The organism is Gardnerella sp. DNF01157, assembly GCF_049244225.1.
In the GTDB taxonomy this organism is placed as follows: Bacteria; Actinomycetota; Actinomycetes; order Actinomycetales; family Bifidobacteriaceae; genus Bifidobacterium; species Bifidobacterium leopoldii.
On sequence record NZ_CP058388.1, the window covers coordinates 403,701 to 461,371 of the forward strand.

Here is a 57,671-nt window from a genome sequence, read left to right on the forward strand (position 1 = left end):
ATGTTTCAGTCAACTTTATAAATGCTCAGAGTGATAATAAGTCACCAAATGGCAAGGGTGAATTTGCTGAAGGTTCGCGCGAGTTGTACTACGCGTATAAGCAATCTGCTAGTGGCGTTCGTGCACCGCAGGTTATTGGCAAGGATTACGATGCAAAAGGATACCATTACGAGTTCCAAGGCTGGGAGATGCAGGCAGCTACTGCACCTGTAGCAAATTCGACCAACACGCCAAATATTACGAATGGTACAAATACTGCTGCATCAGTAGTCCCTGTTGTGACACTTGTTGCTACTGCGGCTCCAACACCTACTACTGTGTCGAATCCACCAAAAATTAAGCTATATTCTAGTGCTGAAATTGCTGGTATGAAGTTTAGTGGGAACACCACTTTTATAGCACGTTATAAGCTTGTGCCAAACGTAATTGACGCTTCTCAACAAGACGATATTCCAGATGGCTACGTTGCAACCATATTCCTTCCAGGATTTGGTAGAACGTGGGCTGACGGTTCGTATAAGCCAAAACTTCTGTATATTCGTCACGGAAAAGATAAAGAAGATAACATTAAGTTTGCTCAAAAAGTTGCAAACGATACTGCTGCAGAACTTTCCGGTTTTACAAAGTGGCAAATGTATGATGCAAAGAGCCGTAAGTCAAACATACTCTTACACGACAATTGGGATATCAGCAGGCCGCGCATTTTCGTTGCTGAACAAAATGGCGCTGATGGTGTGAAGATTCCAGAAACAGTTGTTGGCGTTGGAGATAAGATTCCAAACGTCAATAAGCTCGTACATAGTGCTGACCCTAAAGTGAGTGTATCTGTAGATGAGAATGCTAAGGTTGATGTTTCAAAGCCTGGAATTTCAACAATTATGGTGAATGTAACTAAGCCTACTGATGAAATTGATAAGACTACAGGAAAGCAAAAAACTGTTACAACTAAGTTGCCTGTGCATGTGTATGTTTTGCCTAACGTGATTGCAGATAACGATTTGCCGGCTAAGGGCACTGCTGCGGCTAAGTTCATAGAAAAGAACTACACGAAGGTGACGTATGTAGCTGGTAAGGGCGGAAGTTTGCAAAAATCGCCTCTTGAGAGTGCTGGCGACAAGATAGTTTCAGTATATTGGGTACGAAACGGCGCTACTAATTTGCTTATGCCAGTTCCAGATGTGCTTGCCGATAAGGGCTACGTGTTCAAGGATTGGTCGTCTAATACGACTGAAAAGCCAGCGGCTCTGGCAGATAAACGCAAGGCCACAGAAGAAGAACGAGAAGCTTTGGCTCGAATGGCAATTATGGATGGTATGCCATATGTAGCAAAGTTGATTCGTAACTCAGATAAATTTACGCTTGCTGCTTTGCAAAATCTCCTGAACGAAGCGCAAAAGCAACATGCTGCGCAAGTCTACAATGCTAAGCGTGAAGAATTAGCTCAGGTTGCTGAAAGAAATCATAAGACTGATCTAGCTTCTGAAATTCGTCAGTCTCATGATTCCTTACAAAAGATTAAGGATAAGCTTGTCCAAAATGGCATTGATGTTGACAAAGTCATTGAGCAAGTTCATGAAAAGACTTTGCTTGTAAAACTTGCTAAAGAAGCTGGAAAACCATGGCTTGCCAAGCAAATTTCCAATTCTATGTATTCTTCAATAGAAGCGCTGAAGAATTTGATGCAAGAAGCAGGAATAGACTTAACATTTGCTAATCTTGAGAACGCAATTGATAGTTATGTTCTTGATGAACAGCGAGAAGTGCTCGCTGAGCTTGCTGATGAAGCAGATAAGCCATTTGTTGCAAAGATAATTCGCAGCTCCAAGAAGTCTAGTTTGGAAGCTTTGAAGCAGGTTTTGCGCAATGCTGGAGTAAATCCAGAGATTTCGCTGCCAAAGCCTCACTCAAAACACGAAATCACTATTACTGCAAACTTCGAGAAGATGGCTCCTATGAGGTTTAAGTTTAGTGGTTCTGCTCGCGAGGGTATGTTAACGAACTTTACTTTGCAAAACATGACTGAAGGATCTGGCGATGCTACTAACAAGATTACGGTAGATGGTAAGGAAGTAACCATTAACGAGTTAATCTCAAAGGTTACGAATTCTGTAAACGGTATTAACGCAACCTGCGCTGGTACTGCATGCAAGATTTCCGGCACTCCTAAGATTGTGAATGGAAAGCCAAAAGTTGAGCTAACGTTTACTACTACCGATAAGTATGGTCGCGAAGCGGAAATTGCTGTTGAAATTGATGTGATTTCTGAGAGCAAACCAAACTCTCCAACTCCAGCACCAATTCCAAGTCCAGCACCAGCGCCTGAGCAGCCAACTCCAGCGCCTGAGCAAGTTATTCCTTCTCTTGATTCTTCTACTTCATATGACGTAACTATTGAGGATGAAAAGAAGCAAGAAAAGGATCTAAAAGAAACTGTTGAAGCAAAGCTGGAATTAGCTAAAACTGGTAGCGACACGGTTTCTTCTGCATCTGCTGGTATTTTGTCGGCAGCAATCGCAGCAATTGGTCTTGCGGTGGTAAAGACTGGCAAGCACCATCGCAAGCGTCGCAATAATAAATAATTTATTTAAATTTGGAGCGTTTGAATTTTTCATGCGCTCCATTTTTTATACGAATTATAAGCGCGTCGAGGGTGGTGACTAAAATAACGAAGGTTCCGGTTCACGCTTAGCTATTGGGGCTTTGCGACCCGGGTCGCCCGAATTCCATAGGAGACATTATGAAGCAGGGTATTCATCCCGACTATCACGCAGTGCAGGTTACCTGCTCTTGCGGAAGCACTTTCGTAACTCGTTCCACCGCTGATGGCGATCACATGACGGTTGACGTGTGCTCAAAGTGCCACCCATTCTATACCGGTAAGCAGAAGATTCTCGACACCGGCGGCCGCGTGGCTCGCTTCGAGAAGCGCTACGGTAAGAAGACTAAGTAGCTTTTGTGACGCCAGCCCTGCTTTCGTGTAACTCGCGGAATCGGGGCTGGCGTTTTATGTGCTAAACATGTGTGTTTAGTGTTCTACATTTAACATTTAAATTTTTGATTTACAATCCGCGTTAAGCGCGACTACAAAGGAATATGATGGCTGAGTCAGTAGAGGAACAATTCCCGGCAGCAGTTACCGCGTTAGAAGAGTATCGCGATATTGAAAGTCGCATGGGAAGTCCGGAAGTTGCGTCAAACCCGGACGCTATTCGCAAGCTCGGCCGCAGGCACGCAGAACTCGGCTCAATCGTAAATGCTTACCTAAATTACAAGCAGCTTTGCGACGACTTTGAAGCCGCAAACGAAATGGCAAGCGACGACCCAGATTTTGCTGAAGAAGCTAAGCGCTTAGAAGAGCAGCTTCCAGCAGCAAAAGAAAAGCTTCGCACGGCATTAATTCCTAGGGATCCGGATGATGCGCGCGATATGATTATGGAAATTAAAGCTGGCACAGGCGGCGAAGAAGCGGCTCTGTTTGCTGGCGATTTATTGCGTATGTACATGCGTTATGCCGAAAAGCGCGGCTGGACTACCGTAATCCAAAGCGAAAATTCAACGGAACTTGGCGGCGTAAAAGATGTGCAGCTTGCGATTCGCGCAAAAGGTACTCCTGCTCCAGAAGACGGCGTGTGGGCAAGCATGAAGTACGAGGGTGGCGTACATCGTGTGCAACGAATCCCAGTTACTGAATCGCAGGGGCGCATACAGACTTCCGCAGCCGGCGTAATCGTGTTTCCAGAAGCAGACGAAGATGACGACGAAATCGAAATCGATCCAAAAGATTTGAAGATCGACATTTTCATGAGCTCCGGCCCTGGTGGACAGTCCGTGAACACTACTTATTCCGCGGTTCGCATGACGCATATTCCAACCGGAATTGTTGTTAGCATGCAAGACGAAAAGTCGCAGATTCAAAACCGTGCGGCAGCCCTTCGCGTGCTAAAGTCTCGTTTGCTCGCTATGAAGCATGAGCAGGAGGCAGCAGAAGCGGCGGATATGCGCCACTCACAGGTGCGTTCGCTCGACCGCTCTGAGCGAATCCGCACGTACAATTTCCCAGAAAATCGTATTGTGGATCATCGCACGAATTACAAGGCTTACAATCTTGACCAGGTTCTTGACGGCGACTTGCAGCCTGTTATCGACAGTGATATTCAGGCGGATGAAGCTGACCGCTTAGCGCAAGCCAAGTAAGTAGCCGATTAAAATTTCTAAACAATTCTTAAAATGCAAGAACTTTTGCGAGTTTTGCGCGATGCTGTTAAAAAGCTTGAGTTTGCAGGTGTGGAGTCAGCAGAATATGATGCGCGCTTGCTGCTGGCTCACGCTTGCGGAGTGAGCTTAGCTGAGCTAAACAAAGCTCTGCTTATGGGTGATTACAAGAATTTTTCGCCCGATTATGCTAGCAAATATAGCGATTTTGTATCTAGGCGTGCTTCTCGCGAGCCGTTGCAGCATATTATTGGTCGCGCGCCTTTCCGCTACTTGGATTTGCGCGTTGGCAAGGGCGTTTTTGTGCCGCGTCCGGAAACAGAAGTTGTTGTTGATGCTGGCCTAGATTGGTTGTGCGAATCGCATATTAGCAAGCCTACGGTAGTCGATTTATGCGCAGGTTCGGGAGCAATCGGATTGTCAATTGCAACGGAAGTTGCAGACGCGCAAGTGTGGGCTGTAGAAAAATCTCCTGAAGCTTTTCAATATTTGCGAAAAAATTCTGAAGAAACTGCAAAGAATTACGAAAATATGCAGATTTCCAGTCGATACCATGCTGTTCTTGCAGATGCAACAAAAGCGCATATTTCAGATTTAACTCCTGAACTTCACGCAATTTGCGGCAAAGTAGATTTAGTAATAACGAATCCGCCTTACGTGCCGGAAAATCAAGTGCCGGAACAGATTGAAGTGCGAGAATATGATCCTCCGCTTGCGTTGTACGGCGGCTCTGTGGATGGCTTGCTTATTCCGGAGCAGATTATGCGCGCGGCTTTTGCGCTTCTTAAACCCGGGGGAGCTATGGTTATGGAGCATGATATTTCGCAAGGAGATGCGCTTAAAAAGTACGCGGAAAGCCTAGGTTTTGTGTGTACTCGAGTTGGAAACGACTTAACAGGCAGACCGCGATACACTTTTGCGCAAAAATATGACTTGAATCAGATATATGACTTGAATCAAATAGAAGAAAATAAGCAAAATAAACAACAAAAGCAACAAAAGAGGCAAAAATGAGCAAAATTTGCAATATCAACGGAGAATCACTGCAAATGGCAGCGCAAATTATTAACGAAGGCGGCGTAATCGTAGTGCCAACTGACACTGTGTATGGCGTTGCTTGTGACCCATTTAATGAAGCTGCAGTTGCAAAAATTTACGAGCTTAAGCGCAGGCCGCGCACGAAGGCGTTGCAAATTTTAATGAGCGGAGTGGAAGATTTAGAAAAACTTGGGCTGTATTTGCCGTCTCCGCTGGATATTTTAGGCAAAAAGTTCCTTCCGGGTGGATATTCTCCGATTGCGCGCGCTAAGAAGGACTCGGTTGCGTCCAAACTTGCAACGCTGTGCAAAACGAATGAGACTGATGAGAAAACTCAAGAAACTGAAACAACTCAAGCAATCGAATCAACTCAAGGTGTGCGCGTGCCTGATTGCCCGGAATTAATGCAAATTTTGCGCGTTACGGGCCCGCTGGCTGCTTCTAGCGCGAATCGCAGTGGTAACGAAAGTGCAGACAGTGTCGAGGAAGCATTTGAGGCTTTCGGCAACGAAATTCCGCTGTATTTGAACGCAGGTCCAACTCGCTCGCACGTGGCAAGCACAGTAGTTGGTGCGGATTCAAGCGATAAAGACGGTATTGTGATTTTGCGCGAAGGTGTGATTTCGGAGTGCGAAATTCGTAATGCGTTAAGTGAGTAAGTTTATTAACTTATTTCTGATACTAAATTTCTGGTACTAACAAATCGCTACAATCAAAATAAGCAAGCGAAAAATTTAGCAAACGCTGCTAAAACCAACGAAGTAATCGCATAGCAAAGGACGCATTTATGAGGGTATACCTGTTTATTGCAGCAATTGCAGGCGGTGCTACGTGGCTTATTATGCCGCTTGTTCGTCACCTTGCGATCCGTATGGGTGCTGTTGGCAAAGTTCGCGCTCGCGACGTGCATACTATTCCAACGCCACGTATGGGTGGTGTAGGTATGCTTTTTGGTTTTGCAGTTGCGATGGCATTCGCTAGTTCTATGCCATTTATTTCCGGGCTTTTTGCAGGAACGCACCAGCCGTGGGTTGTACTAGCAGGAGCCGTTATGATATGCCTGCTTGGGGTATGCGACGACATTTGGGATTTAGATTGGATGCTAAAGCTTGCCGGTCAGCTGCTTATAGCTGTTTTTGTAGCGTGGGGAGGGTTGCAAATCGTAACTTTGCCGCTCGGTTCGCTCGTGACGGCATCTCCAAGCGTGTCAATCGCAATAACTGCAATACTAATCGTTGCTTCAATTAATGCAGTAAATTTTGTAGACGGATTAGACGGCTTGGCTTCCGGAATTGTTGCAATTGGCGGAATCGCTTTCGCAACCTACTCCTACATGCTCGCGCGCACGTCGCCATCCTACGCTTCAATGGCAACTCTTATTGATGTTGCAATGGTAGGTATGTGCGTTGGATTTATCATGCACAATTGGCATCCTGCGAAACTTTTTATGGGCGATTCCGGCTCCATGCTAATCGGCTACTTAATTACTTGCGCGTCGATTATTATGACCGGTCATTTGGATCCGTCGGCTGTGCATACGAGTATTTATTTGCCTGTATTTATGCCGATTTTGTTGCCGATTCTTGTGCTGTTTTTGCCAGTTCTTGACATGTGCTTGGCTATTTTTAGGCGTGTTGCTAAAGGGCAGTCGCCAATGCATCCGGATCGCATGCACTTGCATCACCGCATGCTTAGAATCGGACATTCTGTGCAGGGTGCTGTGCTGATTTTATGGGGATGGGCGGCGCTGATTGCGTTTGGCTCTATTATGATTCTGTTCTTTAAAGCTGTGTATGTGCTTGTTGGAATGATTCTTGCTGCTGCGCTACTTACTGTGCTCACAATGATGCCGTACTTGCGTCGTCGCCTGCCCGAGCTTCGCAATTCGTAGCGTTTCGTTCGGAGTTTCGGCAAACGTCATAGCAAAAACGTATAGTAACCCTATGGCTACAACTGATATTAACACGAAATCCGTGTATGCTCCTGTTCCACCAATTTTCGAGAAGCTCGGTCTCGCTTATGACGATGTCCTTTTGCTTCCAAACGAAACTGATGTTATTCCGTCCGAAGTGGATACTTCCACTCGTCTGACTCGCGAAATTACCATGAAAGTGCCGACTATTTCGGCAGCTATGGATACTGTTACCGAGTCCGATATGGCTATTGCCATGGCGCGTAACGGTGGTATTGGAGTACTTCACCGCAATCTTTCTATTGATGATCAAGCTGCGCAGGTTGATATTGTTAAGCGCAGTGAATCCGGTATGATTACCGACCCGCTTACTGTTCACCCAGATGCTACGCTCGCCGATTTAGATAAATTGTGCGGGCGTTTCCATATTTCTGGTCTTCCGGTAGTGGATAGCGAAAATCATTTAGTTGGTATTATTACCAACCGTGACATGCGTTTTATTGCTTCCGAAGATTACGATCGCTTGAAAGTTAAGGACGTGATGACGCGCGAAAATCTCGTCACTGGTCCTTCCGATATTTCTAAGGAAGATGCTCACCGCTTGCTTGCGGATAACAAGATTGAAAAGTTGCCTTTGGTTGATGCTGAAGGTAAGCTTACAGGCTTGATTACTGTTAAGGACTTTGTGAAGACTGAACAGTATCCGGATGCTACTAAGGATGATCAGGGCCGCTTGCGCGTTGCTGCTGGCATTGGCTTCCTTGGTGATGCTTGGCAGCGTGCGTGCGCTCTTATGGAAGCTGGAGTTGACGTGCTTGTGGTCGATACCGCAAACGGCGAGGCTCGCTTGGCTCTCGACATGATTCGTCGCATTAAGGCAGATAAGGCTTTCGACGGTGTGCAAATTATTGGCGGAAATATTGCAACTCGCCAAGGCGCACAGGCTATGATTGACGCTGGTGTTGATGCTGTAAAGGTTGGCGTTGGCCCAGGTTCTATTTGCACTACGCGTGTTGTTGCAGGCGTTGGTGTACCTCAACTTACTGCAGTTTACGACGCTGCTCAGGCTTGCAAGGCTGCTGGTATTCCATGCATTGCAGACGGCGGCATTCACTATTCCGGCGATATTGCTAAAGCTTTGGTTGCAGGTGCGGACACCGTTATGCTCGGCGGCACTTTGGCTGGATGTGAGGAAGCTCCTGGTGAGAAGGTTCTTCTTCACGGCAAGCAGTACAAGCTTTACCGCGGCATGGGTTCGCTTGGCGCAATGGCTCCTCGCGGTAAGAAGTCTTATTCGAAGGATCGTTACTTCCAGGCAGACGTTACCAGCTCCGACAAGGTGGTTCCAGAAGGCGTTGAAGGCGAAGTTCCATATCGCGGTCCACTTAACGCTGTGCTTTACCAATTGCTTGGCGGCTTGCATCAGTCCATGTTCTACGTTGGTGCTCACAATATTAAGGAAATGCAAGAGCGCGGACGCTTTATTCGTATTACTGATGCAGGTCTTCGTGAATCTCATCCTCACGATATTGTGATGACTGCAGAAGCACCAAACTACAGCGGTTTCCACAACTAAGTCGCGTGGTGCGTAAGTTGCGCGATTAAATCGCGTATAAATCGCGTATAAATCACAACTATTTTAAACGGCGAAAAGTTACGCAAGTTACTCACAACTTGCCTGCTTTTCGTCGTTTTTTTGTTTTGACAAGACGGATAAAATTATTATATAGTTAGTGGGATATCCCACTAAAAATGAGGTGATTTTGTGAAAGTAGTAAAAGATTATGATGTGCGTCTTGATAGTAAAAAGCGTGTAACTCTGCGTGGGGCTAAATATCCTTATTACAATGTTAAAGAATGCGATAATGGTTGTATTTTATTAGAGCCTCGTGAGCTTACTATTCCAAAGAGTATATCTTCTAGAACTCTTAAAAGTATGGATGAAGCAATTCGCAATTTTAATATTGGCAAAGTCTCTGAACCAGTTGATCTTTCTGACGAAGCTCGTCGTCAAGCTGAAGCTCATGAGGGAAAATCATTTAATAACACAGATGAACTTATGCAGGATTTATTAGATGCTTAAATCAGTATTTCGTACAACTCAATTCAAAGTAGTCGGTGGGAAGATGTAGGCTGATGGGTTCGAAAAAATATTAGGAAAGGAACGAAAATGGCTGAAGCTAAGGAAGATCTTACGTTTACGCCGGAAGAGTCGCGCTTAATTTGGATTGATTGCGAGATGACGGGACTCGATATTTTCCACGACGAATTATGCGAAGTATCTGTAGTTCCAACCGACTTTAATCTGAAAGTTTTGGACGACGGCATTGATTTAGTGATTAAGCCGAGCGATGCTGCTGTGGCTCATATGAACGATTTTGTACGCAATATGCACACTTCTTCCGGACTTGTTGACGAGTGGAATAAGAATGGTTTGCCTTTGGAAGAAGCGCAAAAGCAGGTAGTTGAATACGTAAAGCGCTTCCTGCCGGCTCGCGGAAAAGCTCATCTTGCTGGGAACTCCGTCGGTTCCGACAAAAAGTTCCTCGACCGTTACATGCCAGATTTAATGGCAAATCTGCACTATCGTGTAATAGACGTAAGCACGTTGAAGGAAATTTCGCGCAGGCTTTACCCGGACGTTTACCGCAATAAGCCGGCAAAACATGGCGGTCACCGTGCGCTCGCGGATATTATTGAGTCGATTGACGAGCTTCGTTACTACCGCGATATGATGTTCGTTCCAGCTCCAGGCCCAAGTGAGTCTCAAGCAAAAGCTGGCGCACAGCACATTGAAAGCACGAGCTTGCTTCGTGACTACGAACGCCGCGGAGAGGCGCTAGAAGACGTAAATTCCGCAGAAAAGCGCGACTACTAAACACAACGCTACTATTAAATAAAGCGTGACTACTAAACGCAATAAAAGGTACTGCCAATGAAGCAATCCGAAGCTCTAACCATAATCAACGCTGGTGCAAGCGCGTTCATTACCGGCGCTCCGGGTGCAGGTAAAACCTACGTATTAAACGAAGCTATTCGCGAAATGCGAAAGAACGGTTTAAGCGTGGCTGTAACGGCTTCTACCGGAATCGCAGCAACTCATTTAAACGGTCAAACCATTCACTCTTGGAGTGGAGTTGGAGTTGCAAACGCACTTACGGATACGCTTCTTAAAACCATTAGAGCTAGGCGAGGAAAGCGCATAAAAGCCACGGACGTGCTCGTGCTGGACGAAGTTTCAATGATACACGCGTGGCTTTTCGACATGGTTGACGAAGTATGCCGAAAAGTGCGCAAAAATCCCGCTCCTTTCGGCGGGCTTCAAGTAGTTATTTCGGGCGACTTCTTCCAGCTGCCTCCTGTTAGCACTTCTATGCGAAATCGTGACGTGTTCGAGCCAAGCCCGGAGTTTATTTCGTCGCGCGAAAAGTATGCTGCAGCTGGAAAAAATCCGGAAGGCTATATTACGGAATCTTTCGCCTGGGATGCTTTGAAACCTGTTGTGTGCTATTTAACTGAGCAACATCGTCAAGACGACGGTAAGTTACTTGATGTTTTAACAGATATTCGTAGCGGTCTAGTAAGTGACGACGATAAGCAAGTGTTGGCCAGCCGTCTTGGTGAGTATCCGCAAGATGACGAAGTTGCAGTACATCTTTTCCCAACGAACGCGCAAGCAGATGGCTTAAATAATATGCAGCTTGCGGAAATTAATGCTGAGCCTCACGAATTCGTTGCAACGGAAGCAGGACCTAAAAATCTCGTTGAGCGCTTAAAGAAGAATATGCTTGCTCCGGAGCGTTTAGTTTTGAAGGTCGGAGCTGCTGTGATGGCATTGCGTAATGACCAAGAAAAGCAGTATGTAAACGGCTCTGTTGGACGTGTGTTGCGTTTTGTGCCTGAATCTAAAGGTGGCTGGCCGATTGTTGAGTTTGAAAACGGAAATATTGTCACTCTTAAGCCAGCTGCGTGGGAAATGACGGACGGTGAGACTGTACTTGCTAGCGTAAATCAAGTGCCTCTTCGTTGCGCGTGGGGAATTACGATTCATAAGTCGCAAGGTATGACGCTCGATAGTGCGGTAATGGATTTGCGTAGAACTTTCGCTCCTGGAATGGGATATGTTGCGCTTTCTCGTGTGGAAAATCTGGGTGGTCTTTATTTGGAAGGTATTAACGATCGCGCGTTTAGCGTTTCAGTTGATGCCGTTCTACTAGATGGATCTTTGCGCGATGCTTCCAAACGTGCGAGTGAGATGCTTGCTAGCGATGGTGCTTCTGTATTTTTGACAGATAAGTTTGAAGGCGATTCTGCAAATCAGCAAGAGTTTGACATTTTTGGCGCTGTCAATTACGCAGATAATGAAGAGTTTTCCTTCGATGACGAGTTTTAGTGCGATTTTTTGTGGAACATTTGCGCGACGACCTGCCTGAGCGCTGCGATTTAGCGCGCGAAGGCAACTCGGAGCGGAAACTCGCTTAAGTTGGAAGTCCGGGGGACTTCCAACGCGAGTTTCGTAGCGAGCGCGTTACCCGCGCGAGCGTTTTGGTGCTTTTTTGAAACATTTGCCGTGTATTTTCTCTGGCGTTTGTTGTCGTTTTTGCGTATTTGGGAAACATTTGCCGGAGTTTTAACTGGGTTTTTGTCGCTGCTTTGGCTTGTTTGTTTAGCTGTGTAAACAAGTGTTTATGTCCTCATGCGCAAATAGATTGGAACGCATGAATTCCAATGTACTTCGTATGTCTCAGCTGTTCCTTCGTACGCTGCGCGAGGATCCTGCAGACGCGGACGTGACTTCCGCAAAACTTATGCAGCGCGCAGGCTATATTCGCAAATCTGCCCCAGGTGTGTGGACTTGGTTGCCGCTCGGACTCAAGGTTTTAAACAAGGTTCAAGCGATTATTCGCGAAGAAATCAACGGTATTGGTGCGCAGGAAGTCCACTTCCCAGCGCTTCTTCCACGTGAGCCTTATGAGGCTACAAACCGTTGGGAAGAATACGGCGACAACATTTTCCGCCTTAAGGATCGTCATGAAGCTGACTATCTTCTTGCTCCAACGCACGAAGAAGTTTTCACGCTCCTTGTTAAGGATATGTATTCTTCGTACAAGGATTTGCCTGTTACTTTGTATCAGATTCAAACGAAGTATCGCGACGAATTCCGTCCTCGCGCAGGTCTTATCCGCGGCCGCGAGTTTATTATGCAAGATGGTTACTCGTTCTCAATTGACGAAGATGGTTTGAAGTCTGCTTATGTTGAAGAGCGCGCTGCTTACGCTCGAATTTTCAACCGTTTGGGCATTAAATACGTGATTGTTCACGCTGTTTCCGGTCCAATGGGCGGTTCTGATTCTGAGGAATTCTTGGCTCCAATGCCAATTGGTGAAGATACTTTTGCTCTCGCTCCTTCCGGAAAAGCTTGGAATGTTGAGGCTCTTACCACTCCAGAAATGTCTGATGTTGATTACTCGGCAACTCCTGCAGCAGAAGCGCTCGAAACTCCAGACGCTAAGACGATTGAAGCTTTGGTTAAGGTTTCTAACGATTTGCATCCGCGTAAAGATGGCCGCGAATGGCAAGCAGACGACACTTTGAAGAATCTGATTATTGCTGTTAAGCACCCGGCTGATGCTGAGGGTGGCGAGCATGAGGAGCCATGGCGCGAAATTGTTGCTATTGGTATTCCAGGTGACCGCCAGGTAGATATGAAGCGTCTTGAAGCTCAGTTTGCTCCTGCAGAAATCGAAGAAGCAACTGAGGATGATTTGAAGTCTCATCCTGAGTTTGTTAAGGGCTACATTGGTTTTAGCGTATTAGGTCCTCAAGCTCGCAAAGAGGGTAGTGGTATTGAAAATCCTGTTCGCTACTTGATGGATGCTCACGTTGCAAAGGGAAGCGCCTGGATTTCAGGAGCTGACGAAGACGGAAAGCACGTTTACAACGCTGTTTACGGTCGCGATTTTGAGGCTGACGGCGTTGTTGAAGCAGCCCAGGTTCGTGACGGCGATATGAGCCCAGATGGTTCTGGTCCGCTTAGCTTCGAACGCGGTGTGGAAATCGGTCAGGTGTTCCAGCTTGGCTTAAAGTATTCTAAGGCTTTGGGCTTAAGCGTTCTTAACGAAAACGGTAAAGCTGTGCCAGTTTGGATGGGCTGCTACGGTATCGGCGTTAGCCGCGTGATCGCATGCTTAGCAGAAACACATCACGACGACGCTGGTCTCGCATGGCCTATGGCAATTGCTCCAGCTCAAGTTCACGTCGTTGCTACTGGCAAGGATCAGATTGCTTTCGACGCTGCTGAAAAGGTTGTTGAAGAGCTTAGTAAGCAGGGAATCGAAGTAATCTTTGACGACCGTCCAAAGGTTTCTCCAGGCGTAAAGTTTAAGGATGCTGAGCTTGTTGGCGTGCCGCTGATTGCTGTAGCAGGTCGCGATACCGTGAACAACGGTACGATTGAAATCCGCGATCGCAACGGCTCAAACGTTGAAGCAGTTCCAGTTGACGAAGCTGCAAGCCGCATTGTAAAGCGTGTCAAAATACTTTTGAATAAGTAAAATTTGGTGCGTAATTTTGAATCGTGAGAAATATTAATAACTTGTGGGCTCTGCGTTTGCATCCCACTTGTTTTATATATACGTAATAGGAAGAAGTTACACATATGTTTTGTGAAAAATGTGGATCACAAATTAGTGATGATCAGCAATTTTGTAATGAGTGTGGAGCGAGGATTGATTCTTCTATTGGTTCGCAAACTTCTGCAGAACAAATAAATAATCCGCAGCAAGCAGTTTATAACCAATCAGAACAGCAACTGTATACTCAGGTTTATGAGCAGCCTGTAGACGCGCTTAAGAATAAGAAAAGTAAGTATTCAAAATTAACAATTATTATTTCGGCAGTAGTTGCATTAGTTGTGGTAATTGCTGGAATAGTTTGTTTTTTGAATCTAAATAAAAAAGTAAATAGTGCTGATGGGTCTCATAATAACGTAATTAGTGAGGCTGGAAAACAATATAAAAAAGTTCTAAAAGATTTTAGCGAAACCAAATCTTCCGACAGTAGTGACATGAAGTATTACTACACGCTATGGGATATAAACAAAGACTCTATCCCAGATTTAGTGATTGCGTCTTCGCGCAGCGCTGATACTACTAGAATGATAGACGCTACATATGGCGTTCGTGTTGCTTCTTACGATGGTAAAAAGCTTATAAAATCTGAAGATTTGACCACTAGTAGCGATTCATATGCAACTTTGTATTTTAACAAGAATCATGATGGAATAGTTACACTTGCTCCATTTGGTTCCGATGCTACAAGTGATGGAGATATGCCTTGGACAAAAACAATATATCGCCTAAATAAACATCATAAATTCACAACTAGTTCTGAAACTGTTGAGCATCCGTTAGGAAGCGATGGTGTTGTTCAAGGAACTGATGAATTATCAAGAGTAGTAATGCCGTCGTTTATTTCAATTTCAGACATGAGAGGCGTTGACGCATTAGTGAATAATGAAGAGAATTCACAAAAAGTGCGTGAGCATAATAAGAATGTTCAGAATTGGATTGAAAAGGGTTACCAAGTCTACACTGGAACAATAAAGACCTTAAGTAAGGAAGAAGCTAAGAACTTACCTGGCGCTGATAAGGATGATACTACTGGCTTCCCAGACACTTATGATGATAATGCACGCTTTACTGTTCTTTTGCTAGATAATCCATCTTCAGTTACAGTGGCTAATGGTTTTATGGATTGTGCTTTAAGACCAACTATTACTTTCGCTAATAAAGTAGCTGTGCTTATCAGTGACTCTAATGATGGAACTAGTAATAATTTCAAACAATACGAAGGTAAGAGAATTACTATTGCAACGAAACCTAATGGCATTATGTATCATGGTGGTGATTTGCCTTATGGTCAGCCATCGGTTTCTTCTGATGACATACATGTGATTAAGTAGTAGTAGATATCTCAGTTTCAGTAAATTAGGAAATACTTAATTTGCGAAATAGAGAATAAATAGATTTGCCGCCAGGAATGTTGATTCTTGGCGGCTATTTTATTGTGTTCATATTAATTTTTACTGTGGTGTGAGTTTAGTGGATTTTTAGAATTGCGATTTATTTTTCTTAAATGTCAGTTTCGCCCCCAAATTCATCATTCGAAATGCTTGCGTTAGAGTTATTTTGTTGTGCCCTATTGTTCTGCTGTGCTTGATTACTTTCTTTCGTATGATCATTTTTAGCGGAATCAGCGTTTCGCTTTGTAAATTGAGTAGTTCCACGATTTAAATCGTGACCAATAGTAGCCGCTTCTAAAATTATGCGATTATAATCATTGCCGTCTTTTGTCCAACTTTCAGTACTCAAATTTCCAGAAACAACAATTGCATCACCTTTATGCACGCTTTTAAGAACGTTTGAAGCCAAAGTTCGATACGCCTTCACAGTCATCCATGTGGTTGGACGCTCATGCCATTGCTGCTCATCATTTCGATAATAAGATTGTGTGCTTGCAATTCGTAGAGAACAAGCAGGAGAATTTTCGTTGCGTCCAAAACTTATTGGTTCTGCGCCTACAAATCCGCTAATAGTCACAGTTGACTGTTGTTGTACCATATTCATCATCCTTTCACGATTTGGACTGCAGCCATTTCAGCCCCGAAATCAGAGCCATCATTGCCCCTGAGCTTCGCAGCCACAAGGAAATGCCGCAGTAATAACAACTATGAATGTTTTGCGAGAATTGTTCTAGAAAATTCTTTTATTGTGGTTAAAAGCTATGTTTTAACCACAATTTATTAAAAATATTGACAATAAAATCACTTGTAAAACAGCAAGATTGCAAGCATTTTCGCAATAATTCCTTATTAAGAGATACTATTAACCTATATTTGTTGCATTGAATGAACAGAAGAAGAGTTTTTTACTATGAAAAATAATAAGCAGGGATTGGTGCGCAATTTAGCTATGCATGTAAATTCATGCTCATCTAATTTATTTAAATCATTTGGTTTTAAATCGAATAGTTCAATGAATTCGAAGAATACGATAGTTAAAAGTGCTGTAGTGAAGCATATTGTATGTTCGCTGATAAGCCTGCTTGCTGTAGTATCCTTTGTGTGCTTGTCTGCACAAAGCTCCATGAATATGAATTTGATGGGCATAAATTCGTTAGAATTAAGCAAAGAAGCATCTAATTCGTCTACGTCAAACCTGTCTATTAAAAACCCGATTATTAAACAAAAAAACGTTGCACGTAGTGTTGGCTGGGTTCGATCTGTTGATGTAGTGCGCTATGTGCTGGCTTCAATTCGTAATGCACGTTCGCGTTTATACGACGATCGTAGTATTTACTTTGAAGGAATTCCTTTGCAAGATTATGTGAGTCGTTGCGGTTTAACTAAACAAGCTTATGTGAATAATATTCAATACGATTCCGCAAATGAAGAGGATGCGTATCGTCGCGCACAAGAGACTGCTCAACATGGTAAATTTGGTCATTTTGCTCCAGATGGTAAAAGCGCACCTGATTTTAATGGTAGAAAAGCTTGGGGTGAAAACTTAAGCTGGGGTACAGATCTTGCTGGTTCTATGCGTTTATGGATTCAAAATGAAGAGGGACCATTGCGCGCTACTCGTGGTGCCTTTACTGACGAGAATGGTCATTTGTATCAAATTTTGAATCCACGAAATATCTCCTTTGGTTATGGTGAAGCTCAAGGCGGTCCGTACGGCATTGTTGGTGATTTAACTTTGTCGGAATATAACGGTGATATTGACTATCCTGATGGCAAAATTGGTTATGGAAGCCCTCAAGTTTATCAGCGTCCTGCTGCAGTAGCGAATAATACTAAGGCAGCTAAATCCGATAAGGATAAAAAGGACGACAAGGATAAAAAAGATAAGAAAGATAAGAAGGACGATAAAAATAAGAAAAAACATAAGGGTGATAGATCTAGCAAAAAGAAAGCATTTGGAAAAAATAAGCATTTAGCCAATAAGGTTAATTCTCAAATTGCAAATAGTAAAGATTCCGCTAAAAATACTGAAAAAACTGGTATTTCTGGAATGGTGGTTGCTGTAATTGCAATGGTAATTATTCTTTGTGCTGTAGTTGTATTTTCTATTTTACTTTATAAGTCACGCAAAAATGCGCGTACAAAAGCTGCTTCTGTAGACACTGCTGTTGCTAATACTGATACTGCTGTTGCTGATGCTGAAGCTGTAGCAGAAGTTGCTGATGCTGCTGTTGATAATGATTATGCTGCTGATAATGCTCCTGCTGTAGCAGAAGAAGCTGTTTCAAATGAGACTATTTCGCAAGATTTTGCTGCAGAAGAAGCTGTTTCTGCAGGTTCTGCCTCTGCGGAAGAATAAAAACTTATAAGGTTATATAAATTAAGCCTGCAAACGATTAGTAAAGAACGCTTGCAGGCTTTTCTATTTCTTATTTTCTATTTTCTGTGCTCAATTTGAGATGCTTTACCAAATGTGCACGCGCTCGCTTGGGTCGAGCCACATTTCGTCGCCTTCTTGAACATTGAAAGCATCGTAGAACAAGTCAACGTTGCGAGCAATGCCGTTAGTGCGGCATTCGGCTGGGGAGTGCGGGTCGATTTGAAGCAGCTGTTCCGCAATTTCATTACGAGCCTTGGAACGCCATACTAACGCGTAGCTTAAGAAGAATCGCTGCAAAGCAGTGAAACCATCTACTTCAGGAGCGTTAAGCAAGGTTTCGCGAATAGCATCATCACTTCCGTTGATTTCTTGTCCCTTGCTCTTTTGCAAGGCGAAAGCGTATGCTTTAAGCGCAATAGTCACGCCGCTTAAATCGCCAATATTTTCGCCGATTGTTAAAGCACCGTTTACGTGAGGCATCGCATTGCGCTCTTCTTTGCTCTTCAAGTGAGAGTACTTAACAATAAGCTGCGTTGGTGTGAAAGCATTGTATTGCTCAATAAGCTTCTTAGTGCGCTCAGTGAAGTTGGTTTTGTCTTCTTCAGTCCACCAATTGTTAAGTACGCCGTCGCCGTCGTATTCGCAACCTTGATCGTCAAAACCGTGACCGATTTCATGACCAATCACGGCACCAATAGCACCATAATTTGCTGCGTCTGGAGCGCTTGGGTTAAAGAATGGTGGTTGCAAAATAGCAGCTGGGAACACGATTACGTTCAGCAGAGGATCGTAGTAAGCGTTCACAGTTTGCGGAGTCATCTGCCACTCTTCGCGATCCACAGGATTTCCGGCTTTTGCAGTATTTTTACCAAAGCCAAATCGATAAACTTCGCGCATATTCTCAACTAAATCAGCGTCTTCCTTAATATTTAGCGCAGAGTAGTCAACCCAATGGTTTGTGTAACCAATATTTGGCTCAAATTTACTAATCTTTTCCAAAGCCTTCGCTTTAGTTTCCTCGCCAAGCCAGCTGCTGTGAGAAATCGACTCGCGGTAAGCGTTAATAAGATTGTCAACTAAGCCTTGCATGTATTCCTTAGAAGACTCAGGGAAATGCAATCGCACGTATTCGCGTCCAACTTCCTCGCCGCAGGCATCGTCAACAACTCCGACTGCTCGCTTCCAGCGGTCGCGTTGCTTTGTGGCTCCAGAAAGCACCTTGCCGTAGAAGTCGAATCTAGCTTCGGCAAAGTCTTCACTCAGTAAGATTGCCCAGCACAAAATCACGTGCACGCGTGCCCAAAGCTTTAAATCTTCTAAGTTAGTTTCCTGCCAAATCTTATTCAATCCTTCTATAAAGCTTGGCTCGTGAACTACTACTTTGCTAAAAGCTTCACGAAGATTGATTGGTTGATGTTCTGCTTCTTCGCAAGTTTCGTACGCTTTTTGTGCAGCATCTAAGAAAGCGTCGAGATTCAGCGCTTCAAGATTTTTTGCCAAATCAGCATAATTGCAAGGATTATAAGTTTTTTGAGAATCGCGAGTTGCCACGTTATCCCAATGATGCTTCGCGATTTTAGTTTCAACATTCAAAAAACGCTCGGCTTGAGCTTGGGTAGTGGCGGTATCTCCGTAACCAGCCAATCTCAACAACGAAGCTACCATTTTTACATATTCAGTGCGAATTGGAGCGTAGTTATCTTCGCGATAGTATGCTTCGTCTGGCAAGCCCAATCCCGATTGCTCAATATGCATAATATTCGTCTTAGGATCTTTAGGATCTCCGTAAACTCCAAAATAAAACATTGCATCTGGACCGCCGTACGGATTAAGCGCGCCAATAGTGCGAACCAAATCTTCCTTAGTTTCTGCTGAATCCACAGCGTCTAGATCGCCCTTAATTGGCGTAATTCCAGCTTTTTCAATAGATGCGGTATCCAAATAGTTACGGTATAAGGTTTGCGACTTTTTGGCTGGGCAATTTTCGTTTTCTAAAATATCTCGAATTTGCTTTTCTGCATCTTCTGCAAGCTTGTGGAAAGCACCATACATTGGTTTGTCTTCTGGGAGAGTGTAAGTGTCAATCCAAGGACCATTTACGTAACGGAATAAATCGTCTTGTGGACGAGTAGCCGACGAGAAGGAGGCAGGGTCGAAATCTACAGCAGAAATTTCCTTCTGCGATTCCTTATTATTACTATTATTACTATTGTTTTCATTGTTGTTAGACATGTGATTAGCTTACAAGTATTAAGCGACACTATTAGTTAGTATTTTCGCTATATTTTGCTTTATTTTCGTGCCTGCGCGTTAGTCTTGAAGCATGATTGAACTTAAAACTCCATCTGAAATTGAAGCGATGAAGCCTGCAGGTCGCTTCGTCGGTAGTATTCTTAAAGACTTGAAAGCAATGACCAAAGTTGGCACGAATCTTCTTGAGATTGATGACTTCGTTCGTCAGCGAATTATGAGCCGCAAAGGTGCGTCTTCTTGCTATGTTGATTACGCTCCTGATTTTGGTACAGGTCCTTTTGCGCACTATATTTGCACTTCTGTAAACGATGCTGTCCTTCACGGAGTTCCTTTTGATTATAACCTTAAAGACGGCGATTTGTTGACCCTTGATTTGGCAATTAACGTCGATGGATGGGTTGGTGATTCCGCTATTAGTTTTGTGGTTGGAAAGCATGCTGATCCTGAGGATTTACGCTTAATTAAGTGCACTGAGGAAGCTCTTGAGGCTGGTATTAATATGGCTCAGCCTGGCAACCGTCTTGGCGATATTTCTGCAGCTGTTGGTTGCGTTGCTCACGAGTATGGTTATAGCGTAAATCTTGAGTTTGGCGGTCACGGAGTCGGTCATATTATGCACGGCGATCCGCATGTTCCTAACGATGGAACTGCTCACCATGGCTACAAGCTTCGCCCAGGTCTTGTGATTGCAATTGAGCCATGGTTCTTAAAGACTACTGACGAAATTTACCAGGATCCTAAGGATGGTTGGACTCTTCGCTCTGCTGATGGTTCTCGCGGTGCACACACTGAGCATACGATTGCAATTACGGAAAACGGTCCTGAGATTTTGACCGTGCGCTAAACTTATCAATAGTTGATTTTGTAAGTATTTTGCGAGTAGTAATTGCGTAAAACAGGTATGTAAAGAGGTACTTTAAGTAAATGGCGGAATTTGATTTTTCCCAAGCGTTAAATGATGTTGAAGCAAAGTATTCTTTGATTTCTAAAGCACTAGATGTCGATTCGTTGAAGGCTACGATTGCTGATTTAGAAAAGCAGGCTGCAGAGCCTGGACTTTGGGACGATTCTGAGCATGCTCAGCAAGTCACGAGTAAGCTTTCTGCAGCTCAGTCTCAATTGAAGCGTTTGCAAGCTGTTGAACAGCGTATTGAAGATACTAAGACTTTAATTGAGCTTGGTGAAGAAGAAGGCGATGCTGATTCAATGAATGAGGCTCAAGAAGAGCTTGGAAATATTGCTCACGAGTTGGACGATATGGAAGTTCAGACTCTTCTTGACGGCGAGTATGACGCTCGTTCTGCGGTTGTTACGATCCGTTCTGGTGCGGGCGGTGTGGATGCTGCCGATTTTGCTCAAATGCTTCTTCGTATGTACTTGCGCTGGGCTGAGCGAAACGGCTATAAAACTAAGATGATGGACACGTCTTATGCAGAAGAAGCTGGTATTAAATCAGCCACTTTCCAAGTGGATGCCCCGTACGCGTATGGTCGTCTTTCTGTAGAAGGTGGCACTCACAGAATGGTTCGTATTTCGCCATTCGACAATCAAGGACGTCGCCAAACTGGTTTTTCTGCTGTTGAAGTAATTCCTCTTGTTGAAGCTACGGATCATATTGATATTCCGGATTCGGATATTCGCGTGGATACTTTCCAAGCTTCAGGGCCAGGAGGTCAGGGCGTGAACACTACGTATTCTGCTGTTCGTATTACGCATTTGCCAACCGGCTTGGTTGTTTCTATGCAAGATGAGCGAAGCCAGATTCAGAACCGCGCCGCTGCAATGGCAGTTTTGCAATCGCGTTTGCTTGTGCTTAAGCATGCTGAGGAAGCTGCAAAAAAGAAGGAACTTGCTGGAGATATTAAGGCAAGTTGGGGTGATCAAATGCGCTCCTACGTGCTTCACCCTTATCAGATGGTGAAGGATTTGCGCACTGGCTACGAAACTTCGCAAACTCAGGCTGTTTTTGACGGCGATATTGACGGTTTTATTGAAGCTGGTATTCGTTGGCGTCACGAGCAGCGAGTCGCAGCTCAAAAAGAAGCTGAAGCAGAATCTTAAAAAACTAAAGCTAGAACTAAAAACCAACGATTACACATAATCTTCGGAAGGAATTGAAACAATGTCGCTGATTTCATTAGATCATGTGTCAAAAATATATCCTCGAGGTACACGTCCTGCATTAGACGATGTGTCTTTGCATGTAGATCGCGGAGATTTTGTGTTTCTTGTTGGCGCTTCCGGTTCTGGTAAAACTACATTGCTTAGTTTGCTGCTTCGCGAAGAAGAAGCAAATGGTGGGGAAATTCACGTAGCTGGTAACGATTTGCGCAGACTTTCTAACCGACAGGTGCCGCAGTATCGTAGATCTCTTGGCTTTATTTTTCAGGATTATAAGCTGCTTAATAATAAAACAGTTTACCAAAATGTTGCTTTTGCTTTGGAAGTGATCGGCACGAGTCGGTCTACGATTCGTTCACTTGTTCCTCGTGTTCTTGAAACGGTTGGTTTGACTGGTAAAGAAAATAATTACCCACATGAGCTTTCTGGTGGTGAGGCGCAGCGAGTTGCAATTGCTCGCGCATATGTCAATCACCCTCAAATTATTCTTGCAGATGAGCCTACTGGTAATTTGGATCCAACTACTTCTCTTGGAATTATGGAAGTTTTGGATGCTATTAACCGAACTGGCACAACGATTGTTATGGCTACGCATAATGAGGAAATTGTGAACTCAATGCGTAAGCGCGTTGTGGAGCTTCATGCCGGCAAAATTGTGCGTGATGAGCGTGAAGGATCATATGATTCTGCATTGTATTTCCCGGATAGTGAAGTTGAGCATAATTCTAAAGCACAACAAACTGTTGAAAATTCTCAAGATCAATCAGATCGTGATGCTCAAAAATCAATTGCTCAATCTGAGCATACTGAACGTCATAAGAGGCTTTCTAAAAAAGCTCAACGTGCTGCTCAGGCGCGTGAAGTTGTTGACATGGTAACGCAATCGTTGAAGAGTGATACTTCAGAGAATGAAGGAATTGCACGTTTGGCTCAGTCTGTCCATTCTGGCAGGACTGGTCGTTATGGCGAAGTGTTCCAGTCTTTGGAAACAACAATGACTTGGGGACGTGGATTGATTTCTGCAAACGATAATGAAGATGTTGAAGAGAATGATTCAGAAGTTGAGATTTCGGAAGATAATAAAGGATCCTATGAAACTGCCGAATCTCACGAAACTGCTGAAACTAATGAAACTAATGAAACTACTGAATCTACTGAATCTACTGAAAACTCTGAAGTGAGCGGAGAATCACAATCCGAAACTAGCGATGAGTTGCAATCAGAAGCAGAAAGTAAGTTGCAATCCGATGCTGAATCTGAGCGTAAATCTCAGCTTCCTCCTATGCCTCCAGCTCCGCCTAAGCCACCTGTTGCAGCTGAAAATACTAATAATGAGAACATTAGTGTTGACGATAGCAATAATGACATTAATAAAACTGAAGGAGCAGAGTAATGCGTTTACGATTTATTTTTTCCGAAACTTGCATTAGTTTGCGTCGTAATGTTTCGATGATTCTTTCGGTTATGCTTGTAACGTTCATTTCTTTCCTTTTTATTGGTGTTTCAGTGCTTATGCAAGCGCAGATTACCAAGGCAAAAGGTGACTGGTATGACAAAGTAGAAGTGGTTGCCTGGCTGTGCCCGGATGGAACTAGCCAATCTCCTTCTTGTGCTTCTGGAAAAGCGCCTACTAGTGCCGAAATTGTAAAATTGGAGCATATTATTCACCAAGAATTAGGCGATGATGTTTCAAATATCACTTATGTTAGCCGCAACGAATTTTATAAAAACACATTCTTAAAGCAATATCCTAACGGAATGTATCAAGGACGTACTTTAACTGCGGCAGACATGCAAGATTCGTTGCGCTTGAAGCTTACTAATCCTATGAAATATCAGGTTGTTTCAGAAGTTCTTTCTGGACGCGATGGTGTGGAAGAAGTTGTTGATCAGCGTCAGATTTTTGATCCTGTTTTCAGTGTGCTTAATCGCGCTACTGTTGTGACAATTGTGCTTGCAGCGGTTATGGTTGTTGTGGCTATTATGCTTACTGGCACTACGATTCGAATGTCTGCTGCTAGCCGTCGTCAAGAAACCGAAATTATGCGCTTAGTTGGTGCCTCTAACTGGACTATTCGTATGCCGTTTATTCTTGAAGGAGCGTTCGCGTCGTTTGTAGGTTCTTTACTTGCTGGTGCTGCGCTAAGTTTAGTAGTTAAAATTTTTGTAACTGATTGGCTTGCGCGGAATGTGCGTTGGATGCCATTTGTTACTCAAACAACTGTGTGGCTATGCGTTCCAATACTTGTAGCTGGTGCAGTGGTGTTATCTATAGTTGCTTCTGCTATTGCTTTGAGACGATACTTAAAAGCTTAAAATGCAAAATAATAGGTGTGTAATTATTTGCGTTATTTTCGTATGAGTATTGTAAAAGTACTATTTTAGAAGATTTGAAGTAGAAACTCGCGTGATTCCTTGCATTACGGTATAATTCGCAATAGTGATGTTGAAAGGGAAGTGATATGAGCGAAGATCGACATAGCATGTATGCAATTCGACGCACTCATACTGTAGTGAGTTTAATAGTTGCTATTTCAATGATGTTTGCTGGTGTTGCTGGTGCATTATTTAATGCGTCTACAGCAAGTGCTGTCAACATGAAGGAATATAGGCGCAAAATACAACGAAACGAGAATTTGAAGCGCCAACTTGCTGGCGTAAGTAAACAACTTGCAAATAAGATCATTGAATTGAATGATTTAAATGAACATAAAATTCCAAATCAAATACGAGCTGCTCAACAAGCAGAAGAGCAAGCTTCTCAGGCGCGCAGTCTTGTAGAATCAACGCAGCAGCGTCTAGAGTCTGCACAAAAAGATAAGCGTGATTTGGAAGAGAAAATTAAAAAAACTGGTGAAGATTTTGATGATGCTAAGGCTGCTGTAGCACAGCTTGCTCGTAAGAGTTTCCATGGTTCTCAGGCATCTAATGTTATGGATATTGTTACTAAATCAACTACTACAGAACAGTTTGTTGGAAAGTTACAATCCGAGGCTGCTGTTGCTAGAAGTGAAGCAAATGCTGCTAATGATGCTGCTATTAAGTTGAATACTTCTATGAATCGTCGTCAGCGTTTGGCTGCTATTGAAGCAGAAATAACCAAGTTAAAGCAGCAGGCGGATACCCAAGCGCAAAGTGCTCAAATCGCTGCGAAAGCTGCCAATGATCGCAAAAAGTCCTTGCAAAGTTTGCGAGATCATGGTGAAGAGATTCGTAAGCAGCTGGAAGGTCAAAAGAGTAGTTTGACTTCTCAGTCTGCGCGTGAGGCTGCAGAAATTATAGCAATGAAATCTGCCATCGATGCTCAAGCGCGTGCTCTTGCTAATAAGTCATTCGCTAAAGCCGATCCGAATGCTGGTAATCGTCAGCAATTGAATGGAAGTTCTGGGAAGAATGTTTACCTTCCTCCGATGCAACTTTCTAATGGCTCTGCTAATGGTATGAATTATACTGTTCCTGGAAATTGCGCAGAAGGTTCTAAGTTCTGCTACGGGCATAATACTGGAAACACTGTTGGTGGTTCTGCTTATCCTGCTCGTCAATGCACGTTATGGGCTTATTTGCGTCGTTCGCAACTTGGTCTGCCTGTTGGCTCCTACATGGGTAATGGTGCTGAGTGGGCGAATACTGCTCGTAGGCTTGGATATTTAGTTAATAGAATTCCACATGTTGGTGCTGTTATGGTGTTTGCTCGTGGCCAACGTGTTGGTAATTGGAATGCTGATTGGCAATATGGACATGTTGCGGTTGTGGAACGTGTGAATGCTGATGGATCAGTTCTTATTTCTGAAGGTGGAACTGGTTTTGCAACATTCCCTGCTTATGAAACTATTTATAATCCAGGCGATTATGAGTACATTCATTATTAAATATAAGCACTTCATAGTTTTCAATTTATTGAAATTGAAAACGTTGTAAGATTTACGACTTATTGTTCTTGCCATAAGATAGTAGTATCTTATGGCAAGTTTCTTTTGTGTGTGATGTGTACTGGAGGGGAATTATGGCAAATAAGCCTGCGCAAGATGGCACTGTTACTGTGGCACAAAACCGTAAAGCGCATCATGATTATGTAATTGAAGATTGTTATGAAGCAGGTCTTGCTCTTACTGGTACTGAAGTTAAGTCACTTCGCGAAGGGCGTGCTTCTTTAGCTGAATCATTTGTGAATATTGATCGTCGTGGTGAAATGTGGCTTGAAGGAGCAAATATTCCTGAATATTTAAACGGCACATGGAATAATCATGCTCCTAAGCGCAAGCGTAAGCTTCTGCTTCATGCTGCTGAGATTGCTAAGCTTTCTAGGCAAACTGAGGCGAAAGGCTACACTGTTGTGCCTTTGCGTTTGTATTTTAAGGGAAGCTACGTAAAAGTAGAAATTGCTTTAGCGCGCGGTAAAAAGGAATTTGATAAGCGTCAGGCTTTGCGTGAGGAGCAAGATAAGCGAGAGGCTTTGCGTGAAATGCGTTACCGTAATCTGCGTTCTCGTAGTATTGATTAAGAGTTGATGTTTCTTTTTATACGTTTTTGAAACACATGTGCGCTTCGTATGGGATAGAAAGTGCGACAATACGACACGCACATATTATACATTATTGCGAATAATATGCAGTTTTTGTTTATGAAAAGCATAATTATTGTGCAGATGTACTGCATGAGTATCTTCGTATATTCAATAATCGTATAAAAGGCTGTTGAATTTGTAGGGTTATCGTGTATAGTTATACACATTAATGCAAATTATAGATTCTTAGTACATACATGAGGAGAAGAACTATGTTTAAATCTATGAAGCCTGTTGCTATTGTTGCATCTTTAGTAATGATTGGCAGTATTGCTGCATGTGGACCTGCTGATTCTAAAGAAGCAGACCCTGATGTTGCTCGTAGCTATGATATAAGTCATGTGCAAAAAGATGATGCTGTTGCAGCATTGGTACCAGCAGAAGTTGCAAAAACAGGAGAGTTAACTGTTGGTGTAAACGTAAGTTATGCCCCTGCAGAATTCTTTGCTGCAGACGGTAAAACTCCTGTAGGTTACGAAATTGATTTTTCGAAGGCTCTTGCAAAGGTCATGGGCTTAAAAGCAAAAATTATGCATGCTCAGTTTGACTCAATCATTCCAGCAATAGGAAGCAAATATAATGTCGGTATTTCTGGTTTTACAGTAAATGCTGAACGTATGAAGTCTGTAGACTTTATTACTTATGCCAACGCAGGCTTGTCTTTTGAAGTGCGCAAGGGAAATCCTACTAAGGTAGATCCAAAGAACCTTTGTGGCAAGAAAGTAACTTTGGAAACTGGAACTGTTGGCGAACCTATTATGGAGGAAGCAAAGAAACAGTGCGCAGCTAAAGGGAATAAGCCTCTTGAAATCATGAGCTTCAAGGAGCAAACTGACGCAACTACCGCACTTCTTTCCGGTCGCGCTGATGTTATGTATGCAGATACTCCTGTTGCCGGTTACGCTTCAATTAAGAATCCTGGAAAGCTTGAAATTTTGGAAAACAGCAAGGATTCTGAACCAATGGGAGCGGCTGTTAAAAAGGGTGATGCAGCGATGTTGAAGGCTGTAAAAGCTGGTATTGATAAGCTTATGAAGTCCGGCATCTACAAGGATATCTTGAAGAAGTGGGGCGTTGAAGATGTTGCTATTGAAAAGTCTGTAGTTAATCCAAAACTATAAAACTTTAGCTATCAAACTTTAGCTATCAAATAATTGAATAATTATCTAAAATGATATCGTTAATCTGAGTCGTGATTTAATTCTCGGCTCAGATTGTTTCTTTACTTTGCTGTTTTTGTATAAACGTACTTATTGGAGCATATTTTGAATTCTTTAATTGGTAACTCTGCTAAGAGCAAGTCCGGAGTAGCTAACTCTGAACGTATTTTGCCAGTAAAAAAGCCAGGACCTATTATTGCCGGAGTCATTGTAGCTGTAATAGCATGTTCGCTTCTTTACAGTATTATTACTAACCCTCGTTTTGAATGGGAAGTAGTTGGAATATATCTAATAAGCGATAATGTGCTTTCTGGTATTGGCTGGACGTTACTTCTTACGCTAATTGCTATGGTAATTTCAATCGTGTTTGCTGTAGGCTTAGCGATGATGCGTAAGTCAGTTAATCCTGTGCTTCGTGGCGTAAGTTGGTTCTTTATTTGGTTTTTCCGTGGTACTCCTGTTTATACGCAGCTTGTATTTTGGGGCATGTTTGCGGTTCTTGTGCCGAGAATTGGTATTGGTATTCCTTTTACTTCTGTAGAATTTTGGTCTATTGATTCTAATGTAATTATGACTTCTCTTACTGCTGCTGTAGTTGGTTTGTCTTTGAATGAATCGGCTTATTTGTCGGAAATTGTTCGCGCAGGATTGGAAGCTGTCGATAGTGGACAAGTTGAAGCTGCTAAGGCTCTTGGAATGGGTAGAGCTTTAACTATGAGGCGTATAATTCTTCCTCAAGCAATGCGTATTATTGTTCCTCCGCTTGGTAACGAAACAATCGGTATGCTAAAAACGACTTCGTTAGTTCTTGCAGTTCCGTTTACTCTTGAATTGCAATTTGCTACAAATGCTATTGCTAACCGTATCTATAAACCAATTCCGCTTCTTCTTGTTGCGAGTATTTGGTATTTGATTATTACTTCCATTTTGATGGTTTTGCAATACATGCTCGAGAAGCATTTTGCTAAAGGTTTTGAAGCAAGAGATATTGTAAAGCATGCTCAACTTAATACTGATTCTGATCAGCGCGGCGATCAATCATTAGATGCTAAACGGAAAAATGTTAAAGGACGAAATGATGCTGCTATGCTCGGATTTAATGCCTAAATAAACGCATAATAGCTTAAATTTTAAATATTTTTCTTTGTAAACTTTAAATTTTGCATGAAACAAACAAATTGGATGTGAATAAATGGTAGAAGCAAAATCTAATCTTCCTGCGGTTGCTATTAACGACGTGCAGAAATCTTTCGGTCAATTGCATGTACTTAACGGTATTAATATGACAGTGAATCCAGGTAGCGTAACAGTTATTTTGGGTCCGTCCGGTTCTGGAAAATCGACGTTATTGCGTTTAATTAATCAACTAGAAACTTTGACTGCAGGAAGTATAAGTATTTATGGCGAGCGCATCGGTGTAAAGCAAGTAATGCATAAAGGTGAGAAATGTCTGCAGGCTCTTAACGACAAAGAAATTGCTCAACAGCGTGCGAAGCTTGGCATGGTATTCCAGCGTTTTAATTTATTCCCTCATATGACGGCTTTAGAGAACGTTATGGAAGCTCCTGTTCATGTTATGCATATGAAAGCTCAAGAAGCGCGCGATTTAGCTATTGAAGAACTAAAGCGAGTTGGCATGGATGAGCGTATGAACCATTATCCTGCAGAACTTTCAGGCGGTCAGCAGCAGCGCGTTGCAATTGCTCGCGCTCTTGCTATGAAACCGGAAATTATGCTATTTGACGAGCCAACATCTGCGCTAGATCCAGAGCTTGTAGGTGAAGTGTTAACCGTTATGCGAAATCTTGCTAAAGATGGCATGACTATGATTGTAGTAACTCACGAAATTGGTTTTGCGCGTGAGGTTGCAGATCAGGTTGTGTTTATGGATGGCGGTGTCATAGTTGAGCAGGGTAGTGCAGATATTATTACTAATCCGCAAACTGATCGTTTTAAAGATTTCCTAAATCACGTATTGTAATTTACGTAAGAAACGTATCTTATTTATGTAGTTTTGCATAGTTTTTGTGTGCTTCTCTGGCGTGCACTCGCTCGCATAACGTACAATAGAAGATTATGTGTGGCATTGTAGGATACGCAGGTTTTGGAAAAGTTTGTGCAAAACCTTTAGAAGTTTGTTTAGGTGGGTTAGAGCGTCTAGAATATCGCGGATATGACTCTTCGGGCGTAGCTTTAGTTGCTCCTGGGATGAAATGTGCGACTGTGAGAAAGAAAGCTGGTCGTTTATCTGTTCTTCGCAATGATATTGATGCAAACCCTATGCCTGAAGCGAGTGCAGCTATTGGTCATACTCGTTGGGCTACTAATGGTGCTCCTTGTGACATTAATGCGCATCCTCATACTAGTGCAGATGGCAAAATCGCGCTTATTCATAATGGCATTATTGAAAATGCTGTTGTATTAAAAGAGCAGCTTCACGAAGAAGGATACGAATTTTCTTCTCAAACAGATACTGAAGTTGCTGCAAAATTACTTGGCAAAATTGCGAATGATATTGTAAACGAAACTGGTAAGCCTGATTTATTCACAGCTCTTCGTCGTACTGCAAAAATGTTAAAAGGAGCTTTCACATTACTTGCTGTTGACGTTCGTCAGCCTGGTATTGTGGCTGCTGTTCGTCACGATTCGCCTTTGGTCGTAGGTCTTGGAGACGGTGAATATTTCCTTGGCTCTGACGTTGCAGCTTTTGTTGCTTATACGGATCGAGTCTTGGAAGTTGGTCAAGATCAAGCTGTGTGCATTGGAGATGTAGATGGCAGCGGCAAGGCATCTTTGCTTCTAACTGATTTTGACAATAATATTGTTGAAAATCCTACTTGTTTTACGGTTGATTGGGATGCTTCTGCAGTAGAAAAAGGCGGTTGGGATTCCTTTATGGATAAGGAAATTCATGAGGATCCACATGCTGTCGCTGACACTTTGCGAGGTCGCTTTGATGCGCAAGGAAATATTGTGCTAGATGAAGTGCATATTAGCCAAGATGTTTTGCGTTCAATAGATAAAATTATTGTTGTTGCTTGCGGAACTGCAAGTTATGCCGGATTGGTTGCAAAATATGCTATCGAGCATTGGGTTCGTGTGCCTGTAGAAGTTGAATTAGCGCATGAGTTTAGATATCGTGATCCTATTTTGACTCATCGCACGCTGGTTGTTGCTATTTCGCAATCTGGTGAAACAATGGACACGCTTATGGCTTTGCGCCATGCGCGCGAGCAAGGTAGTCGAGTTCTTGCAATTTGCAATACGCAAGGTTCTAGCATTCCGCGCGAATCTGATGCAGTTCTTTACACGCATGCAGGTCCAGAAATAGCAGTTGCATCTACTAAAGCTTTTGTTGCGCAAATAGTTGCAGCCTATATGCTTGGTCTGTTTTTGGCGCAAGTAAAAGGCACTATGTATCGCGACGAAATTCAGCAAATCGTTGCGCAATTAAAAGAGATGCCGGATAAAATTCAGCATGTACTTGATACACAATCTGAATCAATTATGAAAGCTGCTGAGCATACTCTGGAAGCTAAATCTTTCCTTTTCTTAGGTCGACATGTTGGATATCCTGTTGCGCTAGAAGGTGCGTTGAAGCTTAAGGAAATTGCGTATACCTTTACTGAAGGTTTTGCTGCGGGTGAGCTTAAGCACGGTCCTATTGCGCTTGTAGATGAAGGTGAGCCGGTAGTTGTGATTGTGCCATCTTCTCGCGGTCGTGATGTGCTTCATGCGAAAGTTATTTCTGGAATTGAAGAAGTTAAAGCGCGCGGAGCTTTCACTATAGCTGTTGCAGAAGAGGGTGATCCAGATGCTTCTCGCTATGCAGATATTGTGTTCTGGCGTCCTAAATGTGCGACTTTGCTAAGTCCTCTTGTAGATGTAGTTGCATTGCAATTATTTGCAATGGATATGGCAAAGTTAAAAGGTTATGATGTTGATAAGCCTCGTAATCTTGCAAAGTCTGTAACTGTTGAGTAAGCGCATAACAACGTTGAGTAACATAAAGTAACGGATGGCAAATCTTATGTCTGCATTTGCAAGAATTTTGCAACAACGCAATCATTTTGGACGCTTGCTTCTGTCGATACTTTGTGTTTTTTCTTTGCTGTTTTCTTGCGGATGCGGAACTAAAGATTCTAGAACTCAAATTAGTGTTTGGTCTTGGGAACCAAGCATGAAACGACTTGCTGAAGAATTTGAATTACATAATCCAGATGTTCATGTAACTGTAAAAGATACTAGCGGATATAGCAATCTTAATAGCGCTATTCAAGATGGCTATGGTATGCCAGATATTGTTCAATTAGAATATTTTGCTCTTCCGCAATATGCTGTAAGTGGACAGCTTTTAGATATTACTGATCGTGTGAAAAATACTCGCACATTCTATACTCCTGGAACATGGTCTTCTGTGCAACTTGGTGGACGTGTTTACGGTTTGCCAATGGATTCTGGCCCAATGGCTTGGTTTTATAATGATGACGTGTTTAAGCAGGCTGGTGTAGATGCCACAAAAATACACACTTGGGAAGATTACCGTCACGCTGCTCGTAAGCTTAAAGATATCGGTGTGTATATTGCAGCAGACTCAGGTGACGCAAGTTTTTATAACGCTATGATTTGGCTTGCAGGTGGACACCCGTTTATGACTTCTCATGATGGGAAAACAGTTACTGTTAGATTGAGCAAAGATAAGGGTACTGAAGAGTTTACAAAGTTCTGGCAATCAATGATTGATGAAGGATTGATTGACATTAGAACTACAACTTGGAGTCAACGCTGGAAGAACGGTGTTGGAGCTGGCAAGATTGCTTCTGTTTTCTCAGGAGCCTGGATGCCGTCTTTGCTTCTGGAAAATGTGCCTGGAACTGCAGGATTGTGGAAGGTGACGAATGTGCCAACTATGCACGGAGAAAAGCGTAATGCAGAAATGGGCGGTTCTTCGTTATCTGTGCTTAAATCGAGTCGTAAGCCTGAAGCAGCAATGCGATTTGTGAATTTTGTATGCCATGATATGCATGGAATTCGTACTCGTGTCAATGGTGGAGCGTTTCCTGCAGATGTTGTTACGCTTAGAGATAAGTCATTTTTAGATAGAGCTACTATTCGTGATTCACGAGGCATTGATATACCTTATTTTGGCGGCCAGAAGTTTAATCGTGTATTTGCAGATGCCGCTAATCGCGTGGATACGGGATACAGGTATTTGCCTTTTGAAGTGTATTCGCGAAGTGATTTTAGAGCAACTATGGGTCAAGCATATGACTGGAGTGTTAAATCTTTAGCTAGATTAAACGTGCAAGCCATGATTGATGCTGGTGTTACTCAAGATGATGGAAGTAAATTGTGGCTTCCAGATGATCCTGGTAAACGTATTTCTTTAAAAGATGGTCTTTTATTGTGGGAAAAAGATCTTCAAGAATATGGTTACAATCAAGGATTTGTAGTTAGATAATTTCGTAACGTATTAAAATTAAGTGATTTCGTAAAAGCAGCTTAATTTTGCGTAAAAGTAAGATCATTAGCAAAAGTAGTATAAATACAATAGGATAGTATAAATACACATACAATACGTGCGCGCGTGATTGCAGATTAACTTAATTAATCCGTAAATGTCAATATAGGAAGTAGGCACACATGTTATTAGCAGTAGACATTGGTAATACGAATATTGTGCTGGGTTTTTTGGAAAATAACCAAATTGTTGGCACTTATCGTATGACAACAAAGTCTAATCATACATCAGACGAGTATGGCATTATGATTGCGCAATTTTTGCATTTAAGCGGATTTACAATAAACGATGTTGAAGATGTTATCGTTGCTTCTGTTGTGCCGAAAGTTATGCATTCATTCCGTGCTAGTATTATCAAATTTCTTCATATTGATCCTATGATTGTAGGTCCTGGTGTTAAAACCGGTATGAATATTCGTATTGATGAGCCAAGAACTCTTGGCGCGGATTGTTTAGCTGATTGCGTTGGTGCGTTTAGTGAGTATGGAGGATCTGTACTAGTTATTGATTTTGGTACGGCAACAACTTACAACTATATAGATAAAAGTGGTGCTATTACTTGCGGACTTATTTGCACAGGTATTCGTACTGCAGCTGCGGCACTTTGGGATAACACGGCTCAGCTTCCAGAAGTGGAAATAGCTAGACCGCAGTCTGTTCTTGCAAAATCTACTAAACTCGCAATGCAAGCTGGATTATATTACAGCTTCTTGGGTGGAATTGAGCGTACAATTGCACAATTTAAAACTGAAATAGACGAGCCATTTAAGGTAGTTGCTACTGGTGGTTTGGGTAGGCTTTTTGAAAATGACGTGCAATCGATTGACTATTACGATCCGGATCTTATTTTCAAAGGTATGGCTTCGATTTATCAGCGAAACTTGCGCTAATAGTAAATATCGTTTATTTGTTGTTTTTTGCTCAAAACGTGGGTAATTTTGCTCGTGTTTGGAGGGTTTTGGGTTGTGTTGTGCTCCAAATGTGAGGGAGGTCTGTCTTCGTCTTTATTGACGAAGACAGACCTCCCTTGCAAGGCTTTTTGTATTTACGAAAGATTGCAAATTCGATTACAAATCCAGGAAAAGCTGATGGATTCGCATATCGTCGTCAAGCTCCGGGTGGAAGGATGTGCCGATTTGCTTTCCTTGGCGCGCGGCGACAACATGACCATCTACAGTTGCAAGAGCTTTGGCATTAGAGCCTACTTCTGCAATGTAAGGCGCGCGAATAAACGTCATCGGCACATTGCCTAGCTCACCAAACTCAGCCTCGCAATGGAAGCTTCCGAGCTGGCGTCCGTAAGCATTGCGTTTAACTGTTACGTCTAAAGTGCCAAAACCGTTTACTTCGTCACCTTCCACGTTTTTCGCAAGCAAAATCAAACCTGCGCAAGTGCCAAGAACAGGCATTCCTTCTGCAATGCGCTCGCGCAAAGGTTCGAGCATATTTTGCTCACGAAGAAGCTTAGCTTGCACAGTGCTTTCGCCGCCCGGAAGTACTAAGCGGTCAAAAGACTGCTCCAAGTCGCGCGCTTGACGAAGTTCAATAACGTGCGCGCCTAATTTTTCAAGCATTAAGCGATGTTCAAGAAAAGCACCTTGAACAGCTAAAACTGCTACAGTATGAGCGGAGTTATCAGTATTGGTAGGTGAGTTTGACAAAATCACTCGCCTCGCTCAGCCATTAAAAGCTTGATTTCCTGCTCGTTAATGCCAACCATAGCTTCGCCCAAGTTTTCGGAAAGTTGAGCAATCATCTTGGCATCCTTGTAATTAGTTACAGCCTTAACGATTGCGGCAGCGCGCTTTGCTGGGTCTCCAGACTTAAAGATGCCGGAGCCAACGAATACGCCTTCGGCACCAAGCTGCATCATTAAAGCAGCGTCGGCTGGGGTAGCAACGCCGCCGGCTGCGAAGTTAACAACAGGAAGCTTGCCGTTTTGTGCAATGTATTTTACGAGTTCGAAAGGCACGCGCAAATTTTTGGCTTCTTCAAAAAGCTCATCCTCGCGCATGCTTGTAAGCTTACGAATTGCGGAATTCATCATGCGCATGTGACGCACAGCCTGAATCACGTCTCCAGTTCCAGGCTCGCCCTTAGTGCGAATCATGGAAGCACCTTCGTTAATTCGGCGCAAAGCTTCGCCCAAATCCTTAGCGCCGCAAACGAAAGGCACAGCAAAATCGCGCTTATTGATGTGATACACGTCGTCGGCTGGAGAAAGCACTTCGCTTTCGTCGATGTAGTCGATCTCGATAGCTTCAAGCACTTGTGCTTCAACAAAGTGACCGATACGGCATTTTGCCATAACAGGAATAGATACAGCCTCTTGAATGCCGTGAATCATTGCTGGGTCGCTCATACGAGAAACGCCGCCGGCTGCGCGAATATCAGCAGGAATACGTTCCAAAGCCATAACTGCGCACGCGCCAGAATCCTCAGCAATTCGCGCCTGCTCTGGGGTGGTGACATCCATAATCACGCCGCCTTTAAGCATTTGTGCCAGTTGACGGTTCAATGCTGTACGGTCTTCGCCGCTTTTGTTTTGCGGATCCGAGGATTCGTTCACAGTTACCGTAGTATTCAAGTTCTCAGCCATCATTCCTCGCTTTAGCTTTAACATATGAGCTTTAACATATGAGATACGTGTATGCATCTTAATATTTCGTGAATTTGCGCGCTTCTACGCTTTAATCTTATGTCGATTATTGCGTACGTTTGCAAGTTTACGTTCTGTTGGAATTTAACCACATTCGTAGGATATATCTCATATGTATTGGTATAAAAATATTACAAAAATATACAAAATATGATTTGATTTTTTGGACGCGCCATAGATGAGACTGGCTTGTCAATCGACTACGATTAGTAATGCAGTCGACTTGTATTTGGGTTTATGTGGTATGCAAATAGTTATGTTTGCAAATGTGCATTTCCAATAAAGCGGCGAGCTATAAGACAAGAATAAATAAAGAATAAATAAAGAAATAAATAATAACAAATAAATAATGTTTATATGCCATTAAGAAAGGTTTATGGTATGGCTAACAGCAAACCTGAGGAAAGCGTGCACGAAGAAAACGGCGCGACTGAAAAATTCTCCGGTAAAACTAACAATGAGACTAATAAAAGCACTTCTTTCGCTGCGAGCACTGACTCTTCGCTGAATGAAGCTGAAAAATATGCTTATTCAGGCTCGAAACGCAAAATGGGCAAGATCTGGCTATTTAGCTTAGCTATTGTTTTGGTAGTAGTGTTTAGTGCAATTTTTGCAACTCTTACTACATCTAATAAACCAAATAAATCAAATTCAGTATCGGAAATTTCGAACAAAACTGTATCTATAGGTCTAAAGTTAGCTCCTACGAATCTTGATATCCGTAATCAATCAGGTTCCTCACTCGACCAGTTGCTTATTGGTAACGTGTATGAAGGCTTAGTTGCTCGCAATGCTACTAATCAGGTAGTTCCTTCGTTAGCTCAAAGCTGGGAAGTAAGTAAAGATGGTTTGCGTTACACATTCCACATGCGTAAGGGTGCTGTATTTTCTAACGGCAATAAGCTTACTGCGCATGATGCAGAATGGTCGTTTAGCGAGCTTATTGCTAAAAAATATCGCGGCTCTAACATGGTTGGAAAAGTTGAGTCTGCTAAAGCAAAAGATGATTACACGTTTGAAATCACTCTTAAAGAGCCAAATGCTAAGCTTTTGTGGGCACTTTGCAGTCGTTCAGGTTTAGTTTTTGATAAAAGCGCAAAGTATGATGCAAAAACTCAAGCAGTTGGTTCTGGACCGTATTTAATTGACAAATTTGTGCCAAATGATCGTGTTGTTTTAAAAGCAAATCCGCGTTATAAAGGTATTCATCGTGCGCAAACTAATAAGATAGTAGTTCGCTATTTTGTTGACGATAACGCAGCGGTTGACGCACTTTCTTCCGGTTCTGTGCAAGCATTAGCTCCTATTTCTGGTCAACTTGCTAAGCCTTTTAAAGATGATTCCAAGCGTTACGATGTCAGTGCAGGTAATGGCACAGATAAATTTGTTCTAGCTATGAATATGAAAGGCGAACGTACTAAGGATAAGCGCGTGCGCAAAGCTATTCGTTACGCGATTGATCACAAGCAAATTATTGCATCTCGTGGCGGCACGGATTTAGCTCTTGGTGGTCCAATTCCTTCTCTTGACCCTGGTTATGAGGATTTAACTAAGCTGTATCCTCATGATTTGCAGCGCGCTAAGGAGCTAATGAAGGAAGTCGGATTTGACGAATCTCATCCTATGGATTTGACGCTTACTTATCCGAATATTTACGGCACGCAAATTGGCGATCAGCTGCGCTCGCAATTGAAGCCTATTGGAATCAATTTGAAAGTTAATATTGTTGAGTTTACTACTTGGCTTCAAGATGTTTATAAGAATAAGCAGTATGATTTGTCGATGGTTGATCACAATGAGAGTCACGATTTTGGGCAGTGGGCGGATCCTACGTATTACTACGGTTACGACAATAAGCAAGTCCAGGATTTGTATGCTAAAGCTATGCTTTGTGCGGATCCTAAAGAGTCAGATAAATTGCTTGCTAAAGCTGCGCGAATTATTAGCGAGGATGCTCCTGCTGATTGGCTGTTTAACTATCGCGTTGTAACTGCGAAAATGAAGAATCTTGAAGGAATGCCTTTTGACATGAATCAAGAGATTTTGCCGCTATACAACCTGCGACTTAACTGATTTTGTGTTAGCTGTGCGCGACGACCTGCCTTCGCGCATAGAGCGTAGCGCGCGAAGGCAACTCGGAGCGCCGAGCTTGCTCAAGTTGAAAGCACAGTGTGCTTTCAACGCAAGCGAGGTCTGCCTTCGTCTCGATTGACGAAGGCAGGGAAGACTCACATGTGGGCACATTGGGAATTTGGTTGTGGTTTGTGTGCGCTGACGACCTGTCTTCGCGCATATTCCTCACGGCATAGCCGTTCGGCTGATTTGGCATGTGAAGCACACCGTGCTTCACAATTGAGCCAAATCACGCTTTGAAGGAGCTTGAAATCCTGTTGATTTCAAGCTCGGTCAAAGCGCGCGAGCGTAATCTGCGCGAGTGTCCCAAAACATGCAAAATGAGACACTCGCGCAGCGCGCAAACTGCACTAGTGCTCGAATTTGTGTATTTGTGGTGCGTTTCGACTAGAAGAACATAGAAGGGAGGCATTTTATGTTTCGCATGATTTGCTACAGAGTATTGCTGTTTATTCTTGCTTTACTTGGCATTTCTGTAGTTATTTTCATATCGTTACGTGTACTTCCGGGCGATGTTGCGCAAGTTATGGCCGGCTTAAACGCTCCTCGCGGAAAAGTAGAGGAGCTTAGAGCAGAACTTGGTATTAATAAACCACTTTTTACGCAGTATGTTGACTGGATTTGTGGTGTTTTCCGCGGTGACTTTGGCGTGTCTATGTTAACTGGTCGTTCTGTAAGTTCAACTATTGCGATGCGTGCTTCTATTACTTTTCCACTGATTCTTTTGGGTCTGTTTATTGCTTTAGTAGTTGGTATTTCACTTGGATGTTTGCAAATTACTCATGAAGGCAAATTTTCACAGGCAATTATGCGCTTTTTGGCTATTACAGCAGGCTCTGTTCCAGCATTATGGGGTTGCATGCTACTTATTTTGCTATTAGGACGCGGTATTGGTGTGTTCAGTTTGTTGCCAACTCAAGGTTTCCCTACAGATGGCTGGAGCGAATTTCCTGAAGCTTTTGCGTCTCTTCTTATTCCGGCTCTTACAGTAGGACTTATTGTTGGATCTAGTTTTATGCGTTACACTGCTGCAACTGTTGAAAATATTGTTAAAAGTGAAGTAGCTTCTCAAGCTATGGCTTGCGGAATGACTCGCAAACAAGTTGTGTGGCGTGTTGGTTTGCGACTTGCTCTTCCTCAACTTGTATCTGTTATTGGTTTAACTTTCGCTCATATGGTTATGGGCGTGATGGTTATTGAAAACCTGTTTTCCTTACCTGGTATTGGTACGGGAATGGTTCGAGATGTTGGTTTGCGCGATCTAATTGCAGTGCAAGGTGAGCTTTTTATGCTTGCTGCGCTGTTCTTACTAATCGGCTTTGTAGTTGACATTACCCATCGACTACTTGACCCTAGGTTATCTAAAGATAGTTTGAATTAATTTCCTATTGTTGAATCTAACATGCGAATAAGGTGAGTTTTTATGTGCAATATGTCTAAAAAAAGTATCAAAGTAAAATCTACTTTGTTTAAGCGCATATGGAATGCTACTTTCGGTAAATTTGTGTGTTTAACGTTTGCAATATGGTTTTTTGTTGCTTTGCTTTCGCTTTTATGGACTCCGTACTCACTTTTAGAAACTAATGGTTTTAAAGTATGGCAGAAGCCGTCTTTTTCGCATTGGCTTGGCACGGACGGCACTGGTTCAGATATGCTTAGTTGGCTTATGGCAGGTTCAAGAATTGAGCTGATTCTCGTTTTTTCTACTGTTCTAGTTGCTACTTGTATTGGGTTTATTGTTTTGAGCTTTATGATTTCTAGTTCACAAATTGTTCGCACAATAAGCATTATGTCTGTTGACGCATTGATTTCTATTCCAACTGTTTTAATTGCGCTTATGCTTGCAGTTCCGTTTGGAGCTAGTGTTGTTGTGATTGTTATTGCTTGTGGAACTGGCTATGGCTTGAATTTAGCACGTATTGTACGACCTAGTGCGCAGCTTGCGTTGCAATCTGATTATGTGACTTCAGCTGTTTTGCAAGGTTCCTCGCGTAAATATGTTCTTATTCATCATGTTTTACCAAATATTATTCCTGTTGCTTTTGTTGAGCTTTCTCTTTCTGCAGGAACTGTTATTTTGGCTGAAAGTGGCTTAACATACTTGGGTATTGGTGTTCCTTCTGGAGTTCCTAGCTGGGGGCGCGTGTTGGCTACTTCTGTTTCGTTAATTCACGTAAATCCTTTATCGGTTGTCTGGCCGGGTTTGATTGTGACTGTGGTTGTTGTTGCTCTTAATCTTTTTGGTGACGTATTGCGCAAAGTTTTAGATCCTTCATCAAAAAGTACGAATAAAGTAGGGGAAAAATGAGCTTAAATATTCAAAATCTCACGCTAAAACTTGGCGGAAAACTAATTCTTGACAACGTATCAATTGAGATTTCTGACGGTGAGCGTGTTGGCTTAGTTGGTTCTTCTGGCTCTGGCAAATCTATGCTAATTCGAGCTATAACTGGATTATTGCCGTCAAATGCTGAAATTTCAGGCTCTTGTATGCTCGGCAACCTTCAAACAGTGAAAGCAAAAGATGAAAATTTAGCTTCTATTCGCGGAAAATACGTTGGTGTAGTATTTCAGCAGGCTAACAGAGCGCTTAATCCAATGTTAAGCGTTGAAAAACAAATTTCTTTGCCTTTGCGAATACATTACAATCTAGATGATGACGATATTCACAATCGAGTACGCATGATGCTTGAAAAAGTAGGGTTGTCGAAAAATCTCGCATCTAAACGCACGTTTGAGCTTTCTGGAGGTCAACAGCAGCGAGTTGGTATTGCTACAGCTTTGATTACTTCTCCGCGTTTGATTTTGGCTGATGAGCCTACTACCGCGCTTGACTCGGTTACACAAAGTGAAGTTGTGCGAATGCTTGCTTCACTTGTAGATGATATGGGCGCTTCAATGCTTTTTGTAACGCACGATTTTTCTGTGCTTTCGCATGCTGCTAATCGTTGCTATGTGCTTGATTCTGGGCGTGTGGTCGATAGTGAAAATATTAAGAATTTGCTTGATAATCCGCGTATTTCTTCTACTAAACAATTAGTGAGTGCTGCTAAAAAGTTGACTTTTAGAGCGCAAAATTTAGGTTCTAAAAATTTAGATTCTGTAAAAGTGGGTTCTGCAAATGTTGATTCTGAAAACGCTGATTTTAAGAAATTTAATTCCCATATTGGCAGCAGTGAAGAAAATGCACTTATAAATGCAAAAAATATTCACGTTATTTTAGGTCGCGCAAAAACTCGTGCTGAAGTGTTAAGCGGTGTAGATTTAAATCTTAATATTGGCGAATCTTTGGCGATTATTGGCGGATCTGGTTCCGGCAAAACAACTCTTATACGCGCTATGTTGGGGCTTGAAACTCTTTCTGAAGGAAACGTTACTTATTGCGGTGAAATTGTAAATAATGCCAATTTATTAGAAGTAAATAAAAATGCTTGTACGCTTATGAGACGCGAATCGTCGCTTGTATTTCAGCATCCGTTTGCCGCATTGGATCCACGCTGGACAGTTCAAAAAAGTGTTGCTGAGCCTCTTAGAATATGGCAAAAATCGCTTAAATTAGACGATGCAACTATTGAGCAGCGTGTTTGTGAAATGCTGAAATTAGTAGGCTTAAAATCTGAAGATTTTTTGGAACGTCATCCTCACGAGCTTTCTGGCGGTCAAGCGCAATGTGTTTGTATTGCTCGCGCATTAATTAATAATCCTCGAGTTTTGCTTGCTGACGAGCCTATGAGTGCAATTGACGTTGCTGAAAGAACTCGCATTTTAGACGCTTTTGCATCCATTCGCTCCGAGCGTAAAAGCATGTCATGCATATTTGTAAGTCATGATTTGGGTATGATCCGGCATTTAGCAACGCGAGTTATTGTTCTTAATGAAGGAAAAGTTGTGGAATGTGGCAGTGTAAATGATGTGCTCAATAATCCACAAAATGACTACACTCGTGCTCTTGTAAACGCAGCAATCATGTAAATAAATCTTTCGACTAATAAATCTTTCAACTAATTAGGCAACTACCGTCTACTATAGAAGTACTCACTACGTTAAAGAGTACGTTGTTTATTGTGTAGTTAAGTGAAGGGAATACTTATGAATAAGCAGGATGCGTCTAGACCTAGACCAGAAAGTTTTGAACTAGATCATACTAAAGTAAAAGCACCTTATGTGCGCTATATCAATACGCAAAAAGGTCCTAATGGGGATGTTATTTCCAACTATGATATTCGTTTAACGCAGCCTAATGAGGAAGCGATTCCTACTGCAGCTTTGCACACAATTGAGCATATGATTGCAGTGTTACTTCGTGAGCGTATTGATGGCTATATTGATTGCTCGCCTTTTGGCTGCAGAACTGGTTTTCATCTGCTAACTTGGGGCGAACACAGCACAGAAGATGTGGCGCGCGCTTTAAAGGAATCTCTTGAGTTTATTGCGTTTAATGCCACTTGGGATGATGTTCCTGCAACAACTATTGAATCTTGCGGCAACTATAGAGACCACAGTTTATTTGGTGCTAGTCAATGGTGTAAAGATATTCTAGCGAAGGGAATTAGTTCGGATCCTTTTGAGCGCAAACTTGTGTAAGTAATAATTAGCTAATTTTGCGCAGTTTTATTTGCTTTCTTTTAGAGGTTGACATGGAAGATATAACATTGAGAAAAGCAACTCTTGGTGACTTGCGAAATATTGAGCATATTTATGAAAATGCTCGCAAATTTATGCGTGTTACAGGCAATCCTCATCAGTGGGGGAATAGTTTTCCACTTGTTTCAAGTGTTATTGAGGATATTCGTTTAAAACGTTTCTATTTGATTGTTGACGAGGATCCAGAATCGCATAACGAGCGTATTTTAGCGCAATTCGCATTATGTGAAGGTGTTGATGAAGTGTATGCCAGTATTGACGGTGCATGGCTTGATGATATTTCCCCTTATGTAACAATTCACCGCTTAGCATCTTCGGGAATAAAACCAAAAATGGCAACAGCGTGCTTGCATTGGGTGCAGCAAAACTATAATAATGTACGCATTGATACGCATCCAGATAACGTGATTATGCAAAAAGTAATTACGCGTGCAGGGTTTAGTCGTTGTGGATTGGTCGTTATTCCAGATCGTGCGCACAGTGCAGTACGTATTGCATACCAATGGGTGCAAACACTTAATCATGTCATATGAAATGCGCATGTGTTCTTAAAAGCTTATGGAGAGTATACAAAAGAGCATGTAGCATTAAAGCATACTAAATCAGTTAGGTGAGTTATGAGTACAGATTTAAGTAATGCGGCAAGTAATAGTGCACGTAATACGGCAATGTTAGAAGCAAACTATGCTTGTGCGTTAAGTGCATACCCTGGGCAGGTAATCGTCGATTTGAAGGCGCTTCGAGGCAATATGCGTACTTTGGTTGAGCGCGTTTCGCAAGATTTGCAGCCTAGTCAGAATGCGCCGGAAGTTATGGGAGTCGTAAAAGCAGACGGATACGGTCACGGGCTTGTTCCTAGTGCGCTCGCGGCTTTGGCTGGAGGTGCTACTTGGCTTGGCACAGCTCAACCGTACGAAGCGTTGCGTTTGCGTGCAGCTGGTATTGATTCTAGCCGTTGCCATATTCTCACTTGGCTTACTAGCGCTCCAACTACGAGATTTGCAGATCTGATTACAGCAGATATCGATATTTCAGTAGGCTCTGTTGACTCTCTTGATGCTGTAGCTTTTGCTGCACGAAAGTTAGGTAAACCTGCTCGCGTGCACGTAAAAGTCGATACTGGTTTTGGACGAAACGGTTTTACGCCAGAAGGTTTTAGTGCCGCTCTAGAAAAATTGCAACAATACTCTAGTGAAGGCGTAATTGAGGTTATTGGCCAATGGAGTCACTTAGCTGTGGCAGATTCTCCTGATGTTCCAGAATTTGTAGATGCAACCGACCGGCAAATCCAACAATTCCACGAGTTTACAAATCGCATGAAAGAAGCATCTGTGGCACCTAAAATCCGCCATTTAGCGAATACTGCTGCAACGCTTAATCGTCCAGAAATTCGTTTTGAGCTTGTTAGACCAGGAATTGGTTTGTATGGATACGAGCCGGATCCTGCAATGGGGGATTCTCAAACTTATGGATTGCAACCAGCTATGACGCTTCAAGCGCAACTTGGCACTGTAAAAGCTGTAGAAGAAGGGCATGGAATTTCCTACGGGCGCACGTATTTAACTCCAAATAATACGAGTACTGCTATTGTGCCGCTTGGTTACGCTGACGGAATTTTGCGATCTGCTTCCGGATTTGATATGCAAGGTGCGCGTCATGTTGATAAGCAGGGCGGACCGGTTAGAGTAGAAACCAATAAAGGTGCGCGAATTTTGAATGTTTCAGGGCGAGTTTGCATGGATCAGTTCATAGTTGATTTAAAAGGCGATGCTGCAGAGTTAGGCGTCCGAGAAGGCGATACTGTAACGCTTTTTGGTCCTGGAAGAGGTGTGGAATTTGCTGAGCCTACTGCCGACGATTGGGCAGAAGCTGCAGGAACAATCAGCTACGAAATCATGACTGGAATCGGACCTCGCGTGCCGCGGCTTTACCGCAATGCTTACGAAGTGCTATCTTCTAGCGATATTGCAAAATTGGACGCAAAAAGTCTTATATAGCTTGTTGCTGCTTGGTTTTTTAGAAGGTTAAATTAGCCTTAATTGCAAATAAAAGAGGTGCTGTATGTGCAACGAAGTAATTGCATCGGATAATGAGATCGTTGGCGAATACGATTTGCATGATACTGAGCGCTGGGCGAGTGAGCCTCATCACACTCGTGTGAGAACGCCTTTTGAACGAGATCGTGCGCGAATCATACACTCATCTGCGCTACGTCGATTGGGTGCAAAAAGCCAGGTTTTAGTTGCGGGTTCGGATGATTTTGCTCGAACTCGCTTGACACATACTTTGGAAGTTGCGCAAATTGGTAGGCAAATTGCAGCAATGCTTGGATGCGATCCGGATGTTGTTGATTGCGCTTGCTTATCGCACGACTTAGGGCACCCACCATTTGGCCATAACGGAGAACGCGCGCTCGCAGAATTAGCGAAAAATATTGGTGGATTTGAAGGAAACGCACAAACTCTTCGCTTACTTACGCGCTTAGAACCGAAAGTTTTTCGCGAAAACGGTAGAAGTGCAGGAGTAAATCTTACGCGCGCAGCATTAGATGCTGCAGTGAAGTATCCGTGGGGATTAGAAGAAGCAAAAGCGCACGATAAAGGCGAGCGTGATTTGAAATTCTGTGTGTATCCGGATGATCGAGATGTGTTTGAATGGCTGAAAATTGGTGCTCCACGCGAAGCAAAACCAATGGAATGTCAAATAATGGATCTTTCAGACGACATTGCTTACAGTGTGCACGATATTGAGGATGCGATTGTAACTGGCGCTTTTAACCCTGCTTTAGTTGCGGATTCAAAAGTTGTAGATGAAGTTATTGAAGAAACCCATGCATGGTATGGTGAACGTTGGGATGTAGATAAACTTTTGGATGCTTTGAAACGTTTGCGCTCGCTTCACATGTTTCCTAATTCTTTCGACGGTTCTCGTCGAGCGCTAGCGCAGTTGAAAAATATTACTAGTGCTCTTATTGGTCGTTTTGCAAGCTCTGTTGAGCACGCTACGCGTGAGCGTTATGGCAACGGTCCGCTTGTTCGCTACCGCGCAAACCTTGTGATTCCGGAAAATACTTCCTACGAAATTGTGATGCTGAAAAGCTTAGCTGTGCACTTTATAATCGCTCCTCGCGAGCGTGAAGTTTATAAGCGCGAACAGAAAATTTTGACAGATTTAGTAGAAGTATTTATGAGCAAGTCGCCGCGCTCGCACGATGCAATGGAGGAAGTATTCGTGGGAGATTGGAACGAGTGCACTAACGATGATGAGCGTCTTCGTGTTGCAATCGACCAGGTGGCAAGTCTTACAGACGGTTCTGCTACAACTCTTCACGCGGCTTTGTGCTAGGTGCTTTTGCTAAGTGCTTTGTTCTGGGTGAGCTGTGAGTGTAGATTTGTTGTAAAGACTAAAGTGTGCGAAGAAGGTTGAGAATGTTTTGTGCAAATTGCGGGAATAATATTATTCCTGGAGAAAAATTCTGTGGTAACTGTGGTGCTTCTGTTTCATACGGGAATAACGTTGAACAATCTCAGCCTACGGAAGTGATGCAGCCTACGGAAGTGATGCAGCCTACTGGAGTAGAGCAGCCTACGGAAGTGATGCAGCCTGGAATTCAAATAGCTCAGCCTGAATATGCAACTCCGCTTATAAAAAATCGCAAACTAATTATTATAAGCGCATGCGTTATAGCAGCGGTTGCAATTATTGCGGCGGCAGTCTTCTTCTTTACTTTTCCGCATTTTCGTAAAGCAGCGCCATCTGAACGCATAGTCGTACCTAAAGCAAAAACTTCACAATCTGCGCAAGATGTTGTACGCGAACTGCAAGAAAAAGGTGTTGAAACTCACTTAGTAAAAGATTTCGGAGGAAGTAAACCAGGTAATTTTGCTCGGTATCAAAACGTAAAACCTGGGCAAGTTATTCACGGAAATCACGTTGTAACGGTCGTTGAATCCAAAGGTCCTGGAATTCCGGAAAAGGGAGTGATTGGAAAAACTGTTGAAGAAGCAGCGCCTCTATTAAAATCAATGGGAGTTCCAGTAAAAGTTTACAAAGTAGCCTCACTTCATCCTGGAAAAATTGCTGCAACTAACCCAATGCCAGGCGAGCCTTTAGATGAAAATAAAGAAATCTTCATAGGCGTTGGAGAAGAAGATAAATATCCTGATAGCGGCAGGTCTGTTCCTGTTGAATTATTCGATAAAGATAAAGACGAAGCGTACAAAATGATGTCTGATGAAGGATTCAAAGTTAGACTTGTACCAAAATATTCATCCCGAAAACACTTAGGCAAAATTGTTGGGTCTAATCTTGGATTAGGGCAATCACATAGGGGAGATACCGACATAACGCTTTACTATGGCGCTGATGCTTCTGAAACTAAGAAAATGTTTACTAGCAAGCGTGGATATGGTGAAAGTAATCAAGCAACTGTAGTTTCTACATTAGTTCCATTTGTTGGAAAATGGTGCACTAAATCTGGAGATTGCTTAGAGTTTGAACCTACAAATTATGATACAGAAATAGGCGAGAATACTAGAGTGCTTCTTCGTGGCACTCATGCTATGGATGATTTAGTAGATGATGAAAATAATAAAGATTATGCACACAGTTTCGGAATGTGGCAGTATACACAGCAATTATTGGGTGATGCAATTGATACTGATGATAGTGATGAAGATAAGAATTCTCTTCCTTTGCACAATACATTGATTTTTGGTGATTCTGGCATGACTGAAATATTTCGCGATGGTGGAGATCCTTATTGTGGCAATAAGGTATACAATGTGCATTCGGGGTTGTGTGTTAACGGACAATTCCAAGATTACCAAGATTTAGATAGCAATTATCCAGATTATTCTAGCAATAACTTTATTGATGTGCCGGGAGTAAATAAGGGTATAACGTATAAGATGCGCGCGTATTTTGTGCTTGTTCCGGTTAGTGCAAAGCTCGACGAACTAGAAGCAAGCGGATTCTTTAAAGGCAAAGGCAAGACTAAACCGGATATGGATCGTCCGTTTATTTTGCGCAGAGATCCTAAATATTACAGTAAATCAGAGATAACAGTTGCTTCAAAAGATGGTGATATGAGAGACAATCCTTTTGTTCCAACTTCTAAACATAAAGCAATACCTTTTGCTCCAGCTCCGGATGATTCAAACGTTTACTACCTAGTTGAGAAGCCGTTTGATTTTACTGGTTTCATTAAAGATCGGGAATTGTAAAGTAGCAAAAGATTACGAAAGATTGCGGAAGATGCGGCTTGCGCAACTATTTGCGATTTGTGCGTCTTCCGCTGATTTCGTAGCGTATTTTGTCGATATTATCGTTGATTTGGTGTTTTCGACAGTTTCGTCTCGTTTTGTTTATTTCACCAAGTGATTATGTGTTTTCGACGGTTTTGCCTCAGTTATATGGTAAATTCTCGCAAATTTGCTGTCATTAATTTAGCCTGAAAATTATATAGCTTTGTTCTATTTTTCCTTCTACTTCATTCATTTTCTAGGGGGGGTATTTTGTGATATAGGTCACATGTTTGACCCAAAGTTACACTAACATATTTTAGTGCAAAATTCTTCGCACGCTGTACGTGAGAAGGAAGAAGAAAGGAAAATTATGTTAAACAAGAAAGCTATCGCAGTATTCGCTGCTGCTGCAACTTTGCTATCCGGATTAGCTTTTTCTACTCCAGCGATGGCTGATGATTATTCCAATGATAGTCAAGAAGAAGATGTTGATAATTTGATTTTGGAAGTATTGTCTCGCGCAAATGAAATCGTTTCCGCAGGCGATACGAATGCTAAGGGGTACGCCGAAGCTAAAGCATTGTTGGAAGTAAATCATGAGATTTGCGAAGCTAAGGCTAAGTGGGTTGCAGCTTTAGATGAAGTTGATAACGCTTCTACAGAAGAAGAAAAAGCCGCAGCTCAGAATAAGGCAGATGAAGCTGAATCTTATTATCTTAGTTTGCACCATCCAAAGTTTGATGGCGCGCTCAATAGGTTTGTAGCTGCTATTGATTACTTCGGACATTCTCAAAAAAATTCTGAATCGGCTGACACTCAATCTGTAGATACTTCTATTCCGCATCGTGTCGATAATAGTAAAGCTGATAACAATAAGACTGATAGTGATAAGATTGATAGCAATAAGACTGCTAAACTTCCTAATACTGGTTCTTCTGTAGTTTTGGCTGCTGTCACTGCTTCCATGCTTGCCGGTATTGGTGCTGTTCTTTGCAAGAGTCGTCACTAAATAGTTTATTCGCTAATCTTTTCTCTAGTTATTTTTAGGTATTAATGCTTATAAATTGCATTTATAAATTGCATTTGTATCTGTTGTAATCAAGTAATTGATTTTAAGGCGGTGCGTAACGCAGTATATCCTGTGTTCGCATCGCCTATTTTTGTATTATGCTTTGGAAAAACGGTGAAAAGTGGCTGAAACACTAAAATTATATGCGCAATACCACTCGCCGCAGATTTGCGATAAGCTAGATAGCATGGTTGGAATGATTGTGAAAGAAGACATTGAGCGCGTGCGCGCTGCGGCAGATTTGTATGACATTGTGTCTGCAACAGTGACGCTTAAGCCTTCCGGAACTGGCACTTTTGTAGGTCTTTGCCCATTCCACGATGAAAAAACGCCAAGTTTTAGTGTGCGACCAAGCTTGGGAGTGTGGCATTGTTTTGGTTGCGGCGCTGGCGGCGACGTATTTAAGTACGTTGAGCAAAAAGAGAATATTGATTTTCGTGAAGCGGTCGAGTTTTTAGCAGATCGTTACCACATTGAGATGCATTATAAGCAGGAGCAAAATAGTGATTCTCAATCGCGCGGTTCTAAGCGAGCCAGGCTTTTAGAAGCAAATGAAGAAGCGCAAAAGTTTTTCGTTTCAAATCTCGGCACTCAAGAGGCAGCTCCTGCGCGCGAATTACTTGCAGGGCGAAACTTTACTCCGCAACAAAGTGCGCGTTTTTCTTGCGGTTACGCGCCTAAAGGCTGGGATAATTTAGTTAGATACTTAGCGAATAAAGGTTTTACGCGTCAAGAGCTTCTCGACGCTGGTCTCGCTAGACTCGGTCAGCGCGGAATATATGATTATTTCCGTGGCCGCTTAACTTGGCCTATTCGCGACTCGACTGGTCGAACTCTTGGCTTTGGTGCAAGAAAGCTTTATGATGACGATTCTATTAGCGCGAAATATATTAACACTCCCGATACTGCACTGTATCGAAAAACGCAAGTTCTGTACGGAATTGACTTAGCTAAGGCAAATATTGTAAAAAAGCGTCAAGTTGTAATTGTAGAGGGCTACACAGATGTAATGGCATGTCATTTGGCTGGTATTGATACTGCTGTTGCAACTTGCGGAACTGCGTTTGGCGTTGAGCATGCAAAAATTGTGCGCCGCCTTATTGCAGACGATTCTTTGGGGGCAATTCAGCTTGTTGGCCCACTGAAGGTGGATGGACAGTCTGTAAGTTCGCGCATCGTTTTTACTTTCGACGGTGATGCTGCAGGTCAAAAGGCTGCGCTACACGCTTTTGGTTTGGATTCTGCGTTTTTGACGCAAACTTTTGTTGCTGTAGCAGACAATAATCTCGATCCTTGCGATTTGCGTATTCAGCGCGGTGATGAGGCTGTGCGTTCGCTTGTTGCACATGCAAGTCCGCTATACGATTTCGTTATTGACACAGTAATTAATCGTTTTGAGACTTCGTACACTACTGGTCAAATGGGCGCTATAAAGGCTGTCGCTCCTCTTATTGCGCAAATTCGAGACCGTTCGCTGCTTGACTTGTATATGCGCAAAGCCGTGCGTTCAATTGGCGTTGATTTAGCTGTTATGCGCAATGAAGTTGAGTCTGCACGTAGACGTTTGAAAGTGCGTGACGACGATGCTTATGCGCAAAAGCATAACGTTATTCCAACTTTTGGTCAGCAAATTAATGACGATCGTAATGCAGGTTTTAAAGCTTCGCGCATGGAAATTATTAAAAGTTCTGCTAAAAATCAGCATTATTATCGTGTGGATGATGCTGTATTTATGTGCGAACAACAATTTATGGCGTTACTTTTGCAAGTTCCGCTTGCTTTTGATGAGAAATTGTTTGCGCAATTGACTTTGAATAATTTTATTACACCAGTATTTCGTACGCTGTTTCAAGCATTTGTAGCTGCAGGTGGATTGCCGGTTGGCAATGTTTCGCAAGGATTGTGGCTGCATATGATGACAAAAGCTGCAGGTCCTTTGCTTGAATCCGTTATTACAGAACTTTCTGTAATGCCGTTGCCGCTTCCTTCTCCTGCAGATACATTGGAAGATACCGGCAATCGACAGAATCAGCAAGTTTCAAACGGATCTCCTTCAGATCTTTTGCGGAAAGCTACGAGTGCAGAAAGTAAGTATGCAAACGAGCTGCTTATTCGCCTTCTTGATATTGGCTATATGCGTAGAATCGGTGCTGCTAGAGTGCGTATGGCGAAACTCAAGGATGGTCAGGAAAAGCTTGAGCTTCTAGGAAAAATTACTTCAATGGAAGCGGCTCGCAAAAACTTACAATCGCAAATCATGTAGCCTTTCATGCAATCTTTTGTACAAAACTGTACTAACAAACAAAAGGCTACGTAATCTAGCGTGATTACGTAGCCTTTTGTTTGCAAAAATTTATTGAAACTCAGTTACTAAAGTCAATATCGCCGAGCTTTTCAATAAGCTTCATATTCTCACTGTAGTCAACTGGGCAAGAAATCACGTCGACGCCGCTTTCCTGATCCAGCGCTTCACGAAGCATGTTGTACAAATCCTCCGGTTTTTTAACAGCATGACCGCGCGCGCCAAAGCTTTCAGCTAGTTTTGGCACGTCCGGATTATGGAAATCAACGTACTCGTGCTCGCCTGCATGAAGCTCCATCTTCCACTTGATTAAGCCGTACGCGTTATCTTCCCAAACAAGAACTACCATTCGGCTGCCAACGCGCACTGCAGTTTCAATTTCCTGCACGTTCATCATAAAGCTTCCGTCGCCCATCACAGCCAAAACCGGTTTCGTGTTAATTTTGCCGGAATTATCGCGAATAAACGAAGCTCCAACAGCACCTGGAAGCGTCCAAGCCATAGTTGAAAGACTGTTGTCGATTATGCAAGTATTCGGGTGCATAGTTGGGTACAATCGTGCCATCCACATTTTAAGAGCGCCTGTATCTACAAGAACCTTCGTGCCTTCAGGAACAGCGCGGCGAATATCGTAAACTACGCGCTGTGGTTTCATTGGCATGCTTTCGTCGTTTTCGCAAGAATGTAATTCTTCCGTAAGTAGTTGTCGAATACGTGGGTGACTTACGTCAAAAGTAATGTTTCGTGTCTTTAATACTTCTGTAAGAGTTTTAAGCGTTTGGCCAATATTCGCCATAATATTCAGCGCAGTAGGGTAGTGTGCGTCGGTATCTTCCACAAAAGTATTGATGTGAATAATAGTTTTATCAATATTTGGGTTGATTTTCTTCGGGTCGAACTGCTGAATTGAGAAGCCGACAGCAATAATCAAATCAGCAGTGTCAAACGCGAAGTTCTCGTAATCGCGATGCATGAAGCCGACTACGCCAAGTGCATTCGGATGATTATCTGGGAAAACGCCCTTACCTTCGAAAGTAGTTGCAACTGGCACATTAAGCTGCTCAGCAAACGCAAGAAGCTGATCCTCAGCGTGAGAGCGCGCAACGCCGTTTCCAGCCAAAATAATAGGTTGCTTTGCTTGACTAATAATTTTCGCAGCTTCTTCAATAGTGTCTGGCGCTGGCATAATATGCAGCGGATGTGGAAGTGGAAGAGGCTTTGCGTTGTCAGGTGCTGGCATTTCGCTGATATCTTCCGGAATAACAAGGCATGTGGCTCCCGGACGGTTGCGACCGGCAATTGAGAAAGCTTTTCGAACCATTTCTGGCGCAGATTCTGGAGCAAGCATCATAGAAGACCATTGCGTAATTGGCTGGAAGAGTGCAACCAAATCAATAATTTGGTGAGATTCCTTATAAAGCCTAGAAACGTTACCTTGTGCGCAAATTGCTACAAGCGGTGTGGTGCTTGCGTTTGCTTGAGCTACAGGAAGTGTTAAATTCAATGCGCCAGGACCTAGAGTTGCCAAGCATACGCCTGGTTTTCCAGTAATATGAGCGTATGTCGCTGCCATAAAACCAGCGCCCTGCTCGTGGCGAGTAAGCACAAAACGAATTCGTCCATCGCGCTCAATTGCTTCAAGAAGCGGAATATTTTCCTCACCTGGAATACCGAATACTACTTCAACTCCTTCGTTTACCAAGCATTCAACAACTAAATCTGCAGTATTGCGCTTGTGGTTTTCACGAAGATGCATTTGACGAGCAAGTTTTTGTTCAAGCTTTTGATCTTCTGTTTTGTTTATTTCTGCCATAATTCGCTTCTTGTGTAGACAACAAATTCTTTGTTTTATTATGATATACGCAATCTTGTCTTTAAATGCAATTTTTTCAATGCGCGTGTCATAAAAAAGGGCGGAATTTTATGTTAGCTACTTTAGGCTAAATCACGCTATTAATAGTTGCTAATTTATTGTTATTGCAACGATTTTGTCGGGAATTTAACCCGATTGTGGGACTGGGTTTCTAGTATAATAGAGTCATTATGTCTATTGCGTTACGGAGGAATGATGAAGCGCTGGCTGTTGAATGTGGTCAAGTGTGAAACCATTCTTATTGTTGCTGCAATTTTGGCAGTTATTTCCTGTTTTTTGGTACCTCCAGATCCGCAATATTTGAGTTATATTCATCTCAACACTATTTCGCAATTAGTGTGCCTTATGATGGTTGTGTGCGGATTCCAGCGCATTGGTGTGTTTCGATCTATTGGTGCGCGTTTGCTAAGGCATGTGCGCACTGAGCGCGGCTTGGTGCTCGTGCTTATGTCGTTAACATTCTTTTCGGCGATGTGGATTACGAACGACGTTGCTCTCGTAACTTTTGTGCCTTTTGCACTATCTGTGCTCGTAATGGCGAATGCTGAAAAGCAGTCAATTCTTGTAATTACGCTTATGACTATTGGTGCCAATGTTGGAAGTATGCTCACTCCTATTGGCAATGCTCACAATCTGTATTTAAAGGCGTTGACTCATATGTCTACGCAAGATTTTTTGAAGATTATGGCGCCTTATACGATTACAGCAGCACTGTTGATGATCGTATTTGCATTCGTATTCTTTAAGTCGCGCACAGTTGACCAGTTTGCAGGTTTGCATGGTGACGATATTGAGCAAAGCGTGTTGGCCCCTTCACATGGTCATCCGCAGCCTGATGAAATTCGTGTTATGGGTTACGGCATGAGTTTTACTCGCTGGCGTGTTACTGTTTATAGTTTGCTGTTTGTTGTTTGTTTGTGTGGTGTTAGTGGATGGATTCCTGACTGGATTATGGTGCTCATTATGGTTGCAGCTTTCCTTGTTTGCGACCGCCACGTATTCCGTGTTTTAGATTGGGCTTTGCCGCTCACGTTTATTATGTTCTTTGTTTTTATTGGCAATATGCGTCGAGTTGCTGGATTTAGCGATCTTGCGCAAATGTGGGTTGGTACGCATCCGATGGAAGTTTCTATTGCTTCAAGCCAATTTATTAGCAACGTGCCGACGACGATTCTGCTTTCTGGATTCTGTGATCAGTGGAAGCTTCTTATTATTGGCACGAATCTTGGTGGAATGGGTACTTTGATTGCTTCTATGGCTTCGCTTATTTCTTATAAGGGAATTACACACCAGTATTCGCATTACCGTGGGCGTTATTTGCTCACGTATACTATTGTCAATGTGTTCTTCCTTGCAGTGTTGATGTCACTTGCGTGGATTATTGAATAACAATTTTTATATAAACGTTTGATATTTATAATTTTATGGCGCGTTGATAGTAGTTTTTTGGTATAATAACCATTTGTTTGCCTCTGTAGCTCAAAGGATAGAGCAACGGCCTTCTAATCCGTTGGTTGCGCGTTCGAGTCGCGTCGGGGGCACTATGAAATCTTGAAATAGCATAGCGCATTTCAAGATTTCATAGTGCCGAGCTTGCTCAAGGTTGAAAGCACGGTGTGCTTTCAACGCAAGCGAGGTCTGCACGCGTCAATAAGACGCGCGCAGGTTACTTATCTTCTTCGCGGCAGCTTTCGCATAAGCCGAATACTTCTAGCGTATGATCCACCACAGTATACCCGTGAGATTTAGCTACTTTATGAATCCAGCCTTCGTCGTCAGGCGGCTCAATATCAACAGTTTTTCCGCAACGTTCGCAAACTAAATGATGGTGGTGCGTATTCTCGTCGCAAATGCGGAATAATTGCTGACCGTTAAAACGCACTGTGTCTACTTCGCCGCTTTGAGTAAGCGAATTAAGTTGACGATACACTGTTGCTAAGCCAATAATCTCCCCGTCTTTGGCGAGTATTCTGTGCAAATCTTGTGCAGAAACAAAATTACGAGACTCGCGTAAGTAGGAGAGTACTATTTCTTTTTGTTTTGTATGTCTACGCATAGGCTCACTAGACATTTCGCATCCTTTCGTCGTTTTTAGTCTAGTTCGTCGTCCCAGCAGCCTGTTGCATCTAATGCGGCAGCGGCATCAACAGGATTATCGCATAGCACAGTAATATGACCCATTTTGCGATTCTTACGAACTTCAGCTTTTCCATAATCGTGTATATGCCATTCTGGATGTTCCAAAATCAGCGAACGCGTAGGAGCCACATGTTGTCCAAGAACATTTACCATAACAGCAGGGGAAAGTAGCTTAGGCTTCTTTAAAGGCCAACCAACAATACCGCGAATATGTGCTTCAAATTGATCCATATCGCAAGCTTCAATCGTATAATGCCCGGAATTGTGAGGGCGAGGAGCGAGTTCGTTTACTACTACGCGATTATCTTTAGTGATGAAAAGCTCAATTCCTAATGTTCCTGCTAGTTCGAATCCTTTAGCTAAGCGCAAAGCTAATTCGTGAGCTGTTTTTTCAACTTCAGGATCAACTACTGCAGGAGCTAAAGTCATGTGCAAAATACTATTGTGATGCACGTTTTTTACTAGAGGATAAGTTACGAAATCCTTACCATTTCCAGAAACCAGGATCGATGCTTCAAAAGCAAAATCAACGAAACCCTCGAGAATTGAAGGAGGGAATTTTCCTCCGCGATCCGAGCGATGGTGAATGTTAGCAACGTCTTCTTCTGTACGCAAAACATCTTGGCCATGACCGTCGTAGCCGCCGCGACGAGTTTTAAGAATTGCTGGCAAGCCTATTTCGTCAATAGCAGTATCTAAGTCGTCTAAATTATTTACTTCACGCCACGGAGCTGTTTCGATTTTATGACTATTAATGAACGTTTTTTCACTGACGCGATCTTGAGTTACGCGTAACAGGTCAGTTCCTTGTGGGATTGCGGTTAAATGACGAACTTTATCAAGTGCGTCTGCGTTAACATTTTCAAATTCGTAAGTTAATACATCGCAACGTTCAGCAAGCTCACGCAAGCCTTCAGGATCGTCGTAATTGGCTTCAACCTGCAAATCTGCTACTTGGAACACAGGGCAGTCAAGCGTAGGATCAAGAACACCAATACGAAAACCCATATGGCGAGCTGCAATAGCCATCATGCGCCCTAACTGGCCGCCACCAATAATTCCAATAGTGGATCCTGGCATTAAACGTTCAACAGCGCCATTAGTTACTTCAGATAAGGTTGGCATTTGATTCCTCGACTTTTTCTTTTAGTTCATTGCGATATTCTGCTAGTTCTTTAGCAAGACGATTATCAGTTGTGCTTAGAATGCTTACAGCAAGCAATCCAGCATTTGTTGCTCCAGAGTTTCCAACTGCAGTAGTTGCAACAGGAATACCTCCTGGCATTTGTACTATTGAAAGCAATGAATCCCAGCCTGATAGCGCATGCGAGCGTACTGGCACTCCAATAACAGGAAGCGTGGTTTGTGCCGCAATCATGCCAGGCAAGTGGGCAGCTCCGCCGGCTCCAGCAATAATAATTTTGAAACCGTTTGAGCGAGCATTATGCGCAAAATCTGCCATTAATTCTGGTGTACGATGTGCGGAAATAACTCGTTTCATATACGGAACTTGGAATTTATCTAGAATTTCACAAGCATGACGCATGGTTTCCCAATCACTTGAGGATCCCATTACGACAGCGACGGTTGGCTTTACTTCTGACACGATGAACCTCCCTGACGTGCACTTGTTACTTTACGCAACACTAGGGAGAACTCGCCGAAGTTTATCTAAAACTTAACAAATTATTTGTTCGCTTCATTGCTTTTTGGTCGCAATGATTTTACCATTTCTAGTATTTGTTTAGGATTAGCTTCCGGTAAATAGGCGTGAGTTACAGCTAGTGAAATCTGAGCTAATTTTGCAGAATCCATATAGCAAACATATACGGAACTTGCAGATGGTTGGAATTTTTTCTTGAAGAAATATAGTGATTTGAATCCATAAGCTGGTTCCAAAATGTCAGACATCATTTCTAGCGCATGATTAATAACGTTAGAAGATTTTTGACCATTTTCGTTCAATGTGTCTTCGTTTATGCCAGCTAGAGGTGCTGCAGAAAGGCTCATAAATTCTACAGCGCAATCTGGGTTTTCTAATCCTTCATCTCTTAAACGTTCTGCCATTCTAGCAATTAATAATTCCATAATCCCATTAGGACTATCTGTGCGGTGACGCATAAAATCAAGCGTCCAACCAATAATTCGATTATTTCTATATGTTGGCATCCAGCTAGTTACTCCAAGTACCCTGCCGTCTTCATTAATAGCGTATAAAATTTTGACGCGGCTATCCTGAAGTTCGTCAAGTCCGCCGAGAGTAAATTTCATTTCTGGAAGAGCTTTTAACTCTGCCCATTCTTCTGAAATTTCTACAATTTGTTGCTGTATGTCCCAAGAGGCTTCGTTATATGTTGTAAGTACGTCGGCAATTCCATCTCGTTTTGCTTTGTTTATAGCTGTACGAATATCTTGCCATTTT

General features: G+C 42.7%; 46 protein-coding genes and 1 tRNA gene (2 of these 47 cut by a window edge). 38 read left to right on the top strand and 9 right to left on the bottom strand.

Going from position 1 to position 57,671, the window contains the following annotated elements; translation table 11 throughout:
- The 12 genes from HXT38_RS01415 to HXT38_RS01470 form a co-directional block, all read left to right on the top strand.
- On the top strand, positions 1-2,579 hold the 3' portion of the coding sequence (locus tag HXT38_RS01415; RefSeq protein WP_421791918.1) for an InlB B-repeat-containing protein. 6,856 nt of this gene lie to the left of the window's left edge; only the last 2,579 of its 9,435 coding nucleotides appear in the window; its start codon lies beyond the left edge, outside the window; it ends in the stop codon at positions 2,577-2,579.
- 158 nt (positions 2,580-2,737) lie between these two features.
- A complete protein-coding gene (rpmE, locus tag HXT38_RS01420; RefSeq protein WP_004118797.1) occupies positions 2,738-2,950 on the top strand; it encodes a 50S ribosomal protein L31 in 213 nt (70 codons plus the stop codon).
- Positions 2,951-3,096: 146 nt separating this feature from the next.
- Positions 3,097-4,194 (top strand): peptide chain release factor 1, encoded by a 1,098-nt coding sequence (gene prfA, locus HXT38_RS01425; RefSeq protein ID WP_004118799.1) that lies wholly within the window; start codon positions 3,097-3,099, stop codon positions 4,192-4,194.
- 33 nt (positions 4,195-4,227) lie between these two features.
- Entirely contained in the window at positions 4,228-5,226 is a 999-nt protein-coding gene (prmC, locus tag HXT38_RS01430) for a peptide chain release factor N(5)-glutamine methyltransferase (protein ID WP_174143295.1), read from the top strand.
- Entirely contained in the window at positions 5,223-5,909 is a 687-nt protein-coding gene (locus HXT38_RS01435; protein WP_004118801.1) for an L-threonylcarbamoyladenylate synthase, read from the top strand. Before prmC ends, HXT38_RS01435 begins: the two co-directional genes overlap by 4 nt.
- A 128-nt stretch (positions 5,910-6,037) precedes the next feature.
- Positions 6,038-7,141, top strand: coding sequence for an MraY family glycosyltransferase (locus tag HXT38_RS01440; RefSeq protein ID WP_004107423.1), 1,104 nt, complete (start codon positions 6,038-6,040; stop codon positions 7,139-7,141).
- A gap of 52 nt (positions 7,142-7,193) precedes the next feature.
- Entirely contained in the window at positions 7,194-8,738 is a 1,545-nt protein-coding gene (gene guaB, locus HXT38_RS01445) for an IMP dehydrogenase (RefSeq protein WP_112928771.1), read from the top strand.
- A 189-nt stretch (positions 8,739-8,927) separates the two neighbouring features.
- Positions 8,928-9,245, top strand: a complete 318-nt coding sequence (locus tag HXT38_RS01450; RefSeq protein ID WP_004107429.1) for a hypothetical protein — start codon at positions 8,928-8,930, stop codon at positions 9,243-9,245.
- Between the two features lie 87 nt (positions 9,246-9,332).
- Positions 9,333-10,040, top strand: a complete 708-nt coding sequence (gene orn, locus HXT38_RS01455; protein WP_004107431.1) for an oligoribonuclease — start codon at positions 9,333-9,335, stop codon at positions 10,038-10,040.
- A gap of 57 nt (positions 10,041-10,097) precedes the next feature.
- Complete coding sequence (locus HXT38_RS01460; RefSeq protein WP_004107434.1) at positions 10,098-11,555, top strand: PIF1 family DEAD/DEAH box helicase; 1,458 nt, start codon at positions 10,098-10,100, stop codon at positions 11,553-11,555.
- Between the two features lie 325 nt (positions 11,556-11,880).
- Complete coding sequence (locus HXT38_RS01465) at positions 11,881-13,716, top strand: proline--tRNA ligase (RefSeq protein WP_174143296.1); 1,836 nt, start codon at positions 11,881-11,883, stop codon at positions 13,714-13,716.
- Between the two features lie 104 nt (positions 13,717-13,820).
- Entirely contained in the window at positions 13,821-15,125 is a 1,305-nt protein-coding gene (locus tag HXT38_RS01470; RefSeq protein ID WP_004107438.1) for a zinc ribbon domain-containing protein, read from the top strand.
- Positions 15,126-15,294: 169 nt separating this feature from the next.
- Here the strand turns inward: HXT38_RS01470 and HXT38_RS01475 are convergent, their stop codons facing one another.
- On the bottom strand, positions 15,295-15,783 hold the full coding sequence (locus HXT38_RS01475; protein ID WP_032842545.1) for a single-stranded DNA-binding protein: 489 nt from the start codon (positions 15,781-15,783) through the stop codon (positions 15,295-15,297).
- Between the two features lie 312 nt (positions 15,784-16,095).
- Here HXT38_RS01475 and HXT38_RS01480 point away from each other — a divergent pair, with 312 nt between their 5' ends.
- Positions 16,096-17,544, top strand: coding sequence for a CAP domain-containing protein (locus tag HXT38_RS01480; RefSeq protein ID WP_004118833.1), 1,449 nt, complete (start codon positions 16,096-16,098; stop codon positions 17,542-17,544).
- Between the two features lie 105 nt (positions 17,545-17,649).
- Here HXT38_RS01480 and HXT38_RS01485 read toward each other — a convergent pair whose 3' ends face one another.
- Positions 17,650-19,797: a M13 family metallopeptidase gene (locus HXT38_RS01485; RefSeq protein ID WP_004107446.1), complete on the bottom strand. Its 2,148-nt coding sequence runs from the start codon at positions 19,795-19,797 to the stop codon at positions 17,650-17,652.
- A gap of 91 nt (positions 19,798-19,888) precedes the next feature.
- Here HXT38_RS01485 and map point away from each other — a divergent pair, with 91 nt between their 5' ends.
- The 12 genes from map (at position 19,889) to HXT38_RS01545 (ending at position 34,074) form a co-directional block, all read left to right on the top strand.
- On the top strand, positions 19,889-20,662 hold the full coding sequence (gene map, locus HXT38_RS01490) for a type I methionyl aminopeptidase (protein ID WP_004107450.1): 774 nt from the start codon (positions 19,889-19,891) through the stop codon (positions 20,660-20,662).
- 80 nt (positions 20,663-20,742) lie between these two features.
- Positions 20,743-21,879, top strand: coding sequence for a peptide chain release factor 2 (gene prfB / locus HXT38_RS01495; protein ID WP_004107453.1), 1,137 nt, complete (start codon positions 20,743-20,745; stop codon positions 21,877-21,879).
- A gap of 61 nt (positions 21,880-21,940) precedes the next feature.
- The gene (gene ftsE, locus HXT38_RS01500; protein ID WP_032842544.1) at positions 21,941-23,332 is read left to right on the top strand and encodes a cell division ATP-binding protein FtsE; all 1,392 of its coding nucleotides are present in this window, start codon (positions 21,941-21,943) and stop codon (positions 23,330-23,332) included.
- Entirely contained in the window at positions 23,332-24,255 is a 924-nt protein-coding gene (gene ftsX, locus HXT38_RS01505; RefSeq protein ID WP_421791923.1) for a permease-like cell division protein FtsX, read from the top strand. The genes ftsE and ftsX overlap by 1 nt, the downstream gene beginning before the upstream one ends.
- Before the next feature lie 146 nt (positions 24,256-24,401).
- Positions 24,402-25,808 carry a CHAP domain-containing protein gene (locus tag HXT38_RS01510; RefSeq protein WP_174191587.1) on the top strand — a complete coding sequence of 469 codons (1,407 nt, stop codon included), beginning with the start codon at positions 24,402-24,404 and terminating at the stop codon, positions 25,806-25,808.
- 134 nt (positions 25,809-25,942) lie between these two features.
- Positions 25,943-26,440: an SsrA-binding protein SmpB gene (gene smpB, locus HXT38_RS01515; RefSeq protein WP_004107461.1), complete on the top strand. Its 498-nt coding sequence runs from the start codon at positions 25,943-25,945 to the stop codon at positions 26,438-26,440.
- A 275-nt stretch (positions 26,441-26,715) separates the two neighbouring features.
- Complete coding sequence (locus tag HXT38_RS01520; protein WP_174191586.1) at positions 26,716-27,624, top strand: transporter substrate-binding domain-containing protein; 909 nt, start codon at positions 26,716-26,718, stop codon at positions 27,622-27,624.
- A 144-nt stretch (positions 27,625-27,768) separates the two neighbouring features.
- Entirely contained in the window at positions 27,769-28,770 is a 1,002-nt protein-coding gene (locus HXT38_RS01525; RefSeq protein ID WP_174191585.1) for an amino acid ABC transporter permease, read from the top strand.
- Between the two features lie 85 nt (positions 28,771-28,855).
- A complete protein-coding gene (locus HXT38_RS01530; protein WP_004118860.1) occupies positions 28,856-29,644 on the top strand; it encodes an amino acid ABC transporter ATP-binding protein in 789 nt (262 codons plus the stop codon).
- A 95-nt stretch (positions 29,645-29,739) separates the two neighbouring features.
- Positions 29,740-31,647, top strand: a complete 1,908-nt coding sequence (gene glmS / locus HXT38_RS01535) for a glutamine--fructose-6-phosphate transaminase (isomerizing) (protein WP_004118863.1) — start codon at positions 29,740-29,742, stop codon at positions 31,645-31,647.
- 46 nt (positions 31,648-31,693) lie between these two features.
- Positions 31,694-33,124: an ABC transporter substrate-binding protein gene (locus HXT38_RS01540; RefSeq protein WP_064340159.1), complete on the top strand. Its 1,431-nt coding sequence runs from the start codon at positions 31,694-31,696 to the stop codon at positions 33,122-33,124.
- Positions 33,125-33,306: 182 nt separating this feature from the next.
- On the top strand, positions 33,307-34,074 hold the full coding sequence (locus HXT38_RS01545) for a type III pantothenate kinase (protein ID WP_004107486.1): 768 nt from the start codon (positions 33,307-33,309) through the stop codon (positions 34,072-34,074).
- A gap of 177 nt (positions 34,075-34,251) precedes the next feature.
- Here the strand turns inward: HXT38_RS01545 and pdxT are convergent, their stop codons facing one another.
- Both pdxT and pdxS read right to left on the bottom strand, forming a co-directional pair.
- A complete protein-coding gene (gene pdxT / locus HXT38_RS01550; RefSeq protein WP_421791926.1) occupies positions 34,252-34,851 on the bottom strand; it encodes a pyridoxal 5'-phosphate synthase glutaminase subunit PdxT in 600 nt (199 codons plus the stop codon).
- Positions 34,848-35,681, bottom strand: coding sequence for a pyridoxal 5'-phosphate synthase lyase subunit PdxS (gene pdxS, locus HXT38_RS01555; RefSeq protein WP_421792029.1), 834 nt, complete (start codon positions 35,679-35,681; stop codon positions 34,848-34,850). The genes pdxT and pdxS overlap by 4 nt, the downstream gene beginning before the upstream one ends.
- A gap of 543 nt (positions 35,682-36,224) precedes the next feature.
- On the opposite strand from pdxS, the gene HXT38_RS01560 reads away from it, so the two are divergent.
- The 11 genes from HXT38_RS01560 (at position 36,225) to dnaG (ending at position 51,198) form a co-directional block, all read left to right on the top strand.
- Positions 36,225-37,916 (top strand): ABC transporter substrate-binding protein, encoded by a 1,692-nt coding sequence (locus HXT38_RS01560; protein ID WP_421791928.1) that lies wholly within the window; start codon positions 36,225-36,227, stop codon positions 37,914-37,916.
- 475 nt (positions 37,917-38,391) lie between these two features.
- The gene (locus HXT38_RS01565) at positions 38,392-39,357 is read left to right on the top strand and encodes an ABC transporter permease (protein WP_421791930.1); all 966 of its coding nucleotides are present in this window, start codon (positions 38,392-38,394) and stop codon (positions 39,355-39,357) included.
- 42 nt (positions 39,358-39,399) lie between these two features.
- A complete protein-coding gene (locus HXT38_RS01570) occupies positions 39,400-40,284 on the top strand; it encodes an ABC transporter permease (protein ID WP_174143304.1) in 885 nt (294 codons plus the stop codon).
- Entirely contained in the window at positions 40,281-41,948 is a 1,668-nt protein-coding gene (locus HXT38_RS01575) for an ABC transporter ATP-binding protein (RefSeq protein WP_421791933.1), read from the top strand. Before HXT38_RS01570 ends, HXT38_RS01575 begins: the two co-directional genes overlap by 4 nt.
- Before the next feature lie 117 nt (positions 41,949-42,065).
- The gene (locus tag HXT38_RS01580; RefSeq protein WP_004118906.1) at positions 42,066-42,560 is read left to right on the top strand and encodes an S-ribosylhomocysteine lyase; all 495 of its coding nucleotides are present in this window, start codon (positions 42,066-42,068) and stop codon (positions 42,558-42,560) included.
- 53 nt (positions 42,561-42,613) lie between these two features.
- Positions 42,614-43,153 (top strand): histone acetyltransferase, encoded by a 540-nt coding sequence (locus HXT38_RS01585; RefSeq protein ID WP_032842431.1) that lies wholly within the window; start codon positions 42,614-42,616, stop codon positions 43,151-43,153.
- A gap of 84 nt (positions 43,154-43,237) precedes the next feature.
- Positions 43,238-44,617 carry an alanine racemase gene (gene alr / locus HXT38_RS01590; RefSeq protein WP_421791935.1) on the top strand — a complete coding sequence of 460 codons (1,380 nt, stop codon included), beginning with the start codon at positions 43,238-43,240 and terminating at the stop codon, positions 44,615-44,617.
- A 64-nt stretch (positions 44,618-44,681) separates the two neighbouring features.
- Positions 44,682-45,965 (top strand): deoxyguanosinetriphosphate triphosphohydrolase, encoded by a 1,284-nt coding sequence (locus tag HXT38_RS01595; RefSeq protein WP_004106024.1) that lies wholly within the window; start codon positions 44,682-44,684, stop codon positions 45,963-45,965.
- An 83-nt stretch (positions 45,966-46,048) separates the two neighbouring features.
- Positions 46,049-47,845: a PASTA domain-containing protein gene (locus HXT38_RS01600; protein ID WP_421791937.1), complete on the top strand. Its 1,797-nt coding sequence runs from the start codon at positions 46,049-46,051 to the stop codon at positions 47,843-47,845.
- A gap of 391 nt (positions 47,846-48,236) precedes the next feature.
- Entirely contained in the window at positions 48,237-48,875 is a 639-nt protein-coding gene (locus HXT38_RS01605) for a hypothetical protein (protein ID WP_421791939.1), read from the top strand.
- Between the two features lie 181 nt (positions 48,876-49,056).
- The gene (gene dnaG, locus HXT38_RS01610) at positions 49,057-51,198 is read left to right on the top strand and encodes a DNA primase (RefSeq protein ID WP_407645738.1); all 2,142 of its coding nucleotides are present in this window, start codon (positions 49,057-49,059) and stop codon (positions 51,196-51,198) included.
- 100 nt (positions 51,199-51,298) lie between these two features.
- Here dnaG and HXT38_RS01615 read toward each other — a convergent pair whose 3' ends face one another.
- On the bottom strand, positions 51,299-52,993 hold the full coding sequence (locus HXT38_RS01615) for an acetolactate synthase large subunit (RefSeq protein WP_032835521.1): 1,695 nt from the start codon (positions 52,991-52,993) through the stop codon (positions 51,299-51,301).
- 312 nt (positions 52,994-53,305) lie between these two features.
- Between HXT38_RS01615 and HXT38_RS01620 the strand changes: the two genes are divergently transcribed.
- Positions 53,306-54,499 (top strand): SLC13 family permease, encoded by a 1,194-nt coding sequence (locus HXT38_RS01620; RefSeq protein ID WP_064340223.1) that lies wholly within the window; start codon positions 53,306-53,308, stop codon positions 54,497-54,499.
- A 79-nt stretch (positions 54,500-54,578) separates the two neighbouring features.
- A tRNA-Arg gene (locus tag HXT38_RS01625) sits at positions 54,579-54,651 on the top strand.
- 125 nt (positions 54,652-54,776) lie between these two features.
- On the opposite strand, the gene HXT38_RS01630 is transcribed toward HXT38_RS01625, so the two are convergent.
- The 4 genes from HXT38_RS01630 to HXT38_RS01645 all read right to left on the bottom strand — a co-directional run.
- Positions 54,777-55,181 carry a Fur family transcriptional regulator gene (locus tag HXT38_RS01630; RefSeq protein WP_421791941.1) on the bottom strand — a complete coding sequence of 135 codons (405 nt, stop codon included), beginning with the start codon at positions 55,179-55,181 and terminating at the stop codon, positions 54,777-54,779.
- Positions 55,182-55,201: 20 nt separating this feature from the next.
- Complete coding sequence (purK, locus tag HXT38_RS01635) at positions 55,202-56,374, bottom strand: 5-(carboxyamino)imidazole ribonucleotide synthase (RefSeq protein ID WP_004106000.1); 1,173 nt, start codon at positions 56,372-56,374, stop codon at positions 55,202-55,204.
- Positions 56,358-56,822 (bottom strand): 5-(carboxyamino)imidazole ribonucleotide mutase, encoded by a 465-nt coding sequence (gene purE / locus HXT38_RS01640; RefSeq protein WP_217430206.1) that lies wholly within the window; start codon positions 56,820-56,822, stop codon positions 56,358-56,360. The genes purK and purE overlap by 17 nt, the downstream gene beginning before the upstream one ends.
- A gap of 113 nt (positions 56,823-56,935) precedes the next feature.
- A protein-coding gene (locus HXT38_RS01645) for a bifunctional lysylphosphatidylglycerol flippase/synthetase MprF (RefSeq protein WP_421791943.1) crosses the window boundary here: on the bottom strand, positions 56,936-57,671 show its final stretch. The gene runs 1,928 nt beyond the window's last position; only the last 736 of its 2,664 coding nucleotides appear in the window; its start codon lies beyond the right edge, outside the window; it ends in the stop codon at positions 56,936-56,938.

Bases quoted from the DNA above. Each gene is read 5' to 3' on its own strand.
- rpmE (WP_004118797.1), top strand. From the start codon at position 2,738: ATGAAGCAGGGTATTCATCCCGACTATCACGCAGTGCAGGTTACCTGC.
- purK (WP_004106000.1), bottom strand. From the start codon at position 56,374: ATGCCAACCTTATCTGAAGTAACTAATGGCGCTGTTGAACGTTTAATG.
- alr (WP_421791935.1), top strand. From the start codon at position 43,238: ATGAGTACAGATTTAAGTAATGCGGCAAGTAATAGTGCACGTAATACG.
- HXT38_RS01435 (WP_004118801.1), top strand. From the start codon at position 5,223: ATGAGCAAAATTTGCAATATCAACGGAGAATCACTGCAAATGGCAGCG.
- HXT38_RS01465 (WP_174143296.1), top strand. From the start codon at position 11,881: ATGAATTCCAATGTACTTCGTATGTCTCAGCTGTTCCTTCGTACGCTG.
- HXT38_RS01470 (WP_004107438.1), top strand. From the start codon at position 13,821: ATGTTTTGTGAAAAATGTGGATCACAAATTAGTGATGATCAGCAATTT.
- HXT38_RS01620 (WP_064340223.1), top strand. From the start codon at position 53,306: ATGAAGCGCTGGCTGTTGAATGTGGTCAAGTGTGAAACCATTCTTATT.
- HXT38_RS01485 (WP_004107446.1), bottom strand. From the start codon at position 19,797: ATGTCTAACAACAATGAAAACAATAGTAATAATAGTAATAATAAGGAA.
- map (WP_004107450.1), top strand. From the start codon at position 19,889: ATGATTGAACTTAAAACTCCATCTGAAATTGAAGCGATGAAGCCTGCA.
- HXT38_RS01520 (WP_174191586.1), top strand. From the start codon at position 26,716: ATGTTTAAATCTATGAAGCCTGTTGCTATTGTTGCATCTTTAGTAATG.
- HXT38_RS01560 (WP_421791928.1), top strand. From the start codon at position 36,225: ATGGCTAACAGCAAACCTGAGGAAAGCGTGCACGAAGAAAACGGCGCG.
- HXT38_RS01580 (WP_004118906.1), top strand. From the start codon at position 42,066: ATGAATAAGCAGGATGCGTCTAGACCTAGACCAGAAAGTTTTGAACTA.
- orn (WP_004107431.1), top strand. From the start codon at position 9,333: ATGGCTGAAGCTAAGGAAGATCTTACGTTTACGCCGGAAGAGTCGCGC.
- HXT38_RS01570 (WP_174143304.1), top strand. From the start codon at position 39,400: ATGTGCAATATGTCTAAAAAAAGTATCAAAGTAAAATCTACTTTGTTT.
- prfB (WP_004107453.1), top strand. From the start codon at position 20,743: ATGGCGGAATTTGATTTTTCCCAAGCGTTAAATGATGTTGAAGCAAAG.
- HXT38_RS01600 (WP_421791937.1), top strand. From the start codon at position 46,049: ATGTTTTGTGCAAATTGCGGGAATAATATTATTCCTGGAGAAAAATTC.
- HXT38_RS01605 (WP_421791939.1), top strand. From the start codon at position 48,237: ATGTTAAACAAGAAAGCTATCGCAGTATTCGCTGCTGCTGCAACTTTG.
- HXT38_RS01510 (WP_174191587.1), top strand. From the start codon at position 24,402: ATGAGCGAAGATCGACATAGCATGTATGCAATTCGACGCACTCATACT.
- HXT38_RS01530 (WP_004118860.1), top strand. From the start codon at position 28,856: ATGGTAGAAGCAAAATCTAATCTTCCTGCGGTTGCTATTAACGACGTG.
- HXT38_RS01480 (WP_004118833.1), top strand. From the start codon at position 16,096: ATGAAAAATAATAAGCAGGGATTGGTGCGCAATTTAGCTATGCATGTA.
- prfA (WP_004118799.1), top strand. From the start codon at position 3,097: ATGGCTGAGTCAGTAGAGGAACAATTCCCGGCAGCAGTTACCGCGTTA.
- HXT38_RS01595 (WP_004106024.1), top strand. From the start codon at position 44,682: ATGTGCAACGAAGTAATTGCATCGGATAATGAGATCGTTGGCGAATAC.
- HXT38_RS01565 (WP_421791930.1), top strand. From the start codon at position 38,392: ATGTTTCGCATGATTTGCTACAGAGTATTGCTGTTTATTCTTGCTTTA.
- smpB (WP_004107461.1), top strand. From the start codon at position 25,943: ATGGCAAATAAGCCTGCGCAAGATGGCACTGTTACTGTGGCACAAAAC.
- HXT38_RS01615 (WP_032835521.1), bottom strand. From the start codon at position 52,993: ATGCATCTTCGTGAAAACCACAAGCGCAATACTGCAGATTTAGTTGTT.
- ftsE (WP_032842544.1), top strand. From the start codon at position 21,941: ATGTCGCTGATTTCATTAGATCATGTGTCAAAAATATATCCTCGAGGT.
- guaB (WP_112928771.1), top strand. From the start codon at position 7,194: ATGGCTACAACTGATATTAACACGAAATCCGTGTATGCTCCTGTTCCA.
- HXT38_RS01475 (WP_032842545.1), bottom strand. From the start codon at position 15,783: ATGGTACAACAACAGTCAACTGTGACTATTAGCGGATTTGTAGGCGCA.
- HXT38_RS01575 (WP_421791933.1), top strand. From the start codon at position 40,281: ATGAGCTTAAATATTCAAAATCTCACGCTAAAACTTGGCGGAAAACTA.
- glmS (WP_004118863.1), top strand. From the start codon at position 29,740: ATGTGTGGCATTGTAGGATACGCAGGTTTTGGAAAAGTTTGTGCAAAA.
- HXT38_RS01585 (WP_032842431.1), top strand. From the start codon at position 42,614: ATGGAAGATATAACATTGAGAAAAGCAACTCTTGGTGACTTGCGAAAT.
- prmC (WP_174143295.1), top strand. From the start codon at position 4,228: ATGCAAGAACTTTTGCGAGTTTTGCGCGATGCTGTTAAAAAGCTTGAG.
- HXT38_RS01540 (WP_064340159.1), top strand. From the start codon at position 31,694: ATGTCTGCATTTGCAAGAATTTTGCAACAACGCAATCATTTTGGACGC.
- HXT38_RS01460 (WP_004107434.1), top strand. From the start codon at position 10,098: ATGAAGCAATCCGAAGCTCTAACCATAATCAACGCTGGTGCAAGCGCG.
- HXT38_RS01630 (WP_421791941.1), bottom strand. From the start codon at position 55,181: ATGTCTAGTGAGCCTATGCGTAGACATACAAAACAAAAAGAAATAGTA.
- purE (WP_217430206.1), bottom strand. From the start codon at position 56,822: ATGGGATCCTCAAGTGATTGGGAAACCATGCGTCATGCTTGTGAAATT.
- pdxS (WP_421792029.1), bottom strand. From the start codon at position 35,681: ATGCTTAAAGGCGGCGTGATTATGGATGTCACCACCCCAGAGCAGGCG.
- HXT38_RS01545 (WP_004107486.1), top strand. From the start codon at position 33,307: ATGTTATTAGCAGTAGACATTGGTAATACGAATATTGTGCTGGGTTTT.
- ftsX (WP_421791923.1), top strand. From the start codon at position 23,332: ATGCGTTTACGATTTATTTTTTCCGAAACTTGCATTAGTTTGCGTCGT.
- HXT38_RS01440 (WP_004107423.1), top strand. From the start codon at position 6,038: ATGAGGGTATACCTGTTTATTGCAGCAATTGCAGGCGGTGCTACGTGG.